The sequence below is a fragment of the Shewanella sp. MBTL60-007 genome (assembly GCF_019654915.1).
Classification (GTDB): Bacteria; Pseudomonadota; Gammaproteobacteria; order Enterobacterales; family Shewanellaceae; genus Shewanella.
On record NZ_BPET01000056.1, the window covers coordinates 1 to 41,492 of the forward strand.

At 45.2% G+C, this 41,492-nt stretch carries 31 protein-coding genes, 1 pseudogene and 1 riboswitch; of the genes and pseudogenes, 14 read left to right on the forward strand and 18 right to left on the reverse strand.

Annotated elements, in window-relative coordinates; translation table 11 throughout:
- Positions 1-460: 460 nt before the first annotated feature.
- Both lysS and prfB read right to left on the reverse strand, forming a co-directional pair.
- Positions 461-1,966 carry a lysine--tRNA ligase gene (gene lysS, locus K5Q92_RS18650; RefSeq protein WP_220770396.1) on the reverse strand — a complete coding sequence of 502 codons (1,506 nt, stop codon included), beginning with the start codon at positions 1,964-1,966 and terminating at the stop codon, positions 461-463.
- 12 nt (positions 1,967-1,978) lie between these two features.
- A protein-coding gene (gene prfB, locus K5Q92_RS18655; protein ID WP_220770397.1) for a peptide chain release factor 2 occupies positions 1,979-3,077 on the reverse strand; the annotation gives its coding sequence in 2 pieces (ribosomal slippage) (positions 1,979-3,001 and positions 3,003-3,077; 1,098 coding nt in all).
- A 327-nt stretch (positions 3,078-3,404) separates the two neighbouring features.
- Here prfB and K5Q92_RS18660 point away from each other — a divergent pair.
- Positions 3,405-4,397 (forward strand): ion channel, encoded by a 993-nt coding sequence (locus K5Q92_RS18660; RefSeq protein WP_220770398.1) that lies wholly within the window; start codon positions 3,405-3,407, stop codon positions 4,395-4,397.
- Positions 4,398-4,694: 297 nt separating this feature from the next.
- A complete protein-coding gene (gene fdhF / locus K5Q92_RS18665; protein ID WP_220770399.1) occupies positions 4,695-8,981 on the forward strand; it encodes a formate dehydrogenase subunit alpha in 4,287 nt (1,428 codons plus the stop codon).
- Positions 8,982-9,065: 84 nt separating this feature from the next.
- Here fdhF and chrA read toward each other — a convergent pair whose 3' ends face one another.
- A complete protein-coding gene (gene chrA, locus K5Q92_RS18670) occupies positions 9,066-10,241 on the reverse strand; it encodes a chromate efflux transporter (RefSeq protein WP_220770400.1) in 1,176 nt (391 codons plus the stop codon).
- Positions 10,242-10,394: 153 nt separating this feature from the next.
- Positions 10,395-11,570, reverse strand: coding sequence for a glycerol-3-phosphate dehydrogenase/oxidase (locus K5Q92_RS18675; RefSeq protein WP_220770401.1), 1,176 nt, complete (start codon positions 11,568-11,570; stop codon positions 10,395-10,397).
- Positions 11,571-11,798: 228 nt separating this feature from the next.
- Here K5Q92_RS18675 and K5Q92_RS18680 point away from each other — a divergent pair, with 228 nt between their 5' ends.
- Together K5Q92_RS18680 and K5Q92_RS18685 are read left to right on the forward strand one after the other, a co-directional pair.
- The gene (locus K5Q92_RS18680) at positions 11,799-12,212 is read left to right on the forward strand and encodes a hypothetical protein (protein WP_220770402.1); all 414 of its coding nucleotides are present in this window, start codon (positions 11,799-11,801) and stop codon (positions 12,210-12,212) included.
- 338 nt (positions 12,213-12,550) lie between these two features.
- Positions 12,551-13,993 carry a thioredoxin family protein gene (locus tag K5Q92_RS18685; protein WP_220770420.1) on the forward strand — a complete coding sequence of 481 codons (1,443 nt, stop codon included), beginning with the start codon at positions 12,551-12,553 and terminating at the stop codon, positions 13,991-13,993.
- Positions 13,994-14,376: 383 nt separating this feature from the next.
- On the opposite strand, the gene K5Q92_RS24290 is transcribed toward K5Q92_RS18685, so the two are convergent.
- Positions 14,377-14,508, reverse strand: coding sequence for a hypothetical protein (locus K5Q92_RS24290; RefSeq protein ID WP_259649630.1), 132 nt, complete (start codon positions 14,506-14,508; stop codon positions 14,377-14,379).
- Positions 14,509-14,968: 460 nt separating this feature from the next.
- Here K5Q92_RS24290 and K5Q92_RS18690 point away from each other — a divergent pair, with 460 nt between their 5' ends.
- Positions 14,969-15,166 carry a cytoplasmic protein gene (locus tag K5Q92_RS18690; RefSeq protein WP_220770403.1) on the forward strand — a complete coding sequence of 66 codons (198 nt, stop codon included), beginning with the start codon at positions 14,969-14,971 and terminating at the stop codon, positions 15,164-15,166.
- 88 nt (positions 15,167-15,254) lie between these two features.
- Here the strand turns inward: K5Q92_RS18690 and K5Q92_RS18695 are convergent, their stop codons facing one another.
- From K5Q92_RS18695 to K5Q92_RS18710, 4 genes are all read right to left on the reverse strand, one after another.
- Positions 15,255-16,403 carry a GGDEF domain-containing protein gene (locus K5Q92_RS18695; RefSeq protein WP_259649631.1) on the reverse strand — a complete coding sequence of 383 codons (1,149 nt, stop codon included), beginning with the start codon at positions 16,401-16,403 and terminating at the stop codon, positions 15,255-15,257.
- Between the two features lie 117 nt (positions 16,404-16,520).
- Positions 16,521-18,095, reverse strand: coding sequence for an alkyl hydroperoxide reductase subunit F (gene ahpF / locus K5Q92_RS18700; RefSeq protein ID WP_220770404.1), 1,575 nt, complete (start codon positions 18,093-18,095; stop codon positions 16,521-16,523).
- Between the two features lie 284 nt (positions 18,096-18,379).
- Complete coding sequence (ahpC, locus tag K5Q92_RS18705) at positions 18,380-18,949, reverse strand: alkyl hydroperoxide reductase subunit C (RefSeq protein ID WP_220770405.1); 570 nt, start codon at positions 18,947-18,949, stop codon at positions 18,380-18,382.
- A 405-nt stretch (positions 18,950-19,354) separates the two neighbouring features.
- The gene (locus K5Q92_RS18710; protein ID WP_220770406.1) at positions 19,355-20,098 is read right to left on the reverse strand and encodes a spermidine synthase; all 744 of its coding nucleotides are present in this window, start codon (positions 20,096-20,098) and stop codon (positions 19,355-19,357) included.
- 295 nt (positions 20,099-20,393) lie between these two features.
- Here K5Q92_RS18710 and K5Q92_RS18715 point away from each other — a divergent pair, with 295 nt between their 5' ends.
- Positions 20,394-20,918, forward strand: a complete 525-nt coding sequence (locus tag K5Q92_RS18715; protein ID WP_220770407.1) for a DUF3332 domain-containing protein — start codon at positions 20,394-20,396, stop codon at positions 20,916-20,918.
- 105 nt (positions 20,919-21,023) lie between these two features.
- Here K5Q92_RS18715 and K5Q92_RS18720 read toward each other — a convergent pair whose 3' ends face one another.
- Both K5Q92_RS18720 and K5Q92_RS18725 read right to left on the reverse strand, forming a co-directional pair.
- Entirely contained in the window at positions 21,024-21,761 is a 738-nt protein-coding gene (locus K5Q92_RS18720) for a dienelactone hydrolase family protein (protein ID WP_220770408.1), read from the reverse strand.
- A 74-nt stretch (positions 21,762-21,835) separates the two neighbouring features.
- A complete protein-coding gene (locus tag K5Q92_RS18725; protein ID WP_220770409.1) occupies positions 21,836-22,825 on the reverse strand; it encodes a 2-hydroxyacid dehydrogenase in 990 nt (329 codons plus the stop codon).
- Positions 22,826-23,276: 451 nt separating this feature from the next.
- Here K5Q92_RS18725 and K5Q92_RS18730 point away from each other — a divergent pair, with 451 nt between their 5' ends.
- The 6 genes from K5Q92_RS18730 (at position 23,277) to K5Q92_RS18755 (ending at position 30,178) form a co-directional block, all read left to right on the forward strand.
- Positions 23,277-23,687 (forward strand): hypothetical protein, encoded by a 411-nt coding sequence (locus K5Q92_RS18730; RefSeq protein WP_220770410.1) that lies wholly within the window; start codon positions 23,277-23,279, stop codon positions 23,685-23,687.
- Positions 23,662-24,204 carry a bifunctional 2-polyprenyl-6-hydroxyphenol methylase/3-demethylubiquinol 3-O-methyltransferase UbiG gene (locus K5Q92_RS18735; protein ID WP_220770411.1) on the forward strand — a complete coding sequence of 181 codons (543 nt, stop codon included), beginning with the start codon at positions 23,662-23,664 and terminating at the stop codon, positions 24,202-24,204. The genes K5Q92_RS18730 and K5Q92_RS18735 overlap by 26 nt, the downstream gene beginning before the upstream one ends.
- Positions 24,205-24,243: 39 nt before the next feature.
- Positions 24,244-24,534, forward strand: a complete 291-nt coding sequence (locus tag K5Q92_RS18740; RefSeq protein WP_220770412.1) for a hypothetical protein — start codon at positions 24,244-24,246, stop codon at positions 24,532-24,534.
- A gap of 108 nt (positions 24,535-24,642) precedes the next feature.
- Positions 24,643-25,320: a bifunctional tRNA pseudouridine(32) synthase/23S rRNA pseudouridine(746) synthase RluA gene (rluA, locus tag K5Q92_RS18745; protein WP_220770413.1), complete on the forward strand. Its 678-nt coding sequence runs from the start codon at positions 24,643-24,645 to the stop codon at positions 25,318-25,320.
- A gap of 258 nt (positions 25,321-25,578) precedes the next feature.
- Entirely contained in the window at positions 25,579-26,040 is a 462-nt protein-coding gene (gene asnC / locus K5Q92_RS18750) for a transcriptional regulator AsnC (RefSeq protein WP_012275918.1), read from the forward strand.
- A gap of 205 nt (positions 26,041-26,245) precedes the next feature.
- Positions 26,246-30,178: a rhombosortase-dependent M36 family metallopeptidase gene (locus K5Q92_RS18755; RefSeq protein WP_220770414.1), complete on the forward strand. Its 3,933-nt coding sequence runs from the start codon at positions 26,246-26,248 to the stop codon at positions 30,176-30,178.
- A gap of 103 nt (positions 30,179-30,281) precedes the next feature.
- Here K5Q92_RS18755 and K5Q92_RS18760 read toward each other — a convergent pair whose 3' ends face one another.
- From K5Q92_RS18760 to K5Q92_RS18775, 4 genes are all read right to left on the reverse strand, one after another.
- Positions 30,282-30,794 carry a hypothetical protein gene (locus K5Q92_RS18760; RefSeq protein ID WP_220770415.1) on the reverse strand — a complete coding sequence of 171 codons (513 nt, stop codon included), beginning with the start codon at positions 30,792-30,794 and terminating at the stop codon, positions 30,282-30,284.
- 90 nt (positions 30,795-30,884) lie between these two features.
- Positions 30,885-31,991 carry a succinylglutamate desuccinylase/aspartoacylase family protein gene (locus K5Q92_RS18765; protein ID WP_220770416.1) on the reverse strand — a complete coding sequence of 369 codons (1,107 nt, stop codon included), beginning with the start codon at positions 31,989-31,991 and terminating at the stop codon, positions 30,885-30,887.
- A 36-nt stretch (positions 31,992-32,027) separates the two neighbouring features.
- Positions 32,028-33,413, reverse strand: a complete 1,386-nt coding sequence (gene lysC, locus K5Q92_RS18770; protein WP_374758456.1) for a lysine-sensitive aspartokinase 3 — start codon at positions 33,411-33,413, stop codon at positions 32,028-32,030.
- Positions 33,414-33,558: 145 nt separating this feature from the next.
- Positions 33,559-33,743, reverse strand: a riboswitch (Lysine riboswitch).
- Positions 33,744-33,876: 133 nt separating this feature from the next.
- Entirely contained in the window at positions 33,877-34,305 is a 429-nt protein-coding gene (locus K5Q92_RS18775; protein ID WP_220770417.1) for a DUF3293 domain-containing protein, read from the reverse strand.
- Between the two features lie 561 nt (positions 34,306-34,866).
- On the opposite strand from K5Q92_RS18775, the gene arcA reads away from it, so the two are divergent.
- The gene (gene arcA, locus K5Q92_RS18780; protein WP_012153996.1) at positions 34,867-35,583 is read left to right on the forward strand and encodes a two-component system response regulator ArcA; all 717 of its coding nucleotides are present in this window, start codon (positions 34,867-34,869) and stop codon (positions 35,581-35,583) included.
- Positions 35,584-35,975: 392 nt separating this feature from the next.
- Here the strand turns inward: arcA and K5Q92_RS18785 are convergent, their stop codons facing one another.
- Positions 35,976-38,219: a S9 family peptidase gene (locus K5Q92_RS18785; RefSeq protein WP_220770418.1), complete on the reverse strand. Its 2,244-nt coding sequence runs from the start codon at positions 38,217-38,219 to the stop codon at positions 35,976-35,978.
- A 260-nt stretch (positions 38,220-38,479) separates the two neighbouring features.
- On the opposite strand from K5Q92_RS18785, the gene K5Q92_RS18790 reads away from it, so the two are divergent.
- On the forward strand, positions 38,480-39,469 hold the full coding sequence (locus tag K5Q92_RS18790; RefSeq protein ID WP_028765718.1) for a class 1 fructose-bisphosphatase: 990 nt from the start codon (positions 38,480-38,482) through the stop codon (positions 39,467-39,469).
- Between the two features lie 417 nt (positions 39,470-39,886).
- On the opposite strand, the gene K5Q92_RS18795 is transcribed toward K5Q92_RS18790, so the two are convergent.
- A complete protein-coding gene (locus K5Q92_RS18795; protein ID WP_220770419.1) occupies positions 39,887-40,990 on the reverse strand; it encodes a fimbrial protein in 1,104 nt (367 codons plus the stop codon).
- 144 nt (positions 40,991-41,134) lie between these two features.
- Positions 41,135-41,256 (reverse strand): annotated as a pseudogene (locus K5Q92_RS18800) (IS200/IS605 family transposase); the annotation flags it as partial.
- Positions 41,257-41,492 lie beyond the last annotated feature (236 nt).

Genomic DNA, 41,492 nt, shown 5'->3' on the forward strand with positions numbered 1-41,492 from the left:
GCAATAATCATGCTAAAGAGTTGCTTTACCAGATGCGTTATTAGTGGCTAACTTAACACTTACACTAACGAAATCATAGACATTAGCGCTCAGCTATCTCATTCGATAACAGGGCTGAACACTCTTAGTATCAGAGATATGCGTTAGCGTTCACCAGTATATTAAAACGTGCAGTCTCGCTCTGGGGCTAAATCTACATTAAGGCGCAATCAGCATTGTGGCCCCAAAGTTAACGATATCTAACATAAGCTCTGTTTAGACATTTTGCAGCCCGACAAAATACAGGGAATTTCATTATATTTGTTTGATAAATATCAATTTAATCGTGAGATTAATCGTTCTAATATCTGAATAAATGCATCTCCATCACAGAAATGCATAATTCGAATTTTTGGCATAAAAAAACCAGCCTAATAGCTGGTTTTTTTAGTCTTACAGGTATGCACCTATTTTCCCAAGATTAGTTCGCCTGTGGGCGCATCGCTGGGAATAGGATCACGTCACGAATGGTGTGCGTGTTAGTAAATAGCATCACTAGACGGTCGATACCGATACCTTGACCCGCTGTTGGCGGTAAGCCGTGCTCTAGTGCAGTAATGTAGTCTGCATCGTAGAACATCGCTTCGTCATCACCGGCATCTTTCGCATCAACCTGCGCCTTGAAACGGCTATCTTGATCTTCAGCATCGTTAAGCTCAGAGAAACCGTTAGCCACTTCGCGGCCGCCGATGAAGAACTCGAAACGGTCGGTGATGAAATGGTTTTCGTCATTACGGCGCGCTAGTGGAGAGATATCCGCTGGGTAGCCAGTAATGAAAGTCGGTTGCATTAGCTTAGGCTCTGCAGTCTCACCGAAGATCTCTTCAAGTAGCTGACCACAAGTCCAGAACTTCTCGATAGTCATGCCTAGGCTCTTAGCCAAGTCACGCATAAACTCCACGTCTTTAACTTCTTCATAAGTCATAGACTGAATAGTTGCGTTGTCTGGGTTGTACTTCTTGATCGCATCCAACATGCTTAGACGTGCATATGGGCCACCAAAGTCTACAGTATGCTCACCGTATGGAAGCAGTGGAGAACCACAAAGCTCAGTGGCGATAGAGCTTAGCATCTCTTCAGTTAGATCCATTAGATCTTCATAATCTGCATACGCCATATAGAATTCCATCATAGTGAATTCTGGGTTATGACGTGGTGATAGACCTTCGTTACGGAAGTTACGGTTGATTTCGAACACACGCTCAAAACCACCAACCACTAGACGCTTAAGATATAGCTCAGGTGCAATACGTAGATACATTTCGATATCTAGTGCATTGTGGTGAGTGATAAATGGACGCGCTGAAGCGCCACCAGGGATGCTGTGCATCATTGGTGTTTCAACTTCCATGAACTCTTTCTTCACCATGAAGTTACGGATAGCGGTAACCACTTTAGAGCGCATAACGAATGCAGCACGTGATTCTTCGTTAACGATCAAGTCAACATAACGTTGACGGTAGCGAGTCTCTTGGTCAGTTAGGCCGTGGAACTTCTCAGGAAGTGGACGCAGCGCCTTAGTTAGCAACTGGTACTCTTCCATGTTCACATATAGGTCGCCTTTACCAGAAAGGTGTAGCTGACCCGTCACACCGATGATGTCACCGATATCTAGACCTTGGAACTTCTCTTTAAGATCTTTTTGAACGTCTTTACCCGCATAAGCTTGAATGCGACCACTCACATCTTGGATAACCAAGAATGGACCACGCTTAGCCATTACACGACCAGCGATTGAGCGCTGAATGCCCATGCCTTCAAGATCTTCTTTGGTGTATTGACCAAATTCAGCTTGAATGTCTGCCGCTTTATGTTTTCGATCGAAGTTGTTCGGGTGACCGTTTGCTGGGCAGTTCGTACGGATGTGCTCTAATTTAGCACGACGTTCTGCAATTAACTTGTTCTCGTCTAGTGTTTGTTCAGTCATCTTCTTCTCTCGTTAAAGGCCAGATTTCAGGCTAGCTTCAATAAACTTGTCCAGATCGCCATCTAAAACGCTCTGGGTATTTCGGTTTTCAACGCCGGTACGTAGATCTTTAATACGCGCATCATCGAGCACGTATGAACGGATCTGACTGCCCCAGCCAATATCTGACTTAGCATCTTCCGCGGCTTGCTTGTCGGCATTCTGCTTAAGCATTTCTAGCTCATACAGCTTTGCTTTTAACTGTTTCATGGCCGAGTCACGGTTTTTATGCTGTGAACGGTCATTCTGACATTGCACGACAGTGTTGGTCGGTAAATGCGTAATACGAATTGCCGACTCGGTTTTGTTAACGTGCTGACCACCCGCACCCGACGCGCGGTAGGTGTCAATTCTTAGATCGGCTGGATTGATATCAATCTCAATCGAATCATCAATTTCTGGGTAAACGAATACCGAACAGAAAGAGGTATGTCGCTTGCCCGATGAATCGAATGGTGACTTACGCACTAAACGGTGTACACCAGTTTCAGTACGCAGTGAACCAAAGGCATATTCACCGGTAAACTTCACTGTTGCGCCTTTAATACCCGCAACATCACCAGCAGTGACTTCAATCAGCTCAGGCTTATAGTCGTGGGCTTCGCCCCAACGTAAGAACATACGCAAAACCATATTGGCCCAATCTTGCGCTTCTGTTCCACCAGAGCCCGACTGAATATCTAAATAACAATCTGAAGCATCATGTGGTTTAGAGAACATACGACGGAACTCGAGTTCCTCAAGGCGCTTCTCTAAGCCCTGTAATTCCTCAGTGGCGTCGTTAAAGGTCTCTTCATCGTCCTCTTCAACGGCTAGCTCTAGTAATCCTTCGATATCTTCTAGGCCACTGTCCATATCGTCGATAGTTTTCACTACCGCTTCAAGTGCTGCACGCTCCTTGCCTAAGGCTTGGGCGTTTTCTGGATCGTTCCAAATTTCAGAGCTTTCAAGCTCCCGGCTGACTTCTTCTAGACGCTCACTCTTGGCATCGTAGTCAAAGATACCCCCGAAGAAGTTCGGTACGGTCGGCGAGCTCCTTGATTTTGAATTTAACTGGATTTACTTCAAACATGATTTAATCAACTTCTAATTGCTAAGCATTAACGACTAAAAGCGCTAACGACTAGGTTACTACTGATGGAAAACCCGCTATTTTAACCCATGCTTTGTTTGAAACCTAGCGGCAAAAGCGTACAAAATAGCAATTTTATTCATCAAAGCCTGCTCAAAGCCTAAAAACTAAAACTTACCTCATAGGCTAAGCCTGTAACGAGGAGCAAATGTATGAGGGGGAGCGAGTTCACACATTGCTAAATCGGCAGCTTTAATTCCGACTGTCTATACTCAATATTACCCAGACTCAATATTATCCAACCACTGTCGATGGTTGACGCTATTTATGCCAACTGATAGCCAAACGACTAACCTCTGTCGTTACCACGAAAATAATCAATATACCTGCCGAGAGCCCGCCGGAGACTCAGGCCTATGTTACTGGCATGACCCAAAAATCATAAAAAACAGCCCCGAAGATATACAAAATCTGGAAGCCTTTGCTCGCAAGGGCGGTCAACTCAGGGGCATTAGCCTCAACCATGCAAAACTCGCCAATATCGATCTAGTTCGCCACCAGCAACAGGCAGGCTTTGACATGAGCAACGCCGAACTCTACCGCGCAGATCTAAGTGGTGCACACCTATTTAATATCAAACTCGAAAATGCCAGCTTAATGAAAGCCGATCTACGGGATGCCACCGTACATTGTGGCAACCTTCAGGGCTGCAACCTGCTTGGTGTAAAATGGCTCGGCGCCAAAATTGAAAACATGCATGTTGGCAACACTCTATGTCAGGAACGCTTAGCTTACGAGGCGCAAAAAATTGGCGACAACGACAGAGCCATGGACTACCTAGAGCAGGCCGAGGAGATCTACCGCGATCTGCGCAAAGCTGCCGATAGAGAAGGCCTATTTGCCATGTCTGGCCAATATATTCGTAAAGAGCTCACCATGCGCCGTTATCAGATGCCAAGATACTGTCTTAAACGCATCATTTCTAAAGGCATCGATCTCTTTTGCGGCTATGGTGAGGCACCGCTAAGAGTGGTTGGCTTTTCACTGATCCTCATCCTCATCTGCGCCGTGCTCTACTTCTTTGCCGGACTACAGTATGGGGGGCAGTTACAGGGGTTTAGTCTAAACCAAGATCTCGCCACTAATATCATGTTGTTTCTTAACTGTATTTATTACTCGGTCGTCACCTTTACCACCCTAGGTTATGGCGACTTCACACCGGTCGGTTTCTCACGAGCCATCGCCGCTTTCGAGGCCTTTACTGGCAGCTTTACTATCGCGCTATTCGTAGTGGTATTTGTCAAGAAGATGACTCGGTAAGCCTCTGATAATCAATTTAAAATACACTCCTAACAGCTCTGAACGCCTACACAAGGATCTGGATCACAGATTAGACCAGCCACAACTGTTATCGCGCACATTTCTGACATCACATGTGAGCGCCCCAGCAATTTCAGTTAAAACTTAAGCTGCATTATCAGCGTAAAAAAAGGCCGCAGGTATACTCAGATAAATAAGATTTCGCCCAGTCTGTCCCCGTGAGTGCGGCTCGTGCGTCAAGGTCATCGGCCCCAACGCCAAGCGCCAGCAGCTACCCTATAAATAAAGGCCCATGCGATGAAACAAATAATAATTGATGGCAAGTCATTAATCGCCAATCAGCAAGACACCCTGCTAGACGTTGCGCTTAATGCCGACATTGCTATTCCTAATCTATGTAAAAGCAAAGCCAGCTCTTTAGTTCATGACAGCAAACAACACTGTAATCTTTGCCATGTAGAGCTTGTTTCCAGCGATAACAGCATCACTAATGTACGCGCCTGTGAGACACGAGTTGCTGACATTACTGAACAGAATATTCAAGTCATCACCCAGTCGGCCGCCCTTAGCAAACAGCGTAAAGCGGCGCTACAAGTCATTTTGTCCGATCATTTCGCCGACTGCGAAGCCCCATGTCAAACCGCCTGCCCAGCTGGCGTCGATGTGCAATCATACCTTTACCATATCGCCCAAGGTGACCACAGCGAAGCGGTTAAAGTCATCAAACAGACCTTACCTTTGCCACTGTCTATTGGCCGTGTCTGTCCCGCTTTTTGTGAATCTGAATGCCGACGAGGCTTAGTCGATGAGCCTGTGGCTATTCGCCAGCTAAAGCGCCACGCAGCCGACTTAGATCTCGATGATGCTAACCCTTATGTACCACCAAAGGCACCAGCGACTAACAAGAAGGTTGCTATCATCGGCAGTGGTCCTGCGGGTATTTCGGCGGGTTACTATCTGTCGAACAACGGCCATGATGTCACCATTTTCGAATCTATGCCTAAGGCTGGCGGCTGGTTAAGATACGGTATTCCCGAGTATCGTTTACCTAAAGCGATTCTCGACAAAGAGATCGAACTTCTGTGCAAAAACGGTCTAAATATTGAGACCGACACTCGCCTTGGCCGCGATATTCACCTCAATGGCTTGATCCAAGATTTTGATGCGGTCTGTTTAGCCATTGGCGCCCAAAAAGCGGTACCGATGAACTACCCAGGCATCGAGCTTGATGGCTGCTACCTAGGCGTCGACTACCTAAAAGATTACTGCATAGATAAGCAATACGTGACCGGTAAAAAAGTGGCGGTAATCGGTGGCGGTAATACCGCTATCGACTGTGCTCGCACCGCAAAACGTGAAGGCGCCGATGTCACATTAGTCTACCGTCGTACTCGCGATGAAATGCCAGCCGAAGACTATGAGATCCATGAGGCTGAGCAAGAAGGCATTAAGTTCCACTTCCTCACCAATCCAATTGAAAACCATAGCGATGACAACGGCCGAGTGGCTATGGTGACTTTTGAAATAATGGCACTCGGTGAGCCGGACAGCTCAGGGCGTCGTAGCCCAACACCGACTGGTGAAACCTTCACAGAAGCCTTCGATACAGTGATCCCAGCGGTGTCACAAACTCCAGATATGGACTTCTTAGATCATCCACAAAGCCAGCTTGCCACAGGTGAAGTAGCCCTTACTCGCTGGAATACCTTTGAAGGTTGTGAACACACCATGTCGGCGGGTCAATCGGCAGGACTCGATAAGCTATTTGTTATCGGAGACTCACGTACAGGACCAGCCACCGCGGTTGCCGCCGTGGCCGATGGCCGTAAGGCTGCCGATGCCATCGAGAAGCTATTATCTCAAGGCCTCACCTGCGAGCTAGTTAAACAGCCATTTAACTCAACTAAAGCGCCGAAAACCAGCAACCTGAAATCTTTCAAAGCCGATGCGCTATACCCTGCAACTGCAGTGCAAGCTCGCAGTAAAATGCCAGAGCTAAATGAACTACAACGGGCGCTAAACTTTAGCGAAGTCGAGCTAGGCTTTGCCGCCGATGAAGCGATGAAGGAAGCCGCGCGCTGCCTCGAGTGCGCCTGTCAGGCCAACACAGATTGTAAGTTACGTGACTATGCGACCGAATATAAGGTTAAGGCCAGTGAGCTCGATATCAGTCAAGCGCAACACTTTAGCGTCGATAACAGTGCTCCGTTTATCACCTTCGATGCTAACCGCTGCATTAGCTGCGGTGCCTGCGTAGAGATCTGTAACGGCGCCAGCGGCCATAACGCTATCTCTTTTGCTAAAGATCACTACCAAGCCATTCCTGATTCATGTGCAAACGATAAACGTAACGCACCACGAGTCGGCTTTAGCGCCAACATGAATGACAGTGACTGCGTGCAATGTGGTAACTGCGTACAGGTCTGCCCAACAGGCGCACTGGTTGACGCTCGTGATAAGACTCAAGGCTTAACGGCCGCACAGAAGGCACCGCTTAAAACCGTGTCGACCATCTGCACCTACTGCGGTATTGGTTGCCGCGTCAATATGCATGTCGATGAGCAAAAGAATCAGATATTGCACATCAGTGGTGACAACTCATCACCAGTTAACGAAGGCATGTTATGTGTTAAAGGCCGTTTCGGCTTCGACTTTGTGGGCAGCGATAAGCGCCTCACTACGCCACTTATCCGTAAAAATGGTGAGCTAGTCCCTGCCAGTTGGGATGAAGCTATCTCTGTGGTGGCTAAGCGTTTTACCCAGATAAAGCAGAGCCATGGCAATAAGGCGATTGCCGGTCTCTCTTCGGCAAAAGCCACTAACGAAGATAACTACGTTTTCCAAAAGTTCTTCCGCAGCGTACTGGGTAATAACAACGTCGACCACTGTGCTCGTCTTTGTCACGCATCGACCGTAACTGCGCTTCGCGAAAGCTTAGGTAGCGGCGCGATGACTAACGATATTCCGAGTATCAAAGATAGTGACCTTATCTTTATTCTTGGATCTGACACTGAAAGCGCCCACCCAATTATCGCTTCTAAGATCAAACAAGCAGTGAAAGAGCATGGCGCACGCTTGATTGTTGCCGATCCTAAGCGTGTCTCCATTGCCGACAAGGCTCAGCTTTATGTAGCGCACAGACCCGGCTCTGACGTCATGCTACTTAACGCGATTATGCAGCAGATCATCATCAATGATTGGCATGACCTAGATTATATTCAGTCTAGAGTCGAAGGCTTCAGTCAACTCTATGATGAGGTGATGAGCAGCGATTATAGCCCTGAAAATGCCGCGCTAATCACAGGCGTGAGTGCTAACGATATTATCGAGATAGCGCGCCTTATCGGCACAGCAGAGAAAACCGCTATCTACTACGCAATGGGTGTGACTCAGCATACTTCAGGGCATGATAACGTTACCGCAATATCTAACCTGCAGTTACTGTGTGGCAATATCGGTGTTAAAGGCGCGGGGATTAACCCACTTCGTGGTCAGAGCAATGTACAGGGCGCTTGTGATATGGGCGCACTACCGAACTACTTCAGCGGCTACCAGAAGTTGAGCGATCCCTTAGTACAAATGCGCTTCCGTGAAGCCTGGGGCAAGGAAGATCTTTGTGCCGATATCGGTCTATCGGCCACCGAGATGATGCACGCCTTGAGCCATGGCGAACTGAAAGGCTTGTATGTCATGGGTGAAAACCCAGTGCTGAGCGATCCCGATCAAAAGCATGTGCTACAAGGCTTAGCTGCAGCAGAGTTTGTGGTGGTGCAAGATATCTTCTTAACCGAAACTGCCGAGCTTGCCGATGTAGTCTTGCCTGCCGCAGCCTTTGCCGAAAAGTTAGGTCACTTTACCAATACAGAGCGCCGCGTACAGCAGTTATTGCCAGCTGTGACACCACCAGGTCTAGCTAAGAATGATTGGGAGATCACTCAGCTTATCGCTAGTGAAATGGGCGAAAATTGGAATTATCAGAGCGAGAAACAGATTTGGCATGAGATCACCCAAGTCACACCACAGTATCGTGGTATTACTTGGCAGGTGATCGATAGCCTAACCGAGAATGGTCGCCTAGGCTTACAGTGGCCATGCCCTGCTGAAGGCCACCCTGGTACGCCAATTCTGCACACATCTCAGTTTACTCACGGTAAAGGTAAGATGCGTGCGGTGCACTATCGTCTACCAGCAGAGATGCCATGTGAAGAATATCCGCTGATCTTATCGACTGGGCGCTTATTAGAGCAGTTCCATACTGGCACCATGACCCGTAAAACCGAAGGTCTTAACCAGCTTGGTAGTGCCAAGGTGATGATCTCGGTCTTTGATGCCGAGAAGCTTGGAGTGAATAACGGCGACATGTTAAAGCTCAGCACCCGCCGCGGCGAGATTGAGATCCAAGCCTTTGTGACTAAGCGTGCACAAGCTGGGGTTCTGTTCCTGCCGTTCCACTTTGCGGAGTCGGCGGCCAACAAGCTCACCAACAATGCGCTCGACCCTGTGGCGAAAATCCCAGAATTTAAGGTGTGTGCAGTTAAAGCTGAAAAGGTAGCTGATAAGCTAGCAGAACCAGAACTCGCCTAAGCACAGTGAAAGTGGAGTCAATAATGAAGGCCGTAAGAGCAACCTCTTACGGCCTTTTTATATCTCTCTATTTTATAAGGAAGGTTAGCTAACAAACGCCCCTATTAGCGCACCAGTGACGCCAAAACCTGCGACCAAGATAAAGATGTTTGGCTTAAAGATCTTAAACAAGCCAAAACCTAGCACCACTAACGCCATATCCAGTGGCGACAATACCGCACTGGTAAAGATTGGGTTATACAGCGCCGCTAATAGAAAGCCCACCACAGCAGCATTCACTCCGGCAACAGCGCCCGTTACCTGCGGTTTGGCGCTGATCGCATGCCAACTTTTAAGCGCCACCAGCATGAGTAGAAAGCCCGGTAAAAAGATAGCAAGGGTTGCCACTAAGGCACCAACAAGTGGTTGCTGAATCCATATTTCGGCTCCCAAGAACGCCGCTAAGGCAAACATAGGTCCAGGTACCGCTTGTGCTAAGGCGTAGCCCGTTAAGAACTGATCATTACTGATCGCATCCCCCACGCTTTGCTGTAGCAAAGGTAACACCACATGGCCGCCGCCAAATACCATACTACCGACTTGATAGAACTGGCTAAACAACTCAGTTAAGCTCGCTATCCCAGCTGATTTTGACAAGGCTATCATCGTCAAAGATGCCAGCAATAATCCCACAAACAGGCTTAAGTAAAACCAGTTAAGCTTCACACTCTGCGCCGCAGCAGCAGGCTCCTCCCGCTCACCTGCTAAATAGTGACGCCCTACGAGCGCCGCAGCTATCAACAAGCCAAACTGCATCAACATGGATGGCTGCAGCAAAATGATCACACAACTTAGCACCATTAATAGCTTGGCCTGCTTTCGCTGGCAAAACTGCTTAAACATAATCCAAATCGCATCGGCTACCACTACAACAGCCAATAGCTTGAGGCCATGAATAATGCCTTGGGTAAACGAGTAGTCTAACCATTGACTGCTAGTTACAGCCAATAAAAACAATAATATGAATGAAGGCAGGGTAAAACCTAAAAACGCAGCAATACCACCTAATAAGCCACCTCGATGATAACCGATAGCAAAGCCAACCTGACTCGAGCCAGGCCCTGGCATAAACTGACTTAGAGCAACTAAACTGCCGTAGTGTTTATCATCTAGCCAATTAAGTTCTTGTACAAAGGTTTGCCTAAAGTAGCCGATGTGTGCAGCTGGGCCACCAAAAGAGATTAAACCGAGGGAAAAAAAACGTAGAAATATTTGAAACATAATCATCCACAAATAAAAACTAACCACTAAAACTCAGTGTTAAAACTAACCACTAAAACGAATATATTAAAGCTAAGCGCCCCTATAGCTGATACGAGCAATAGTATGACATTTAGGTTACAGATTAATGAAAGTTCGACACCGAAAACAAAGTTAATCTAAAAAAAGTTTTTCAAAATCAGCCAAGGTTTGGCGCTTACCGATAGTCCCCTCTAACCATTCACACACTTCACTGGCAGTGGTTCGATAAGTGGTTAGCTTGCCACCGTAGAGACTAAGCAAATTCGGATGGCTTGCTTGTACTTTTTGTATAGTATCCCGAGGACGGTCGAACGCTTTACCTTCTTGCTTAGGTAATACTCTCACCCCACAAAAACTACCAATCAATCGCTTTTTTAGCGCTGCTATATCCCCAAAACAACTAAAGTAATGATGGTAAATTCCTAACAAATACTCTGTTTCCTCTGGGGTAACACTGGGCTTAGCCATTAGCGACGTTAACGGTACCTCAGTGGTTCCAATTAATGTTTGCCCTTTCCAAGGCATGACAAAAATAACCCGTTTATCGAAGCAAGACTCCAAATAAAGAATACCGTCATTAGCTGGAATATCGAGTAACAAATGGCTACCTTGCACCCACTCAATTGGCTCAGCAGAGAGCGGTGGAGACACAGTCTCAAGTACTTGATTCACCCAAGGTCCTGCAGCATTCACCACAGCTCGAGCTTCTACCTCATGTTCAATAGCCTCGTGCTGATAACGTACTAAACAATGCCTCTGTTTATGCGCAATAGATGTGCATTTGGCATGTTCAATAACCTCAAGCCCAAGAGTACGTGCATTCTTGATTACCGCTTGAGTCAGCAACTGATCATCAGTTTGTGCATCCCAATATTGATATACAGCTTTCAAGCCATGTAATTTTAAGCCTTTAATTTTCGACCAATGTATCGATGGTATCGATTTAAACTGGCCCAAAGGATCAAATTCACTTAAAAAGGCATACAAACTCAACCCAGCCCTAATCGTCCATGGACTGCGACGGCTATTTTCATAGACAGGAATGTAAAATGGGATTGGGTAAACTAACGAGGGAGCGAGCTTAAGCAGCGCTTTTCTGTCAGCCAGAGATTTTCTGACCAAGGGCAATTGACCAGATTCGAGGTAGCGCAGGCCCCCATGAATGAGTTTACTGGAATTAGCAGACGTCTGTGCAGCAATGGTTTCTTTCTCTAACAGCATGACTCTATAGCCAGCTGCAGCAGCGCACTGAGCGATACCCGCCCCATTGATCCCACCACCTATAACGAGAAGATCGACCGTCTCCATTTTTGCTCCTTGAGTGGACTGCTCACTCTTTGCCCTGCATAGTCCGTGATTCACAGAGCAAACAACGCCACAAATATCTTCTACAGCAGCGAAGAGCACTGTTCATCATTAGAACATTTAATCTAAAGATGATTGTATTTCCTCTAGTAATAGCATAAATTTCCGCACAATGGAGTAGCCCCTAACTGCTCTTAAGGATGAGTTTAAGGTTCGTAAGGAAGTACGATTATGAAATGGATAGCCGCAATTGGTTTACTCATTACCACAAACGCTCTAGCTCAATGTGAAAACAACACTCACATTCTCGATATTGTTTACCCCAAAAACAGCTCCTACTTCAGTTCACAGTACGGCTCAAAACTGGAGCAATTGACAAAAGATACTCAGCAGGGAGCTGGTTATTTACTGCTCGAGTTCAAGGTCAATCAGGCTCAATCGACCAAAGAAGCTCGTGAATACAATAAGTGGCTTGCACAACGACGCATCGACAGAGTGAAAACCTACCTTAACGATGCAGCCTATCCCGCTCCTGTTATCACCCGCCTGTTGACGGCAAGTACCGAGGAAAATCGCAGCGTATCTGTGGTCTGGTGCCCCGATGAAAGAGAGCAAGAGGTAAGAGTAGCCAGTAAGAGTGAATAGGCGACTATTATTCTAGTTCTAGTTCTCACCCTAGTTATGATTGAAGCAGAGGCTATCATCGCCTCTTGCTAATCGCCCCCTTAATCTAGCTCCAAATATGCGTATAATCCACAGGCATCAATAGATGTGATTAATTTAACCTTATCTAAACTACTCAGTTATAACTATCAGCAAAAGTTTAACTTTATTGTTAAAAGTTAGTTGTAGTTCCCAAAAGTAAATTATTCGAGATTTCATCTGCAAAAACAAAACATTAATTTAGCTATTGCTAAGTATTAAAGTAGAGTATTAGTAACAAACAGGTTTAATTTATGGCTAATACGTCTGCCGGAGTTCGCATGCCTAAGTCTATTATTCTCTTTTTCGCCCTCTTATTATCGAGCCTCTCTCTCTCCAATTTTGCCGCTGCGGAAACCCCAGCGACGAACAATCTATGGCATTACACCAATGCTCAAGGAGAGCTTAAGGTTAAACTGTATTTCTTCTGGTCTAAGACCTGCCCTCACTGCGCCGAGGCTCATCCCTTTATCGATAGCCTACCCGAGCGCTACCCTTGGATAGAGGTTGAAGATCATATGATCACTGCGCCAGACACCATGGCAGTATGGCAAGAAGTCGCTAAACAGACTGGAACCGAAGCTCGCTCGGTGCCCTACTTTGCCAGCGGTGAAAAAGCGGTTGTCGGTTATACCAGTCAGGCTGTATCCGGTGAGTTTTTAGTGCAACGCTTAAAATCATACTATGTTTCACTCGGTGGAAAATTGGCCCCAGAGGTTGAAGGCGATTACAGTACTGCCCCAATGACAGGTGGACTGTTTCAAACCTGTAGTGAGAGTGGCAGCGAAAGCGACGCTGAGGGTACCTGTGGCTTAGGATTAGATGCTAGCAGCGAGCTTGCGAGCTCAGATGTACAACCGGTCGAGATCCCGCTTGTGGGTGTAGTTCACCCTGAACAGATGTCACTGCCACTACTGACTGTCGTGCTTGCAGGTGTCGATGCCTTCAACCCTTGTGCATTTTTTGTATTGCTATTCCTACTCTCTATCATGGTTAACGCTAAGAGCCGCACTCGCATGCTAATTGTGGGCGGGATCTTCGTGTTCTTCTCCGGCTTTATCTACTTCATCTTTATGAGTGCATGGCTCAATATCTTCCAGCTTCTAGGCGCAGGTAGCGATGGTGGTTGGATTATTCTCGGAGCGGGTATGTTGGCGCTCATTGCAGGAGCAATCAACATCAAAGATTACTTCTTTACCAAAGGAGAAGTCACCCTGTCGATGTCGGCTGAAAACCGCACGGGCTTGATAAAGCGCATGGGGAAGCTAACCAGCGCCAGCAGCATGACCGCCATGATTGCCGGTACTGTGGTGTTATCTATCTTAGCCAACGCCTATGAACTTTTATGTACCGCTGGTTTCCCGATGATCTACACCAGCGTACTGTCTATGCATGACCTAGAGACCTTCGAGCGCTACATGTATCTAGTGATGTACAACGTGGTTTATGTCATCCCACTTGCAGCGATTGTTATCGCCTTCAGTGTGTCACTTGGTAAGCGTAAACTGACCGAGAAAGAGGGGCAGACCCTTAAGCTAATGTCAGGAATTATGATGATGGGACTCGGTGGTATGTTGGCTGTTGACCCAACAGCGCTACAAAATGTGGCCTTAGCTATCGGCCTCATCTTAAGCTCTATCGTACTAACTGTGATTATCACGCTTATCCGTAAGAGCATAGAGAAAGCGCAGACGGTAAAAGCTGAGAAAGGCCGGAAAGCCTAAGACGATAAGAGCTGAGACGGATGAAGCCGGAAAAGTAAAGCCGGAAAAGATAAAGCGGGAAAACCAAAGATAACAGCTTGACGCTTTTGGCTTTTACTTTTCCTCGCAGGGCTTCAGCCCGTCCTCGAAGCGAAGCGTCCTAGGTTCTAGATTCTAGGTTCTAGGAAGAGCAGAGACGGTTAAAGCTGAGACGGATGAAGCCGGAATAGATAAAGCGGGAAAATCAAAGATAACAGCCTGACGCTTTTGGCTTTTGCTTTTCCTCGCAGGGCTTCAGCCCGTCCTCGAAGCGAAGCGTCCTAGGCCCTTTTTTTAATGTAGGTAGGCATTTATGCCGTCAACAATGGCCATAAAACCGTAAGCTTGGCGGGCTAAAACCCAACCTACAGAAGGCTAAAGGATGCTTTTCCCGTCCCAGCTTGATCCGTCTCAGCTTTAACCGTCTTTGCCTTATGCTTTTCCATCTCAGCTTGAACCGTCTCAGCTTTAACCGTCTTTGCCTTATGCTTTTCCATCTCAGCCTTTCCTAGGACCTGCCTTTCCTAGAACCTAGAACCTTCTTTGCCTTTCCGTAAGCGCAGCGCTCCGTAAGTGACGCAGTCACGTTCCCTAGGCCACAGGCCGTCCGGCTCTTATCGTCTTAGCTTGAACCGTCTCAGCTTTAACCGTCTTTGCCTTATGCTTTTCCATCTCAGCCTTTCCTAGGACCTGCCTTTCCTAGAACCTAGAACCTTCTTTGCCTTTCCGTAAGCGCAGCGTTCCGTAAGTGACGCAGTCACGTTCCCTAGGCCGCAGGCCGTTCGGATCTTATCGTCTCAGCTTTAACCGTCTTTGCCCTTTGCTTTTCCTAGAACCTGCTTTTCCTAGCTCCTAGAACCTTCTTTTAAAAGATACACTCTGTAACACGGCAATCCTCAAGCGAGGATGTGCTCTGCCGATAACTAAACTATCATCCCTACTTCATTGAGCTAAAAAATGGCTGTAACTATCGCTAGTGCAAATCTTCAACCAAACATGAGCCATGGAGCCGTTGGCGTAAAAGTCGCGCAAATGGCTAAAGCGCAACAAGAGATGCAAGGGGAAATGGCACTGCAATTGATTCAGGCGGCCATGCCTGAAGCGCCAGCAGCGCCTGTCGGTAATATTGGTCACAACATTAATACCACGGCCTAATAAAATACGGGCTCCTGAGGAAATCTCAGCTCAGTTGGTGTTAACAGTGGTTTGCATGCTTTAGCAAACAACTTTTAGGTTATTACTTTTATTCTGAGCAGAAACGGTCTCGTCCGTTAGCCTTAGCCTCATAGAGTAGCTTATCTGCCGCTGCAACCAACTCAGAGGCTTCCATCCCCTCTTGCCACTGCACAACGCCTTGGGAAAGCGTAACCCAAGCTGACACTGCAGAGCTGGGATGTTTAAGCTCAGCTGCAGCGACCGCTCGCTTAATTTTTTCTGCAACTCGAATTGCACCAGTTAAATCTGTATCCGGAAGGGCAATCACAAACTCTTCCCCACCATAGCGAGCCACCAGATCCCTAGGCCGCTCTAATGCACCATTTAATGCGGCGGCTATGCTTTTTAAATACTTATCCCCCGCCTGATGCCCAAGGCTATCATTAAGCTGCTTAAAGAAATCCACATCCACCATGATGATAGATAATGGCAGCTCGTTTCTTAGTGATGCTTTAATCTCTTGAATTAACACATCATCAAAGTGACGACGATTACTGATATCGGTCAATCCATCAATTAAAGCCAAACGCTTAAACTGCTGCAATAACTTCTTTTTCTCAATGCTCCGGATGACGGCCTTAAAGAACCAACCTGAAATAATTTTTTGCCCAGACCACACTATGCCCAAAAAGCAGAGAAACTTAGTAATAGGGTAGATGGGGGTAGCAGAGTATTGAGTAAAATGATAAATGCTACCAAAGGTTAGAAAAGGCAAAATCCCTAATAACATCAAATTACGGTTAGGGAATAAAGCTAACGCAAACACTAAAACCAGCACATCGGTTAAGGATTCAATGCCCTGCATCGCACTATCCGATAGCGAATCTAAACCGATAAGTAAGTAGCACCACGATATAATAAGCAGACCTAGATAGAGATAGGTTTGAGTAACACTAATGTGAAAAATCCCCAATACCCTAATAGCCGCAAGCCCAAACACAAGTGTTAATCCCAACGGGAGCAACTTAAGCCCAAGTAACTCGACTTCAAAATACTCACGATCAAAATAATAAGCGTTGAGCATAACCACAAGCAGCAAGACTGAACTCACATAGCTCGCCCAGACGATGCCGCGCTTGATGATAATGAAGGTTTCACTCTTCAACTGCACTTGATATTGGTGTGACTTCAGATCTTGCTCCATTGTGAACCGATTTACTTCCGTTAAACTTATCATAAAAAAAGCACTTAACTCTTTATTAGTTAAAGTGCCAATACAATAAAAATCTCATTATCAGATATTTAAACCTAAAAAAAGCCAGCTTATGCTGGCTTTATACTTAGAAATTGTCACCTAGGCTGCGATATTACCGCTGCTCGCTTCGTCAACATTGTGACGAATGAGATAGTCAAATGCCCCTAGAGATGCTGTTGCACCGCTGCCCATGGCGATAATGATCTGCTTATAGGCAGAGTTAGTCACATCGCCAGCGGCAAAAATACCGGGAACAGAGGTCTCACCTTTCGCATCGACAATAATCTCCCCGCGAACCGTCATATCAATGGTATCTTTTAGCCACTCTGAGTTAGGCACTAGACCAATCTGCACAAATATTCCCGCAAGCTCAACATGGTGGCTTTCACCTGTCGCTCTGTCGGTATAGTTAAGGCCGTTAACGCGCTTACCATCGCCAGTCACCTCGGTTGTCATTGCCTCGGTAATGATGTCGATATTACCCATAGACTTAGCTTTTCGCTGCAACACTTCATCGGCACGTAAGCTCTTATCAAACTCTAAAACGGTTACATGTTCAACGATATTAGCTAAATCGATTGCCGCTTCGATGCCTGAGTTACCACCGCCGATAACAGCAACGCGCTTACCTTTGAACAAGGGGCCATCACAGTGTGGACAGTATGCAACGCCACTACCGCGGTACTCCTGCTCACCGGGTACATTCATTTCACGCCAGCGGGCACCTGTGGCTAACAATACCGTTTTGCTGCGTAGTACTGCCCCATTTTCCAGTTCTAGCTCGAATAACTCACCAGACTTCAAGCTTAAGGCACGCTGGTTATTCATGATATCAACATCATATTCATGTACGTGGGCCTCAAGGTTCGCCACCAGCTTAGGCCCCTCAGTCGCCTTAACTGAGATAAAGTTCTCGATGCCAACGGTTTCAGCAACCTGACCACCAAATTTATCTGCCACAATACCAGTACGCAAGCCTTTACGTGCTGCGTAAATCGCTGCCGATGCACCCGCTGGGCCGCCGCCAACCACAAGTACTTCAAACGGCTCTTTCTCATTGAGCTGCTCGGCTTTTCTGCCAGCCGCATTCACATCGAGCTTATTTAAGATCTCAACAGTGCTAATGGCCCCCATAGAGAATTGCTCGCCATTGAGGTACACAGAAGGTACAGCCATGATATTGCGTTCGTTCACTTCATCTTGGAATAAAGAGCCATCAATCATCACGTTAGTAATGTTTGGGTTAATTGCCGCCATCATATTCAAAGCTTGTACGACTTCAGGACAAGTCTGGCAGCTTAGGGACACGTAGGTCTCAAAGCGATACTCACCCGGTAGCTGACGAATTTGTTCAATCACATCGGCTTCAAGCTTGATTGGGTGCCCACCGCTGTGCAGCAGCGCAAGAACCAAAGAGGTAAATTCATGACCCATTGGCAAGCCTGCAAAAGTGATTTGCGAACCTAAGTTTGGATTTATCACTGCCATTGAAGGTGTGCGTTCGCCCACTTGCTCTTTTACTGAAATAAGTGAAGACAGGCTATCGATATCCGCCGCTAACGACTTAAGCTCTTGGCCTTTTTTACTGCCATCAACAGACACAACCAGCTCAACTGGATGCTTGAGGTTCTGCAAATAAGTGTTCAGTTGATTCTTTACGTTTGCATCTAACATGATGACTCCTAAATATCTTAAAGCTAATCTAAGTTCGGTGTCTTACAGGCAACAGTAACCCTTGGTGCTGGCCTAGCACTCGCGAAAAAATAAAAAATGATAGAGAAAATAAAAAGTGTGTACGGTCTAGCAATTTGTTGGTCAAAAGGTGTTTTAAGAGATTGTTCAGCCTAGATGACAGGGGGACACTAGGCTGAACCGTGGAGATGAGATCTCTTGATGACTTTGTTGAGCGTTAGCGAGAGATGGGGCTCACTAACGCACTATCATCATTTTCTATCGACTTAAATTTTACCAACTAGGTCGATTGATGGTGCTAGTGTCTCTTCACCTGGCTGCCATGCTGCTGGGCATACTTCACCATCGTGAGTCGCTACATACTGAGCCGCTTGGATTTTACGTACTAGCTCAGCTGCGCTACGACCAATACCTAGGTCATGTACTTCAGCAACTTTGATCTCGCCTTCTGGGTTGATAACGAATGTGCCGCGTAGTGCTAGACCGTCTTCCTCAATCATCACACCGAAGTTACGTGTGATAGTACCTGTTGGGTCACCAATCATTGGATACTTGATCTTGTTGATTGTGTCTGAGCTTGCGTGCCATGCCTTGTGAGTGAAGTGAGTGTCAGTTGATACTGAGTAAACTTCAACGCCCATAGATTGTAGCTTCTCGTAGTGGTCAGCCATGTCACCTAGTTCAGTAGGACATACAAAGGTAAAGTCTGCAGGGTAGAAGAAAACAACTGACCACTTACCTAGTAAATCTTGCTCAGTCACTGGGTGAAAATCACCGTTGTGGAATGCTGTCGCTGAAAATGGCTTGATTGTAGAGTTGATGATTGACTGATGCATGTAATGCTCCATATTAAAAATAAAAAATAAAAATACTTTTTCTTTAAATTCAACAAACTGAGATGAGTGATGATGAGTCTCTTAAAGCCAGTTCGTTTTCGATGTAAGCATAGTAGTCGAGAAAAATGATTTGTCATAACGAGTAAAAGCTATCATCTTAATCGATAATTCCGAACAGGATTAACAATTCAATGATATTAGGTAGTTAGGTACTGTTTTCTAGGGGCAGATAGTAACTAATAAGCACTATTCGGCATTACCAGTGGAAAAATCGTTTAAGAGTGTCAATCAAAGCCCAACTAGCACAAAATAACGCTAGCGGGATTGACTCACTAAGATTGGGTTAAATTAAGGCTGTGCTGTTAACTAAGAACAAGGTTGGGCTATTAGCCTTGAATACAGCGGTTACTCCCAAACATCGAATCGGGTCAGCGATCTCGCCAGCTGAAAATCCAGCTGCTGCGATAACGCCTGCGCCTTGGTTTTTAAACCACTGGCACTTATCTCACGTTTGGCTTTACCCGCAAACACCACCCAGTTACCGCTGCCCGTTAGGCAGGCACGCACCTCGACAAAGTAATTATTAAGGTAAGCGAGCAACTCACGGTTTTGGCTATGCTCTTTCCAACAATTCAGCACCAGATAACCATCGGCCTTAATCAAGGCAGCGCATTGAGCGATAAAAGACTCAGACACTTGAGCCGCATCGACGCCATCGGCGCTATAGATGTCGGTGAAGATCACATCGACCCGCTTATGGTCGCCAGACTCAAGAAACTGTTTTGCATCTTGATTGATCACCTTAAGCTTTTTACTCAGTGGCAACTGAAAATAGCGTTTAGCTAACTCAATGACATCCGCACGTAACTCAACAGCGGTGAGTTTGATCCCCGCATCGAAATTACGCAATGCATGAATAAGTCCACCACCACCGAGCCCGAGCACGATTGCACTCTTAGGCTGGCTATAGAGCAATACCAATAGCATGGCTTGTACATAGGTATGCTGTGGGATATGTGGTGCAGCTTTCAGTAGCTTACTCTGCTCATCATTTTCACCAAAGGCTAGAATTCTCGACTCTTTATCTTCTAATACGATAAGTGGGCCATATTCATCTTGGGTTTGGTGCAGTACTTGATAATCTGACATGAGCTCTCCGATATTTGGGGCGCTATTATGCGTTAAATTCAGCATGAATAAAACGCCGCCGTTATCGTCACAACCCCTGATAGCAGAAAGGCATCACGCAACAATCAATACACATCAACAGGAAAAACTCAGCACCTAATCAAGGTTAAGTACAAACACCACAAGCACCAAACAAGTGGCAACAAGAACAGCGCAAACCAAACAAGTTTCCAACCCAGAGTTGAGATCATTGTCACATCTCATTTTTTACCGATACATACAATCAGCGCCATTCTCAATTTAGTAAGATAAACCAATGAAAAAGACAATCTCAGCCATCGCGCTAACTGCAATTCTAAGCACTCAACTGACTGGCTGCATGGGCCAAATGGGTCTAAGCGCCATGGTAACTAAAGCTAACTTAAGCGCTGTAGACAACCGTTACGGCCGCGCTGGCCTATTTATGCTGATGAGCCCAATTTATGGCTTCGCCGCAACTGGCGATCTATTTATTGTTAACAGCATCGAATTCTGGACAGGCACCAACCCTGTCACAGGTCGTTCACCAGCCGTTGTAGACATGCCAGTTGAAGCGATTTTCAAGGTGAACCAGCACATCGATGGCGACCTAACTACCGCTCCGCTTAAGAACGTTAAGCTAACTAGCGCTTCAATGGTTGCAACTGACGAAAATACCTTAGCAATGACACTGGTTTATGAAGATGGTAGCCAGCAAGTTATGTCTGGCGTTAAGCAAGGCGAGCATGTTGATTTCTATCTAGATAACAATTTCATTGCTCGTGTAAGCACTGATGAGCTTGCCGCTTACCAGCAAGGTTAATACCGTTCGGTATAAATAAGTAATGCTTACTCCGTGATCTGCAAAGGGCCAATAATACTGGCCCTTTTTTATTTGCTTCGATTAAAGCATCTGATGCTTAGTCTATTACTTAAGCGTTCGCTGAAAAAATGCCACCGCCTGCAAGTACATCTGCAGCGCAAGCGCTGGATCATACCTGCTATCTCCGTCACGCATAAAGGCATGTTGGGCGTTGACTTCCAGCCAGTTAAACTTAACGCCTGTAGCCTCAAGCTTGTCATACACCAGCTTGCGTCCCTCGCTAGATACGTGAGGATCTTGCTTGCCAAACACCATCACCAACTCGGCTGCGATATCGCCCGTTCGGCTTAAGGAGTCATTCCCCTTGTCGCAGGGCAAAGTGTTGGAATGGATATCGGTCGGATATAAACAAAACGCACCTTGGATATCGGGGTTTAGTGCAGCGCGGTAAGCTAAATGGCCACCGATACACACCCCCATACTACCAATATTACTGCTGCAAAAACTTAGGCTGCGAGCAAAGTCTACCAAGGCTTCGGTGTCGGTGTCATGATCCTCAAGCCGCTTAGCAAACTTGTCTGCGTTGCCTTTATCTTTACCTATATCGTCATAGGCAAGCACGGTACCGATAGGGTTAAGCTCGTGAAACACTTCTGGAACTAACACCACAAAACCATGACCAGCAAGGATTGCAGCAGCACGGGCAATCGGCGCCGTTTGCTGAAAGATCTCAGAATAGAAAATAATAGTGGCAAATTGCCCATCACAATCGGGGCGGTATAGGTAAGTCCGCATGGTTCCCGTTGCGGTGGAAATATCGTGGACCTCTTGAGTAATGATCATCGGCTCTCTTTCCTTAGATGCTGGTAACTAGATAGTCGCTCGCCACATTCGCGACGAGCGAATGATGAAGTATTCTAATACAACTGATTAGGGCATACTTCTCCCGCCAGTAACTGGGTTACGTTTGTCAGTGTTGTATGTGCAATCGCGCTTAAGGCTTCCTCGGTTAAGAATGCCTGATGGCCAGTAAAAATGACGTTGTGACATGCCGATAGACGCCTAAAGACATCATCTTGAATGATCTCACTCGACTTATCCTCAAAGAATAACTCTTTCTCATTCTCGTAAACGTCTAAGCCCAATGAGCCTAGCTGACCAGACTTAAGCGCCTCCATGGCATCGAGGGCATTTAATAAGCCGCCACGACTAGTATTGATCACCATAACGCCAGGCTTCATTTGGCTAAAGCTCTTCTGGCTCAAAAGGTGATGGTTCTCTTTTGTCAGTGGGCAGTGCAAACTGATCACATCGCAAATAGGGTACAGCTGATCCAGCGGTAAATACTCGACGCCTAAATCAATTACCGCTTGATTAGGGTAAGGGTCATGGGCGACAACTTTGCAGCCGAAACCTTGCAGCACCTTGATGGTCGCCAGACCAATTTTGCCCGTACCGATGACACCGATAGTGCGGCCATGCATATTAAAGCCCACCAAGCCCTCTAGTGAGAAGTTCGCATCACGGGTTCGCTGGTAGGCTTTATGAATTTTACGGTTTAAGGTCAGCATAAGTGCCACTGTGTGCTCGGCAACCGACTCAGGAGAATAGGCTGGCACATTTACCACCTTCATTCCCAAACGCTCGGCGGCCTCAAGATCGACATTGTTAAAGCCCGCGCAGCGCATAGCGATTATCTTGGTCCCGCCCTGTGCGAGTTCCACCAGCACCTCTTCACACAGTGAATCATTGACGAAGGCACACACGATCTCAAAGCCTTCTGCTAACTTCACCGTTTGCATACACAGTCGATAATCGAAATATTCAATATTGGCACCGAAGGCGGCATTGGTGCGATCGAAATACTGGATGTCGTAATGTTTAGCGCTAAAGAAGCCTATTTTCATTGTAGAAACCTTACCTAAATGAGAAGGGAAAACCGTAACCAGTGTATGTGATATTGGTAGATTTGTCTTGTAGGCCATGGAGCTATGTCTAACTAAGAGGGAGTTTTTAGACAAAGAAAAAGCGAGCTCCTGACAGCTCGCTTTCCAGCTTATTCTGAGGCTTTACTAAAGAGTTAAGGATAAATTCTCTTAAGCATTCAGATCGAAGCCATTATTGACTGAGCATAAAAATATCAACAATAGCAAGGAGTAAGCATATGCCCATTAGCCTACCACTAACTATAAATAGGTATCGATATCTGCTTCACAGATTTGTTGCGCGGCTCAGTCTTACCGCGGCTAAAATAGACAATATATAACTGTAAGTCTGAGCTGTGATCTCTCAACGCTTTTCAAATAGTCATTTCCTGATAAGATTTGCTGCAATTTAGCAGCACAAGACTCCTTAAATATGGCCAGAAAAGAACTCACCGAAAAACAATTTATGATCCAACGTTTTTCTAAAACCGCCCTACGCGCTTTACACATATTGGGGATCACCGGAGCTGGCGGTGGCATTTTATTGCACGTCCCTCAGGAACAATGGCTAGTCTACTGGATCATGGCGATGAGTACGGGCGCCGCCATGATGGCTTGGGAGATTGTGCGTGACTGGCGCTGGTTGATCCAACTAAAGGGCGTATTAACCTTGCTAAAACTAGGCATGTTAGGCTTATTTATCCCCTTTGCCGCATATAAGCCTGAATTGCTGATCGCTATTGTATTATTATCTGTAGTGGTATCTCACGGCCCAGCTGGGCTACGACATTTCTCAGTAATACATGGACGCAGACTAGATGGCAGAAAAGAAGTTAAAGGCTAGCAGCGCAGAGCTGATTACTCAGTTTTCAGCACTGACAGACTACCTAACACCCGGTTGCAAGGTACTCGATCTTGCCTGTGGTAGCGGCCGTAATGGTCAGTGGTTTAGCGACAGGGGCTGCCATGTAAGCTACCTCGACCAAAATCTAGCTCGACTAGATGTTACAGCAGACGATGGCAGTATCGAGTTACTGGAGTGGGATCTCGAAGATGGCAGCGCGCCGCACCTCCCTACCGAGCAGTACGATATCGTACTGGTTTTTAACTACCTACATCGACCACTGTTCGCGCAGATAAAGGATAGCATCAAGCCCGGAGGGCTCCTTATTTACGAGACCTTTACCGAACAACAAGCGCAAATTGGTCGCCCCAAAAATCCCAACTTCTTACTCAAAACGGGTGAATTAAAAGCATTATTTGCCAATTGGGGCATACTCCATTACGCTGAAGATCGATTAGGAGAGTTACCTTCGGCAAGTTATAAGGCACAGCTTATCGCTCAAAAGCCGCAGGTATAGTACACATTGCCATAAAACAGCATGAAATGGAGGCCAGCTATGTTCCCCTATCCAGAACAATATCGAGTTGCGCTTCCCCCTATCGTCACAGGCTTTATGGTTGTTTGGGCACTAATCAGTCGCTTGGTTTTTGGTGATGCCAGCGTACTAAGCCTGTACCCATTATTAGCCCTTTTCCCTATCATTATCTTGCTACATCTCTATCTGATCTGGGATGCCAGAAGTATGGGACGCCTAGATCAATCCTTCTACGCCTTGATCCACTGCGCACTGGCGTTTGTGATTTGGACCTTTGCCATCATGCATGTTAATGGCCATGGGTTCTCCTAACCCCGCCAGAGCAATAACCAACAAGTTACTATGGATTGGCTCGAATCTGCTTGCATGAAGAACGGCCAAAGAGGTATCTTTGCCGCGCATTTTTAATAAGGTTCTATCATGACTGATTTCGTCTACTCTCCTCCTACTACGCCATGGCTTGAAGTCTTACATCAAGACAGAGATATTATGGTTGTTAATAAGCCATCGGGGCTGCTCTCTGTGCCGGGGCGTGATCCAGCCCATGCAGACAGCACCTACACTCGAGTATTGGCAGAGTTTCCAGACGCAAAAATCGTTCATCGATTAGATATGGCCACCTCTGGCGTTATTGTTGTGGCTTTACTGCGCAGCGCCGAGTCAGAACTCAAGCGTCAATTCAGAGAAAGAGAAACCGAGAAGACCTACTACGCAAGAGTTGCTGGTCATGTAAAAGAGAACCACGGCACGATTAATCTACCACTTATCTGTGACTGGCCAAATCGCCCCAAACAGAAGGTGGATCATAAAATAGGTAAGCCATCACAGACCCACTATGAAGTGATCAGCCGTGGCAAACGCTCAACCTTAGTCAAACTAACACCAATTACTGGGCGCTCTCACCAATTGCGAGTGCATATGATGGCACTAGGTCACCCTATTTTAGGCGATAACTTCTATGCAGATCCGTTAGCAAAACGACTCGCTCCACGGCTACTGCTGCATGCTCAGTCACTGACTATTACTCACCCCTACACTAAAGAGCGAATGACCTTTAGTTGCGATGCCCCTTTTATGGATGCAGAGGGCGAGCAGTAAAGCTGATTGATATTGCTTTAATGTCGAGCGTCAACAGACACGAAATAGTCTTTGGCGCTATCGCTCGATAAAACTTTGCCACTTTTAATTATGCTTAGCACATACAAGCTCAGCGTCATCCCCTTTACCTCATGCCAAGACAAGTCTCTGCAAGATAGATATGTGCTACCTTCAGCACTTCTTCGATAAATCAGTAGAATATTCATCAAAAAATACGTAAATTGTTTAACTAACCAATAAGCAATTGACCAATTTATTATGGAAGCCCCATTTCAAAGAGATTCTCTCGACAACCAAATCCTGTCAGCATTAATGAAAGAAGCCAGAACCCCTTTCGCCGAACTGGCTAAACGTTTCGGTGTCAGCGCTGGAACTATCCATGTTCGCGTTGAGAAGATGAAACAGGCGGGCATCATCACAGGGGCTCAGATCACCGTTAACCCTAAAGCCTTGGGCTATGATGTATGCTGTTTTATCGGTATCAACTTGAAGAGTGCCGGTGACTACCCAGCCGCTATATCTAAACTCAATGCACTCGAAGAGGTGGTTGAGGCCTATTACACCACAGGTAACTACAGTGTGTTTGTAAAGGTAATGTGCCAGTCTATCGATGGACTGCAGCATGTATTGATTAATCGCATCCAGTCTATCGATGAGATCCAGTCGACCGAAACCCTAATTAGTTTGCAAAACCCCATCGTACGGGCGGTTAAGCCTTAAAACAAAAAAGAATAACTAAGAACCTATAGCCCTTTCTTAAAAATGAACAAAATTAATTAATATTATTTCTTTGATACAATTGTTACAAATTTTGCAAACCTATGTTAAAACCTTGTCAGCCACAAAGAGATAAGTGGTAACTAGATTATAGAAATATAAAAAACCTACCCATAACTGGGTAGGGATAATTGACAAGGAATTTGTTGTGAAAACTAAATTATCTATCGCGATTACTGCTGCACTCGTTTCGAATGCAGCACTTGCAGTCAGCCATGCTGATGAGTCTCCCACCTACAAATCATTTGATGCAACTCAAACTGTTAAACATCAAAATAAACGCGTCAACGCACCAACTGTTAGTGGAATGCTCAATCAGTATGATACTGAACTAGCTAGAACCACATTCCAATGGGCGAGTAAAAATCAATCAGCACCTAGCTTAGGTGCGCTACCTATTGAGAATAAAGTTTCTCATGCTGCAGAATTTTATTTAGGGCAACTCACTGGACAATCTTCTTTGAAAAAAGGAGTTGCTCAAGCCGTTCTTGTTAATACACATGATTTAGGTCGCGGGCCTATCATTGCAAAGTACAAACAAGAAGTTTCTGGAGTAGAAGTATTCAATCGTGAATTTAACATCATGATGGATCGTGACTTTAAACTTGTTGCATCTTCAGGATATTTAGCGTCTGAAAGGACTGCTCAATCAGTTTCATCAGCAATAAAGAACATTGATGGCGCTTTCGGAGATGCGGCAAATTCAATTAGTGCGGCATTTAATGCTATGGGCGGTGACAAAAGTGCCATTACATTAAATGTGAAGTCATCAAACGACAAGTATGAAAAATTTGCCGTCGTTAACTCATCGAAAAGCAAAGTCATTGTTGGTGAACCGCGAGCGAAAAAAGTATTCTTCGAACATAAAAACAAGCTAGTTGCAGCTCACTATGTTGAATTGGAAACAGGAGAATTTGACAGCCGAGATTCTGAATACTTTGGCTATGTCATTTCAGTAAGTACTGGAGAGGTTCTATTCAAGAAAAACCTAACCAGTCACGCTGCTGATTTTAATTACCGTGTTTATGCCGATACAGACGGAAAACCATGGGATAGCCCACATGGTAATGTGATGCCAGCCCCTGCAGGAAGTGACACTAATGCTTATTTAACGGCCCCTTACCTAGATGCTCCTATGGTGGCGTTAAAACACGGGCCAATTAGCACTAGAGATCCTTGGTTGGCAAGCGATGCTACATCAACACAAGGCAATAACGTCACCGCATATGTTGATGCTGTTGCACCGCAAGGGCTTTCCAACGGCGATTATCTTGCAGAAATCACTAGCAGCAATACATTCGATTATTCATACAATGATGAAGAAGCTGAGTATTCAGTAAACAATCGAAAAGCTGCGATTGTTAACCTATTCTTCATGAATAACTATTTACATGATGATTACTATGATCACGGTTTTGATGAAGCTTCCGGCAATGCTCAAGTGTCAAACTACGGCCGTGGTGGTGTTGAAGGTGATCCTCTAAACGTTGAAGTCCAAGACAACTCCGGCTTTAACAATGCCAATATGAGTACCCCTGCAGATGGTGGCTCACCACGCATGCAGATGTACTTGTGGGAAACAACTCGGGCTGAAAATGGAGTTGATTTTGGTATTGCCGCCACATCACATGCCTCAATAGGAATGTTAGAGAACATTGGTTTCTCAGTATTTGGTCCTGATACATTTAAGGTTTCTGGCAATTTAGTTCGTATTGATGATGGCTCAGATATGACTGATGGTGAGCCAGGCACTATTTACGATGGTTGTGAAGCAACGGCAAATGTAGCTGATATTGCAGGTAACATTGCAATAATCGATCGTGGTGCATGTGCATTTACTCAAAAGGTAAAGCATGCCCAAGACGCTGGCGCGATTGCTGTCATTATTGCGAACAACAAAGATGGCGATGCCGTTATTACTATGGCAGGAGATGATGAAAGCATCACTATTCCAGCAATGATGGTTTCACAAAACGAAGCAACTGATATTTATTCATTGTTAGACGCTAATGAAACGATATCGATAGATATGTTCAAGAATGATTTATCTCGAGTTTTCAAGGACAGCTCATGGGATAACGCGATTGTCGCACATGAATGGGGACACTACATCAGTAACCGTTTAGTCGGTAATGGTTCAGGCTTAAGTAGTAACCAAGCTCGATCTATGGGTGAAGGTTTCGGAGACTTCCATGCATTATTATTAGGCTCGGATGCTTCAGATAACCTAGTTGCAGGCAATGAAAACTATGCAGGTGCCTATGGTGGTATCACTTATGTAGCAAGTTTTGTTAATGGTATTCGTGAATTCCCATATTCGACTAATATGGAAATCAATCCATCTACCTTCGCTTATGTTGAGCGCAATCCTCAAGTCCATGGCTCAGGCTCCGTTTATGCCGCTATGTTATGGGATGCATTCATTGGCCTAGCCAATGATGAGCGACATACGTTTGATGAAGCAAAAGAGCTGATGAAAGGCTACCTTGTTGCAGGCTATAAGATGATGCCTATGGCTCCGACCTTTACAGAAGGTCGCGATGCACTTTTAGCCGCAGCATTTGCAAATGATGAAGAAGATTATAAAGTCATTCTTGGTGCTTTCGCTCGCCGTGGTATGGGACTTGGAGCTAAATCGCCAAGCCGCTTCTCAACGGATCATGCAGGTGTTGTAGAGTCATACAAAACCACTCTAGATGCTTTCGCCGTGACAGAGCATCAATTGGATACTGACTATGAAGGGTTAACGCTAGGGTATTGCTCAAAAGATAGTATCTTGGATAAAGGCGAAACTGGCACTGTTAGCTTCACAATTGAAAATGGTGGAGATAGTCTGCTAACAGGCCTAACAGGGACTATCGAAGTTGTAAGTGATCACGATGTCACTTTTGCTAACGATGGCAAAGTAAGCTTTGCTGATGTCAATCTATTCTCATCAGCCACAAGTGCTCCTGTTGAATTTACACTAAACGAAGCAGGCACTGGTGAAGAGCTAGTACTTAAGTTTGTGCCAGACCTTGTCGATGAGCTTGAAGCTGATGAGTATACATTCTCAACTATTGTAAATGTGGACTTTGAGACCCGAGAGTTAGTTGGCACTACGCAATATGAAGATTTAAATACACTTTCAAGACTCAAGGACTTCACCGAAACCGTTATGGTTGGTGGCAACATGGCAAGTGGTACCTTTGGTCTAGATCAGTGGAATGAGACTGATGGCTTAATCTCTGCAACAGGTAATAGCTTTACCTCTGATGTAGGGTACGAAACACGTCCAACCTCTGTGGGGTTCGATGGTGAGTTCACCATTGCTTTCTGGCATCTTTATAACTTAGAAGCGGGCTATGATGGCGCCGTTGTTGAAGTCCGTATCAATGGTGGAGATTGGGCAGACGTTACCGAAATGGGTGGCACATTCCTAGGTGATGGCTATACAGATACAGCTCTTGAAAATACAGAAGCTGCTATTGCCGGACAGAGCACTTTCTCAGGCCTCAATTATGGCTGGGAAACAATAAGCTTTGGTGAGTCTTTGAATGGTAACGAAGTACAATTCCGCTTCCGTATTGCAACAGACTCTGCCGTTGTTCCTGATCCTGTGTATGGTTTTGCTGCTGGCTGGTATATTGATGACATCACATTCACTAATACACAAACGAGCCTGTTCTCTAATGTAATAGCTGGTGACACTTACGCCTGCGAAAACCGTCTACCAACAGTGACTGCAAGTGCTAGTGCGTCAAGTGTAGATGAAGGTGAAGCAGTGACACTATCCTCTACAGTTGTTGATCCTAACGCAACCGATAGTCATACCTACAGCTGGAAACAACTATCTGGTACAAGTGTAGAACTTGTTGATGCAGACAAAGCCGTTGCGACTTTCAACGCACCTATGGTGGAAGCAAATGAAACACTTGAGTTTGAAGTTACTGTAAACGATGGTACAGCCGATGTAACCAGCAAAGTCAGCGTCAAAGTTGAAGATGAGCTAGTCATTAAGACGATTGATACTGGTGGCGGTTCATTAGGTTGGTTATCTCTACTGCTACTACCACTTACGGCATTACGTCGCCGTAAGTAGTCTTAGAAGCATAAGATAGCGCTTTAAAAAGCACTTAACGAAAAAGCCATAACATACGTTATGGCTTTTTTCTGTTTACCTCTTCTTGAAATAGCTTTCATATTTAGTAGAGTTCAGCGTTTCGATGCCTACTATAATCAATTTCTATTTCAACTAGACTCAACTGTTCATACCCCTGTAATCGTTGGTACAAATCGTATAAATCAGCATGTGTTTCCAATGGGGTTAGGCGATAAGTTTCTAATGCAATAGACTCAATTGAGAAGGACTGTTTCATAAAATCGATATCTTGCTGACATTGAACAACAAAGCTGCCTTTGAGTACCCCTTGTTCCGACATCTTCGAATTGAAAACAGCGACCCCTTTAACTAATCGAGCTGACTCCGTCGTATATTTTTCACCATTCAGTTGATAACTATGACCACGTTGCTCAAATGTACCAGCTTCTAGCTTTATTGAAGATTTGACTGAGGGTTCAGCCACGACACCTGTAACTCGTTCAGCGGTCGTCTCTTCTTTGCTTGGCTTAACCTGTAAACTTGATACTTGAGTATCTTTATCCGAAGTACAGCCAGTACTTAAAAACAAGAGTACCAACAAGGAAATGGGTCTCATAAGATTGCTCCAAAATTAAATCTATATACGAATTTGTACTTTAATTTGTACATTATCATAACATCTAATATTTTGGAGACTTCGAATAAACTACAACTCAAACAGATTAGTCATCACCTTATAAAGCTCTGTACCTTGATAGACCGAAGCCGAGGCGAAATGCAAAATAGGCACGCAATCTTGCTGAAGGCTTAGCGCAGTCAATTCTTTATCTGTGCCATACAGATCCAGCCTTAATATATTTGCTAAAGTCTCACCTGCAGCTAGAGGCTTACCAAGCTCGGCCTTATACTCAACCATGCCTGCCGTTGGCGCGTGAAACTTCTTATAGTCTTTCAGATAACAACCAAATCTTGGCATTCTTGCCGGCTCAACCCTATCGTCGATCACGCCGCGATGGCTTAAGTAAGCCAAGATCCCTTGCGCATCATTAAGCGCATCATCCATATCGATACGCTCCTGACTAGCTAACTCCAGAGTAAATGCCGATATCGGCACATCTAGTGCTCGCCCCTGTGATTGCGCATATTCAGACAGCTGCCACCATGGGCAAAATGCTGCTTCATCCATTGCGCCACCAAAGTCATTAGGGATCACAAGCGTAAAGGGAATAGAGAAATAGGATGCCGAAGCTGCATCATATTCTGGGCAATACATATGTTTACAAGACTTAGGACCCGTATGCAGATCGATGACGATATCGGCTGCATGAGCCATCGACTGCAGCGTCACCGCCAGGCGTTTACCCGTGGTCACGCCCCACTCACTGTTAAGGTGAGACTGACAAGACTCGATTAGAAGCGAACGATATGCTTGGATAAGCGCCCTGTCATCTAAGTGACTGTGCGCTTGATACCAACTGGCTACATCGACTTTATGATCGAGATATTCTCTATTCCAGTTAACCCCCGTGATTGGATCGAAACGCCCCAAGGTGAACTCACCACTTTTTTGGTTAATCCCTAAGGGGTTAGCCAAAGGAAGTAAAGTTACCTCCCCCTTAACGTCCATCGCCTCCAGCTGCTTCATCAACTGAAAAATCACCGCGTTACCTTGTACCTCGGCGCCATGCACATTGGCTTGAATAAACACGCTAGGCGCACTAAGGTCCTGTGCAAGAAGTCGGTAGACAGGAACATTCAGCTCCTGTCCCGTTGCCAACTCGCCTACCTTCAGGGTCGTTTGGGTAAATTTCATAAATGACTCGGTTTCCTGTTCATCCCTATCTATTAACTAGGCTTCAAACAAATTCTCATGCAGAGCACTAATCACATTGGCCGCCTCAGATTCATCCACTAAGATACACAAGTTATGGGGGCTAGCGCCTTGACAGATCATGCGCACGTTATAGGTCTCTAGCACTCCGAACACTCGGCGGCACACACCAGCCGTCGAGGCAATGTTATTGCCAATCACCGCCACTAGGGCTAATCCGTCTTCGACACGCACTCGGCAGTGCTGTGACAACTCTTGCAGCAACGCCTCACTCAATAACCCTTGCCCACTTGAGTCTGAGCCTGTTTTATCTAGTGTCAAAGAGACGTTAACCTCTGAGGTAGTGATCAAGTCGACACTGATCTTATGTCGAGCTAAAGTCGCAAATGTCTCAGCAAGGAAGCCCTGAGCATGTAGCATCTGCAAGCTATGGAGATTTAATAAGGTTTGATCTCGACGCACCGCTACGGCTCGGTATACAGGCTCACTCTCGACCTTATGGCGGATCCAAGTTCCGCCCTGTTCAGGTGCCCAACTTGAGCCAACAAAGACCTGAATCTTTTGTCTCACCGCAGGTAAAATCGTTGCCGGGTGCAGAACCTTAGCACCAAACGTTGCCATCTCGGCTGCCTCATTAAAGCTAATTTCAGCGATTGGGCGTGCATTGGGGGCGAGACGAGGATCGGTAGTGTAGATCCCTGCAACATCGGTCCAGATCTCCACGGCATCGGCTTGCAGTGCCTCAGCTAATAACGCTGCAGAATAGTCACTGCCACCACGACCAAGGGTTGTGGTGTTAGCTTCATTATCGGCACCCACAAAGCCTTGAGTCACTATCACCTGCTCAGCAAGTAAGGGCTTAAGATGAGTTTGTGCCAATTCGGCAATTTGCTCAATTTGCGGCTCTGCACGGCCATAATGGCTATCGGTTCTCAACACTTGGCGCACATCAAAAGCCGATGCACAAGCCCCCTTACCTCTCAATACGGCAGCAAAAAATATTGAAGAGCACATCTCACCTTGAGATAAGAGTTCATCCATTACTGCCTTACTTCTGGTCAGCTTTAGTCGCTCCACCAGAGTCGATATATGGCTGAGGGTGTGATCTATCTTGGCGGCCACATCGCTAGGGTTACCCAATTTATCTAAAATTTGATATTGGATTGAGGCGATCTTCTTGATCAGCGCCTTTGACTCATCAATAGTAGTTTCGGCTTGAGTAAGCGCGACCAATTGATTGGTGACGCCACTCGATGCACTCACCACCACCAAACGGGTTTGCGGATTAGCAATAATAATATCGGCGCAGCGCTGCATGGCGTCAAAATCGGCCACCGACGTGCCGCCGAACTTGGCGACAGTTAACTGAGAAGCAGAGGTTACAGATCCTGATACTATAGACACAGTAACACCTCCCTAAAAATTGGAGATGGCTGGGATGTACAGAAATGGGTATTTAAAATAACTAACATGAAATAAGCTCCGAACTAACTTCGTTCGAAGAGCCTGGTGCTATTGATTGCACCCCAAAAGATGGGACAAAGCGATCGTCACCAGAAGCTCTCCACCATAATAAACATAGGTGACAATCGCCAGGATTCAGCCTGAACAACCGACATTTAAGCGCATACCAAAACCGCGTTAAATATCTCGGCGCTAATCTCCCTCATAAGTCATCACAGGGTTTTGGTCCCCTCAAACTTACTACCTAGTCAGCGCTCCTCTTCTGTACTTATTTTGTATACAAAATAAGAGGTAAAAAAGTATCAAAAAATGACCAATCAAGTCAACGGAAATATAAGATGATTTAGTTTTATACAAGTTCGGGGCAAAACCATACTATAGGATATGAACCATCAGGCAATAATCAGGTAAGCTCGGGGAGCTCCAGAACCCTGCAGACTCGACGAGAAAAAGCCCCCAGAAAGGCCTCTTCTTTCACCAGTAAGCAAGGCACGAGTTGCAGCTTATCAGCTTCAACATAATAGATGGCATTTTGATTAAACAGACGCCCAAGCTTAATAGCCGACTCTTTATCGGTTGCAACCGCCCAGCTCTTCTCCATATGCTTTCTATCTTGCGACGCACCTATCATTGCACGGTAAGGAAAGCCCAATCTATCTATTTCATACTGAAGCAGGCGGTCAAGCAGACCATTTTGACAAGGGGTCAGCACCTCCCCTCTAGGGTTATATGCGGTGATAATCGCGAAGGATAATTTAGAGGATAATGATTGAGTAAGCAGAAATTCAGTTTCTCTATAATAGCGCCACAAGGTTTCAGCAGAGTCGTTCATTGCTAACAATTTCTCCAATTTAGTTGGAATTATTATAGCAAACTCGTAAGCGGCTCCTAACAGTGTGACTTATATCACCATTTGCAAATTTAACAACCTCAATATAATCAATACCTTAAACTTCAAAAAGTGATCTAAATCATATCATCGAGGAATTTTGTTAACATTTCATTTGTTAACAAATGCCTAAAACGAGTACAATAAGGCTTGTTGATTGACTCATACTGATACATGTAACGAACACATTTTGTTACACATATCTGAAACAGATAGAAGAGTAATCCACACAGCTGTATCAAATGTGATCTATGTTTGATTTAACATTTAAACTTCATACAAAACGGTAAGTAAGGAACTTTTTTCTACTATCGTTTATCAAAGTTTATACAGTTCACGTTTTTCCATATGTGAGATACCCATACTTTGCTAGCGCATGCAGTGTGTTGCTGTTTCGAACCAAATTTGAAAGCACTACGTGTATCAGTGAATTATCAGCATAACTAGATGGAGTATAAACTTTTTATACTCATGGTTAGAATTGACAGAAATTAGGTAATTAATATGCAAAACCCGCACATTCTGATTGTTGAAGATGAAGCAGTAACAAGAAACACACTTAGAAGTATTTTTGAAGCAGAAGGATATGTGGTAACGGAAGCCAATGACGGCGCTGAAATGCATAAGGCTATGCAAGACAACAAAGTTAACTTGGTCGTTATGGATATTAACTTACCAGGTAAGAACGGTCTTTTATTAGCTCGTGAACTTCGTGAAATTAATAATATTGGTCTAATCTTCCTAACAGGCCGTGATAACGAAGTTGATAAGATCTTGGGTCTTGAAATTGGTGCCGATGATTATATCACTAAGCCATTCAACCCACGTGAATTGACTATCCGTGCTCGTAACCTATTAACTCGTGTTAATAGCACAGGTACTGACTCAGAAGAGAAAAGTGCAGTTGAGTTCTACCGTTTCAACGGTTGGAGCCTTGAAATCAACAGCCGCTCTCTAGTTAGCCCACAAGGTGAGTCATACAAGCTACCACGCAGCGAATTCCGTGCGATGCTTCACTTTGTTGAAAACCCAGGCAAGATCCTAAGCCGTGCAGACCTTCTAATGAAGATGACTGGCCGTGAGCTTAAGCCACATGACCGTACTGTTGACGTAACTATCCGTCGTATCCGTAAGCACTTCGAAAGCTTACCAGATACGCCAGAAATCATCGCAACTATTCACGGTGAAGGTTACCGTTTCTGCGGTAGCTTAGAAGATTAATTCTAAGCTCTAAAAGCTGTACTACTAGCGCTACAGCGAATAAAAAGCCAGTCGATTGACTGGCTTTTTTTATGGCTATATTTTGTATCGTTAGCAGAGTTTCAAAATTGTACCCATAAGCAATTTAGAGTATTAACTTAAATAAAGCCAAGCAGGCTTAGGTCAAGCCCCATTTTAACAACCCCTTCCTTCAGCGATCATAATACTTACTTATAGATATCGCCTGATATTATATAAATCGACTGATATTTAAGAATAATTAATTGACGATCCATTTACCCTCAAAATACTTTCAGCTATTAATTATAATTAATATTAAATTCATACAAATAAAAGTCGCCGCAATTAATAGGTAACCCTCTACCTATTTTATCGCCGCGACCCATCCATACTTATTGCTTTAATTGGCGGTCTAAAAAGTCTGCTAATGACCGATATAGATGCACTCTGACCTTCTCACCACGCATCGAATGCTTTGAGCCCGGGTAGTCGATCATCTGGAACAGCTTCCCCTCGTCCTGCAATGCTTTATAGACTCGAGTACTGTTCTCAAATAACACGTTGTCATCGGCCATGCCGTGGTAGATCAATAAGCCTGACTGATAACCATCAACGTAAGGCAACACGCTACTAGCTTCATAACCTTTAACATTGGTCTTTGGGTTCCCCATATAACGCTCTGTGTAATGGGTGTCATACAAAGACCAATCAGATACTGGCGCACCAGAGATCGCCGCCTTAAAGTAATCAGGCGCTTTAAATAGGCTCATCAGCGCCATATATCCACCATAGCTGTGGCCATAGATAGCAATGTTATCACTGTCGACATATGGCAATGTGCGTAGGTAATCCACACCGACCTTTTGATCCTCAACTTCCACATTTCCAAGCTGCTTGTAAATCACATACTCAAACTTAGTGCCGCGATGTGCAGAGCCACGGTTATCTAACTGATAAACAATATAGCCTTGCTGCAGCAAGTGCTGTGTAAAGTAGTCTTGATGACTCCAGCTGTTAACCACAAGCTGCGCATGGGGCCCACCATAGACGCGCACCACCACAGGATACTTTTTATTAGCATCAAAGTTGGTTGGTTTAAACATACGGTATTGCAGCATTTGGCCATCTTCAGCTTTTAGTTCACCAAATTCTGGCAACTGCCAAAGACCAAAGTAGTCATAGAGTGGATGCCCTTTTTTAACCTCATTTTGCTCAACCCAGGCTAAGCGCTTACCGCTTTGATCGTGCAAACTCACCTGAGGTGGCTGTGAAAGGCTACTGAAGTAATCTAAATAGACTGGTTTGTTATCGGCAAATACCGTTGAGTGCATGCCGCTACGCTGACTGATGGATTCTACTTTACCGCCCCCTAATGCCACTCGATAAAGCTGCTTCTCGGTGACCTTGGTTTTACGGCCAGTAAAGTAAACTTCGCCCGCCTTTTCATCGATATATTCAACAGCGTCTACCGCCCAGTCACCAGAGGTTAGCTGGCGGATCACCTTACCGTCCAAGCCAATCAAGTAAAGATGGTTAAAGCCATCTCTCTCAGATGCCCAGATAAATGCCTTTTGCTGCTTTAAAAAGTACAGGTCGTCATTTAAGTTTACCCAAGCTTTGCTGCGCTCTTGCACCAAATCTTTATCATTCTTGATATCATCAATTGCCACAACACGCAGATCCAGCGCCTGTTGATCGCGGCTCTGCCACTGATAAGACAAGTGCTTACTGTCAGGTAACCACTTAACTCGTGGCAAGTAGATATCGGTATCTTTACCTAAATCGACCCAAGCGACTTTTTTGTCGTTTAAGGTAACCACACCAAGCTCAATTTTGACGTTGTTCTCGCCAGCATAGGGATAACGCTGCTCGGTCAGCTTAATTCCATCGGCGTAAATTTCGTTACGAGTCACCAGCTCAACACCCGATTCATCGATGCGAGTATAGGCAATTGCCGACTCATCGGGTGCCCACCAATACCCCGTCATTCTGCCCATCTCTTCCTGAGCAACAAACTCGGCCATGGCGTTTTTAATCGCGCCACCGCCATCGGTTGTCAGTGCTGTCACTTTTTGCGTTTTTAAATCCAACACATACAAGTTTTGCTCACGTACAAACGACACGAAATGACCTTTAGGTGACAATCTAGCGTCAGTAGCAAAGCCTTCACCGGTTTCAAGCAGTTTGACCTTATTATCAGCCACCGAGTAATAATACAGTTTGCCCGCAGCAGGGATTAAGATCGCCTCGCCATCTTTAGACCAGAAGTACTCCATGATCCCTTGACCATAGATCCGCTGCCGTTCACGGCGAGCTTTTTCCTCATCAGACAGCTCGCCCGCTTCCAGCTTATCAGCATCAATCAATACACTTTGCTTACCGGTTGCCACATCCATTTGCCATAAATCATATAGATGTTGATTGTCTTTACGACCTGCAAGGTAAGTGACTCGCAGACCATCAGGAGACAGCTTCAGGCCTCTAGGACTGCTGCCTGCAAGAGCAGGAGATGCGTACATACGCTCGATGGTTAGCGGCTCAGTGCCACCGGGAAGTGATGCTCCTTGAGCAAATGTTGCAGGTGTAACGACCACTGACAAAGAAGCCAACAGTAAACTCATCCAATTTTTTGTCATTATTATTCCCTGGATTAAACGCAAAATCGTATTCAGTAGTTCCTAACTGACAGTTAGGCTGAAAATTCGCCTACATTGTGCCTTAATCATTAGCAAAACAAAAACAATGCTCCAAAACCGTTGAGCCAATCAAGCAGAAAGCCCATCTTTACGGCTGAAAAAATTAGCGTTCTCAGGTATCATCGCGTCAATAATAAAGAATACACTTTTGTCCTGACCTCAAACTCAATTTACTCACGTAAAATTGTATAGGAAACAAGATGCAAACTCTGGCTGAAAACCTGACATCACAAGCAATTTCTCCTACTCTTGAAAAACTTATCCTGACCCTAGCTAATACCTCTAAAGAGATTAGTCACGCAGTACGCCACGGCGCACTAGCGGGCGTGCTAGGCGCGACAGAACAAGAAAACGTTCAAGGCGAGACACAGAAGAAACTCGATATCATCACCAATGATATGCTCAAAGATGCCCTAAAGGCAGACGGCACAGTACGTGGTATCGCCTCTGAAGAGGAAGATTATGTTGTTGAAGCCGATGCTAACGGCGAGTTTTTAGTATGTTTTGACCCACTAGACGGTTCATCAAACATCGATATCAACTCACTTGTGGGCACTATCTTCTCGGTATTGCCAGCCCCTGCAGGTGAGCTAACTGAAAAGAGCTTCTTGCAAGCTGGTCGCAACCAAGTTGCTGCAGGCTATGTGCTATACGGCCCATCAACCATGTTGGCATTAACGACTGGTCAAGGCGTACAGCTATTTACTCTAAACCCAGAAACTAACGAGTTCTTGCTAACCAACGGCGCAATGGCAATTAGCAAAGACACTGGCGAGTTTGCCATTAACATGTCTAACCAACGCTTCTGGGAAGCGCCAATGCAGACTTACATCAGCGATCTTTTGCTAGGTAAGATTGGCCCACGTGAAAAGTCATTCAACATGCGTTGGATTGCCGCCATGGTTGGCGACGTACACCGCGTACTTTGTCGCGGCGGTATCTTCACTTACCCAACAGACAACAAGAACCCAGAAAAGCCATACAAGCTACGTTTAATGTACGAAGCAAACCCTATGGCATTCTTGGTTGAGCAAGCAGGCGGTAAAGCGTCAACTGGCTATGAAACCATTATGGATATTCAGCCAACTGAAATTCACCAGCGTGTAGCGGTGATTTTAGGTTCTGCCAATGAGGTGGATATGTGTCTTGAGTATCACGCTCAGGATTACAGTGAAGAGCCTTCTTTATAGGTTCTAGGTTCTAGGTTCTAGGTTCTAGGAAAGACTGAGACGGTAGGAGCCGAGAAAGCTTAGACAGTGTCGGCTAAGACGGTAAAAGCCGGAAAAGCAAAAATCTAAAAGAAAAGCACAATCCTATGTTAGTTAGGGTTGTGCTTTTTTTTGCGTCGAACTTTTTGGCGCAGGAAGCTATTGCAATCAAGCTGCGCTTGATAAAAGTCTTGAGCTTCCAGCTCACATACGGCCAAGAGGGGGAAACAGCAACACCCTCTTGGCTATTTCATTCATAAAGAGTCCCTGCCGCCCCGACGAAGCTGTTGCTCCTCATACTCCAATAAAATCGCCTAACGGCTCAGTTGGGACAGCTGATATGAATGGATGCACAAATGCCGTGGTGGCTTGGATGCGAAGAAACGGCCATGCTCACAACTAACGATACGCAACAATAAGGGTTAAGCTAGCCTCTATCTTGCCTACAGTGGTATTTTCAGTATGTAAATTGGCATTAAAGCTCAAGCGGTTGTCGATATTTTCAGGCTGTGAATCGAAAGGGTAATTAAAGCGCAGATTAACAGGATCACCGTCAGGCTCGGTAATAGTGATATACGCACCATCGGCGCAATCACTGTCATTGCAATTTTCAAGCCTTGTGCCTGCCGTATTCATGCTGGAGGAAGCAAATGTCAAATCAGCACTGGCTTTAAAATCAATAAGATCTTGACCAGCGCAATCTGTAAGCGTGATATGAAAAGGTTTACTATACGCTTCAGTACCTCTTGTTCTCTCACCAAAATCTACAATTTGATTGTGACCCGCCATAAAGCAGGCTGCGGTCTCAAAGCTTGCATTCAGATATTCAAGGCTAAAGTAACTCCAGCCTCCAGTAAAACTATTAGTGTTCCAGCCACGAGAATAGATTTCAAAACCTGGCAGTTGATGAGTACCCGGTAATAAGGTACCAACACGCACTAACTCTGCAAAAACGCCACTTTTACCACTATAACTTGTAGACATTACAGTACGATCATGTACATAGGCTAATAGATTACTCTCAAGATGAGCGCCAGTACTGCAAGGAACTGCATCACCTTTATAATTAAAATACCTGACCCCTATTCCATAAGGTTCGAGATTAGCTGGTAAACACACGCTGGAATCACCACTCCAAGAAGGAGTGTTGAACGTATGAAAGCCTAGCTGCCAACGACCTCTCTTGCCATGTCCTGTATTTGATACCCAGTTACAAAAAAAATCCCATTGTCCTCCTACAGGGCTTACTGTCGCGAGCACTTCACCAATATCTGTGTTATTAATTGAAATCTGTCGGTTTTGTAATTCACCAACCAAAACCCATTCGCCACGCGGTCCACTCACAGCGCAACGACGTTGCCCGCTTAAAGTGGGGTCAGAAGGGATGCTTGCATAAGCAATAGAGTTTTGCCCAATTAACAATGCTAATGTAACCAGCATAAAAATAACCCAATTCACTTTAAAACGTTTAAATTTAGGTAAATCGATTTTTACTAATCTCATGCTGACCAATCCTTATGTCATCCCGCCAAATTCCAAAACAAGGTATCATTCCAACTGGTCGGCTGAAAGCCAAACGAAATTAAACCTTGTTAAAAGCTATTAAACAATTAAATATTTGGAGGTAACACTCTGATTGTATTAAAAATCCCTACCAAGTTTACTCTTTAAAATCCTAAACCTATATTTAGGTGTCCAGACTAGGTGCTCAGACTAGGTGATATTTGACATCGCCAATACACACGCGATGCTTTCTCATATCTACTCATGTTTTTTGTCCTCTATTACTTCGCTAAAAGTCAGAGTCCAATTAACATGAGTAGATCTTCAGATAAAGCCTAATTGATGATAACCACCTACTGAAGTAGGTGGTTTAGGGGTGAAAATAAAAATCGCCTAACGGCTTAGATGGAGAATAAGTGTTTTCTGTAAACTAAATCGTGAACCTTAAGCTAGGTGTTTGAATGTTTACACGGCCTCTACAGACGCAGGATTTATGTATTAA

Coding starts and splice junctions, on each gene's coding strand:
- lysS (WP_220770396.1), bottom strand. CDS start 1,966: ATGACTGAACAAACACTAGACGAGAACAAGTTAATTGCAGAACGTCGT.
- K5Q92_RS18660 (WP_220770398.1), top strand. CDS start 3,405: ATGCCAACTGATAGCCAAACGACTAACCTCTGTCGTTACCACGAAAAT.
- fdhF (WP_220770399.1), top strand. CDS start 4,695: ATGAAACAAATAATAATTGATGGCAAGTCATTAATCGCCAATCAGCAA.
- chrA (WP_220770400.1), bottom strand. CDS start 10,241: ATGTTTCAAATATTTCTACGTTTTTTTTCCCTCGGTTTAATCTCTTTT.
- K5Q92_RS18675 (WP_220770401.1), bottom strand. CDS start 11,570: ATGGAGACGGTCGATCTTCTCGTTATAGGTGGTGGGATCAATGGGGCG.
- K5Q92_RS18680 (WP_220770402.1), top strand. CDS start 11,799: ATGAAATGGATAGCCGCAATTGGTTTACTCATTACCACAAACGCTCTA.
- K5Q92_RS18685 (WP_220770420.1), top strand. CDS start 12,551: ATGCCTAAGTCTATTATTCTCTTTTTCGCCCTCTTATTATCGAGCCTC.
- K5Q92_RS24290 (WP_259649630.1), bottom strand. CDS start 14,508: ATGGAAAAGCATAAGGCAAAGACGGTTAAAGCTGAGACGGTTCAAGCT.
- K5Q92_RS18690 (WP_220770403.1), top strand. CDS start 14,969: ATGGCTGTAACTATCGCTAGTGCAAATCTTCAACCAAACATGAGCCAT.
- K5Q92_RS18695 (WP_259649631.1), bottom strand. CDS start 16,403: ATGATAAGTTTAACGGAAGTAAATCGGTTCACAATGGAGCAAGATCTG.
- ahpF (WP_220770404.1), bottom strand. CDS start 18,095: ATGTTAGATGCAAACGTAAAGAATCAACTGAACACTTATTTGCAGAAC.
- ahpC (WP_220770405.1), bottom strand. CDS start 18,949: ATGCATCAGTCAATCATCAACTCTACAATCAAGCCATTTTCAGCGACA.
- K5Q92_RS18710 (WP_220770406.1), bottom strand. CDS start 20,098: ATGTCAGATTATCAAGTACTGCACCAAACCCAAGATGAATATGGCCCA.
- K5Q92_RS18715 (WP_220770407.1), top strand. CDS start 20,394: ATGAAAAAGACAATCTCAGCCATCGCGCTAACTGCAATTCTAAGCACT.
- K5Q92_RS18720 (WP_220770408.1), bottom strand. CDS start 21,761: ATGATCATTACTCAAGAGGTCCACGATATTTCCACCGCAACGGGAACC.
- K5Q92_RS18725 (WP_220770409.1), bottom strand. CDS start 22,825: ATGAAAATAGGCTTCTTTAGCGCTAAACATTACGACATCCAGTATTTC.
- K5Q92_RS18730 (WP_220770410.1), top strand. CDS start 23,277: ATGGCCAGAAAAGAACTCACCGAAAAACAATTTATGATCCAACGTTTT.
- K5Q92_RS18735 (WP_220770411.1), top strand. CDS start 23,662: ATGGCAGAAAAGAAGTTAAAGGCTAGCAGCGCAGAGCTGATTACTCAG.
- K5Q92_RS18740 (WP_220770412.1), top strand. CDS start 24,244: ATGTTCCCCTATCCAGAACAATATCGAGTTGCGCTTCCCCCTATCGTC.
- rluA (WP_220770413.1), top strand. CDS start 24,643: ATGACTGATTTCGTCTACTCTCCTCCTACTACGCCATGGCTTGAAGTC.
- asnC (WP_012275918.1), top strand. CDS start 25,579: ATGGAAGCCCCATTTCAAAGAGATTCTCTCGACAACCAAATCCTGTCA.
- K5Q92_RS18760 (WP_220770415.1), bottom strand. CDS start 30,794: ATGAGACCCATTTCCTTGTTGGTACTCTTGTTTTTAAGTACTGGCTGT.
- K5Q92_RS18765 (WP_220770416.1), bottom strand. CDS start 31,991: ATGAAATTTACCCAAACGACCCTGAAGGTAGGCGAGTTGGCAACGGGA.
- K5Q92_RS18775 (WP_220770417.1), bottom strand. CDS start 34,305: ATGAACGACTCTGCTGAAACCTTGTGGCGCTATTATAGAGAAACTGAA.
- arcA (WP_012153996.1), top strand. CDS start 34,867: ATGCAAAACCCGCACATTCTGATTGTTGAAGATGAAGCAGTAACAAGA.
- K5Q92_RS18785 (WP_220770418.1), bottom strand. CDS start 38,219: ATGACAAAAAATTGGATGAGTTTACTGTTGGCTTCTTTGTCAGTGGTC.
- K5Q92_RS18790 (WP_028765718.1), top strand. CDS start 38,480: ATGCAAACTCTGGCTGAAAACCTGACATCACAAGCAATTTCTCCTACT.
- K5Q92_RS18795 (WP_220770419.1), bottom strand. CDS start 40,990: ATGAGATTAGTAAAAATCGATTTACCTAAATTTAAACGTTTTAAAGTG.